This window comes from Stenotrophomonas indicatrix, assembly GCA_041545745.1.
GTDB classification, from domain to species: Bacteria; Pseudomonadota; Gammaproteobacteria; order Xanthomonadales; family Xanthomonadaceae; genus Stenotrophomonas; species Stenotrophomonas indicatrix_A.
The window spans coordinates 712407-769334 of record CP168152.1 but is presented as its reverse complement, the minus strand read 5'-3'; the positions used below and the strand labels follow the sequence as shown (position 1 = coordinate 769334).

The window sequence follows — 56928 nt, the reverse complement described above, 5'->3', positions numbered from 1 at the left end:
ACCGTGGTCGCCATCGCCAGCAGCACCTGCGGCTGCATGATCGATTTCAGTTCACGTCGAACATCCGGGCGTGCACCCGCGGCCGACGGCGGCAGTGCCATGGCCAACGCGGTGATCGCCACCACGCCGAGTACAGCAGTGCCGGCAAAGGCCAGGCGCCACCCCAGCTGCTGGCCGACCCAGGTCGCCAGCGGTACGCCGCCGATGTTGGCGATGGTCAGGCCCATGAACATCGTCGCCACCGCCGCTGCCTGCTTGTCCTTCGGCACCAGGCTGGCGGCGACCACCGCACCGATGCCGAAGAAGGCACCGTGGTTGAGGCTGGTGACCAGGCGCGACAACAGCAGCAGGCCGTAGTTCGGGGCCAGCGCCGACAGCAGGTTGCCGACCACGAAGATCGACATCAACAGCATCAGCGCGGTGCGCTTGCCGAAGCGTCCCATCAGCAGGGTCATCACCGGTGCGCCCAGCATCACGCCCACCGCGTAGGCGGTGATCAGCATGCCGGCAGTGGGGATGCTGACCCCCACTCCGCTGGCGATGACCGGCAACAGGCCCATCGGGGTGAACTCGGTGGTGCCAATGGCGAATGCGCCGACGGCGAGTGCCAGCAATGCGGCTCTGGAATTCATGGGGGTTGCCTGCGTGGGGCAGGCCCTGTGGAAAATGAGCGCGTAGCCTGCGCGCTTTGCCGGCCGGGAGTAAGCCACTACGCGGGAAAACAGTGTTGATCCCGATTCACAAGTGTCGCCATCCGGGTAGCGCCGGGCCATGCCCGGCGAACGCAGCGGCGCCCGGAAAGCAGAACCCCCGGCGCTGGCCGGGGGTTCGGGGATTGCTTACCAGTCGCCAGCACCCGGCACGTGGTGTTCGCGTGCGCGGCGGCGCATCAGCAGGTTCAGCCACTCCACCAGCACCGAGAAGCCCATCGCGGCGTAGATGTAGGGCTTGGGCACGTGCACGTCCAGGCCGTCCAGGATCAGCACCGCGCCGATCAGCAGGATGAAGGCCAGGGCCAGCATCTTCACGGTCGGGTTGGCATCGATGAAGCGGCCCAGCGGGTTGGCCGCCAGCAGCATCACCGCCACCGACAACAGGATCGCCGCCACCATCACCGGCACGTGGTCGGCGATGCCGACGGCGGTGATCACCGAATCCAGCGAGAACACGATGTCGATGACCGCGATCTGCGCGATCACGTAGCCGAACACCGCCGAGGTCTTGGTGGTGGTCGGGTCCTCGTCCTCGCCACCGGTGATCATCTCCTTGATCTCCATCCAGCCCTTGATGATCAGGAACAGGCCACCGACGATCAGCACCAGGTCGCGGATGGAGATGCCCATGCCGGCCACGGTGAACAGGTTCGCCTGCATATGCGCCAGGTACGCCAGCGAGACCAGCAGGCCGATACGGGTGATGCAGGCCACGGCGATGCCGAGACGGCGTGCGAACGGGCGGCGGTTCTCCGGCAGCTTGCTGACGGCAATGGAAATGAACACCAGGTTGTCGATGCCGAGCACGATTTCCAGCGCGCTCAGGGTGAACAGGGTCAACCAGACATTCGGATCGGCGAGAAACTCAAGGGACATGGGAAGTCTTCAACAAGGGAAGGAAGAAGGATCAGCCGACGCTGGCCGGGAACAATCGCGGCACCAGCACCAGGGCCCAGCACAGCAGCACGTTCATCATCAGCACGAACACCGCCGCCGAGCCCATGTCCTTGGCGCGGCCGGCCAGTTCATGGATTTCCGCACCATAGCGCTCGATTACCGCCTCGATGGCCGAATTGGCCAGCTCCATCGCCAGCACCAGCAGCATCGAGCCGATCATCAGCGCGCGCTCCACCGGGGTCTGGCCCAGCCAGATCGCCAGCGGGGTCAGCAGCACCAGCAGGTAGACCTCCAGCCGGAACGAGGACTCGTGCAGCCAGGCGGCTCGCAGGCCCTGCCAGGACCAGCGGGCGGCCTGGAAGATGCGACGTGGGCCGCGGGGCATGTGGCCGAACTGATCAGCCACGGGTGAAGGATCCAGCAACAGGGGCGCGGCGCAGCGACCGCTCAGACGCACGGCAGGGAATCATGGGTGCACAGGGATAGGCAGACAGCCCCCATTTTGCCACAAGGGCGGCAACGGCACCCCGGATGCCCCGTCGCAATGCCCCGCGAACGACCCAGCACGGCCAAGCGCGGGGCCAGGCCAGCTTCTATGATGGATGCCCCCTGCCCTGCCGGAGAGCCTGATGACCCGTCCCCGCACCTGCCTGATCCTGCTCGGCCTGCTGACCGCGCCGCTGGCCCAGGCCCTGAGCCCGCCGGCACCGCCGCAGATCCCTGCGCAGGTCTCCAACGTGGCCTGGGCCGCCGACATGGCGTCCTTCGCCACCGCCGACCGGACCAATCCGCCGCCGCGCGGCGGCATCGAATTCATTGGCAGCTCGTCCTTCCGCATGTGGGACAGCCTGGCCCAGGACTTCCCGGGGCAACCGGTGTTCAACCGCGGCTTCGGTGGCTCGGAAGTACGCGACAGCACCTGGTATGCCGGCCAGGCCATCGTGCCGTACGCGCCGTGCAAGGTGTTCTTCTACGCCGGCGACAACGACCTCAACAGCGGCCGCAGCGCGACCCAGGTACGCGACGACGTGGTGGCCTTCGTGCAGCGCGTGCATCGCGACCTGCCGAAGACGAAGGTGGAATACGTCTCCATCAAGCCCAGCCCATCGCGGGCGCACCTGCTGCCGGCGATCAACGACGCCAACGCGAAGATCAAGGCTGCGTTGGCGAAGCTGCCCAACACCGGCTACACCGACATCTACACACCGATGCTGGGGGCCGATGGGCAGCCTGATGCGGCGTTGTTCCGCGAGGACATGCTGCACATGACCCCGGCCGGCTATGCGATCTGGGCCAAGGCGCTGGCGCCGAAGGTGAAGTGCGATTGAGTCAGCGCACCTGCTGCGGTAGGTGCCAACCTTGGTTGGCATCCGCCGCGCGCCCGCGCGTGGCCCGCTGAAAGCGCCGCCCCAGGTCGGCATCTACCAAGCGCGTGCCACCACCGGCTGTGCGTTACCGGAAAATCACCGTCGCCTCGGTGCCCTTGCCCAGCTCGCTGGCCAGACTGACCTTCCAGCCGAAACGATCACACAGGCGACGCACGATCGACAGACCCAGGCCAGTACCCTGCGGGCGGCTGGGATCGGCACGATAGAAGGGCTCGAACGCACGCGACAGCGCGTCGGCGGACATGCCGATGCCGGTATCGCTTACCACCACCCGGTCATTGTGCACGTGCACGTCGATGCGACCTTCGTCGGTATAGCTGCAGGCGTTGCGCACCAGATTGCTGATCACCACCTGCAGCACCCGCGGCGGTGCGTGCAGCTGCACGGCCGCGTCACTGTGCAGGTGCACCGCCAGCGGCCGGCCCACCAGCAGCTCGTTGGCGTTGTCCACTTCGTAGCGGACGATATCGTTGACCTCGAACAGCTCTATCTGCGGCTCGACGTCGGCCTCCCGGGCCAGGATCAGGAAGGCATCGATCACCGCTTCCATGTCCCGCCCAGCACGCTGGATGCGCTGCAGGCTGCGGCGCAGGCGCGGCTCCAGGCTTTCATCACCCAGCGCCATGTCACTGGCCACCCGGATGACCGTCAGCGGCGTGCGCAGTTCATGGCTGGCATCACGGGTGAAGTTGCGTTCGCGTGCCACGTGCGCGGTGACCCGGTTGGCCAGCGAATGCAGCGCCGCTGCCAGTTGCCGGGTCTCGCCCTGCATGTCCGCTGGCAGCTTGTTCGGCTCCAGGTCGGCCGCTTCCGGATGGCCCGGATCCCAGCGCGAGACGCGGCGCGCCAGCCAGTTCACCGGTGATACCAGGCGTTTGGAGGCGCGGTAGGTGATCCACGAGGCGCCATACACCGCCAGCAGGGTCAGCAGCACCGGCACGATGCCGAACCAGAACGCCAGCATCTCCGCGCGCGAGCGCAGGAACACCAGGTACAGGCGGCCCTCCTCACGGGCGTCGACCAGCACCAGCTGATCGTCGTCGGGCAGTTCGTGGAAACCCGGTTCCAACGTGCGCAGGTTGGCGGGCAGCGACAGGCTGGACTGCCCGCGTTCCAGCAGGTAGCCACGGATGTTCTGGGTATTGGGCGGCGGCTGCACGGGCGAGGCCTCATGCAGCGTCCAGTAGTACGCCGCTTCTTCGCGCAAGGCTGCACCGACCAGGCTGTGCTTGATCACCAGCGAAACCAGCCAGGCACCCAGCAGGATACCCAGGCTGGCCAGCACGGCTTGCAGGATGAAGGCGATACGGATCTTGCGCGGCAGGCCGTGCGGCATTGCGGTGTCCCGGTCAGAGCGCTGCGATTATAGGCAGCGCGCTGTGCCGTGATCGTGCATGGACGATGACGAGCCGGTATCCGGAACGTTCACCCCTTCCCTGCCGACCACAGCCGTGCCGGTTCTGCTGCAACACCGGCACGACGTCGATCAGGCCATCGGCTGGGCAATATCGGCGATGCGATAGCCCGCGCTCTGCACGGTGTGCAGCAGCGGCCGGTCGAACGGCTTGTCGATGATCTTGCGCAGGTTGTACAGATGGCTGCGCAACGTGTCCGAATCGGGCAGGCCGTTGCCCCAGATCTCACGCTCGATTTCCTGGCGGGTGACCACGCGCGGCGATTCGCGCATCAGGATGGTCAGCAGGCGCAGGCCGATCGGCGACAGCTGCAGCTCGGTGCCGGCACGGGTGGCACGCATGCTGACCGGATCGAGCACCAGATCGGCCACCTTGAGTACTTCCGAACCGACCTGGCGACGCTCGCGGCGGATCAGCGCACGCAGGCGGGCTTCCAGTTCCTGGATCGCGAACGGCTTGGTCAGGTAATCATCGGCACCAAAGCCAAGGCCGGTGAGCTTGTCATCCAGCGTGTCGCGCGCGGTCAGCATCAGCACCGGGGTCGACTTGCGCGCATCGTTGCGCAGCCGGCGGCACACTTCGATGCCATCCAGTCGCGGCAGCATCAGGTCCAGCACGACCACGTCGTAGCTGTTCTCGGCAGCCAGACGGTAGCCGTCCAGGCCATCCTGCGCATAGTCCACCTCGAAGCCACGGCCTTCCAGGTATTCTCCGATCATCTCGGAGATGTTGCGGTTGTCTTCGACCACCAGCACCAAGCCGGAAGTCTCCTTCGTCTGACGCATGAGAATCCCTTTTTCTTCAGCTTTGTGAAACATGCCCGATCGACGGTGCACGCGATGTGAAGTTGCGTCAATGAAAAGAAGATGGCGTGCTCACAGCAGCGGTTTCAGCAGCGGCCATACGTTGTCCAGCACTTTCGGCTGCGCCTGCGCGGTGGGATGCAGGCCGTCGGCCTGCATCAGCCCCGGCTGCAGGGCTACGTCTTCCAGCAGGAACGGCAGCAACGGCACCTTGTACCGGGTGGCTAGTGCCCGGTACGCCGCCGCCAGGCGCTGGCGGTAGCCCGGGCCATAGTTGGGCGGCACGTCGATGCCCAGCAGCAGCACCTTGGCACCGACGTTCTGGCTGGCCTGCACCATTTTTTCCAGGTTTCCCTGCACCTGCACCGGGGTCAGCCCGCGCAACGCATCGTTGCCACCGAGGGCGATCACCACCACCGTGGGCTTTTCCCGGGCGAGCAGGCCCGGCAGGCGGGTGAGTGCGCCGGCAGTGGTTTCCCCGCTCATGCTGGCGTTGACGATGCGCGGCGGGGTTTTCGACTGCTGCCTGACCCGCTGCTGCAGCAGGCTGACCCAGCCGGCATCGGCCGGGATATTGTGGGCGGCACTGAGGCTGTCACCGAGCACCAGCACGGTACCGCCGCCCGGACCTTTGGCACACGCCAGTGCCGGCAACAGCAGCAACCCTAGCAACAGCATCATCATTGCGCCGGCTTGCCGGCTCCATCCCGTCTTGTGCATTGGAGTCTCCTCATCGACAGCCTGTCCCCCCGCAGCGCGCCCGTCGCCATCGCCGTCGACCAGGTCGGCAAATCCGTGCATGGCCCGGAGGGTGAAGTCCACATACTGGACAACATCACCCTGACCGTCCATGAAGGCACCAGCGTGGCCATCGTCGGCGCCTCCGGTTCCGGCAAGACCACCCTGCTCGGCCTGCTGGCCGGGCTGGACCTGCCCAGCCGTGGCCGCATCGCGCTGGCGGGCCAGGATCTGACCGCACTGGACGAAGAAGCGCGTGCACAGCTGCGCGCGCGCGACGTTGGCTTCGTGTTCCAGAGCTTCCATCTGCTGCCGGCGCTGACAGCCGCAGAGAACATCGCACTGCCGCTGGAACTGGCCGGGCGCGAGGACCGCACGCGGGTGGACGAGGTGCTGGCTGCGGTCGGGCTCTCGCATCGCGCCCGCCACTATCCGCGGCAGTTGTCCGGCGGCGAGCAGCAGCGTGTGGCCCTCGCCCGTGCGTTCGTCAGCCGCCCGCGCATCCTGTTCGCCGATGAGCCCACCGGCTCGCTGGACCAGGCCACCGGCCAGCACATCAGCGATCTGCTGTTCGAACTCAATGCCGGCAGCGGGACGACGCTGGTGCTGGTCACCCACGACCTGCGCTTGGCACAGCGCTGCCAGTACATCCATCGCATCGACAACGGCCGCCTGCAGCCGGTGGAACATGGAGTGGACGCATGAACCTGCTGCGGCATGCGTGGCGCGCGCTGCGCCGCGAGGCCCTGGCAGGTGACCTGCTGACCGTATTCGCCGCCCTGGTACTGGGCGTGGCGGTGATGACGGCGGTGGGCACGCTGGTGAACCGGGTCAACCTGGCATTGACCGGCAGCGCGGCGGAAATGCTCGGCGGCGACCTCGGCGTGGCCGGGCGCGATGACCCGCCTGCCGCGTTCGCCGACGAAGCGCAGCGACGCGGCTTGGCGCACACGCGGCTGGCCAGCTTCGGCAGCGTGCTGTTCCAGGGCGATGCCAGCCAGATGGCCAGCATCAAGGCCGTGGAAGTCGGCTACCCCCTGCGCGGCGCGCTGCGCGTGCGTGCCACACCCGGCGGCGCGCTGATCGCCGAGGCCGGGATGCCGGCCAAGGGCCAGGCCTATGCCGATCCGCGCCTGCTGCAGGCGCTGGGCCTGAAGGCCGGCGACGATCTGGAATTCGGTGCGGGCACGCTGCGCATCGCCGGCATCATCGAATCCGAACCGGATGCCGGTGGCGACCTGCTGACGCTGTCGCCGACCCTGCTGGTCAACCGCGCCGATGTGGAAGGCACCGGCCTGCTCGGCCCCGGCAGCCGCATCAATTACCGGCTGATGTTCGCCGGCCCTGCCGCCGACATCGTTGCGTTCCGGCAATGGTTGCTGCCGCAGGTGAAAGGCATGCGCCTGCTCAGCGTGAACGATACCCAGCGCGGTGTGCGCCAGGCCTTCGACCTGGCCGGTCGATTCCTCGGCCTCAGCGCACTTCTGGCGGTGCTGCTGGCCGGCGTGGCCACTGCACTGGCCGCCAACCGGTTCGCCCTGCGTCGCATCGACCAGGTGGCGATCCTGCGCTGCCTGGGTGCACGCCAGCGCGACATTCTGGCCGGCCTGGCCTTGCAGCTGCTGATGCTGGCCGTGCCTGCCTGTGCGATCGGCATCGGCCTGGGCATGGCGGCGCAGGAAGGATTGGTGCAGGTGCTGGGCAGCCTGGTGCCGCAACGCCTGCCGCTGCCCGAAGCCATGCCCGCACTGACCGGCGCGGGAATCGGCCTGTTGTTGCTGTTCGGCTTTGGACTGCCGCCGCTGCTGCGCCTGCGTGGCGTGCCGCCGATGCGCGTGCTCAACCGCTCGTTCGCCGCCTTGCCGCCGGCCTCGCTGCTGGCCTATGTGGCCGCACTTGCGGCCAGTCTGGTACTGGCGGTGCAGGTCACCGGCGACCTGAAGCTGGCCCTGTGGGTGCTGGGTGGCCTGGCCGGGTTGGCGGTCGCCGCGGGCGTGGTCGGGTTCCTGCTGCTGCAGCTGCTGCGTGGCCTGCAGCATCGCCTGCACGGCAACTGGCGGTTGGGCCTGGCCGCGCTGACGCGCAGGCGGATGCTGGCGGTAATGCAACTGGTGGGGCTGTCACTGTCGCTGTGCGCCCTGCTGTTGCTGGCGGTGATCGGCCCCGGCCTGCTGCAGCAGTGGCGCGAGCGGCTGCCTGCGGACACGCCCAATTATTTCCTGATCAACATCCAGCCCGAGCAGCGTGACAGCGTGCTGGCCGCACTGCAGGGCCTGGGTGCGGACGATGCCAGCATCGAGCCGATGGCCACCGGCCGCCTGATCGCAATCAACGGCAAACCGCCGCTGCGGGTGGACCGCACGCCGGCCGATGACACTCAGCCGCAGGGCGAAGGACAGCGCGACGACGATGACGAGAACCGGCCGCTGAACTTCAGCTGGCGCAGCACGTTCCCGCCGGCCAATACGCTGGTCAACGGCACGTTCTGGAAGCCGGACAGCACCGCCGCCGAGGCCTCGGTGGAGATCGGCTGGGCCAAGCGCTACGGCGTGTACCCGGGTGACCGCATCACCATTGCGGTGGGCGAGCAGCAGCGCGAGTTCAGCGTCACCAGCGTGCGCAAGGCCGACTGGAATACCTTCCGGCCGAACTTCTTCGTGCTGTTGAACCCGAACGCGGTGGGCAATACGCCGCACAACCTGCTGTCGGCGTTCCACCTGCCGGCGGGACAGGCTGCGGGTCTCGGGGCCTTGGTGCGCGCGCAGCCGAACCTGTCGCTGCTGGACGTGGATGCGGTGATCTCGCAGGTACGCGATGTGATGGAACGGGTGGCGCAGGCAGTGCAGCTGGTGATGGTGTTCAGCCTGCTGGCCGGCGTGCTGGTGCTGCTGGCGGCACTGCAGGCGACGGCCGGCGAGCGCCGCTATGACAGCGCGGTGCTGCGCACGCTGGGTGCAACGCGGCGGCAGCTGCGTGGCGCGGTACTGGTCGAGTTCGGTGCGCTGGGCGCGTTGGCGGCGCTGTTGGCGGTGGGCGCGGCAGCGGTGATCGGCGTGGCAGTGTCGCAGAAGGTGTTCGAGCTGCCGCTGCTGCCGCCGTGGCCGGGCCTGCTGTTGGGTGGCCTGCTCGGCATCGCGCTGAGCCTGCTGGCCGGCTGGTTGGGCACCCGGCGGATCCTGCACACGCCGCCGGCATTGGCATTGCGCGAGGCCTGACGCCGTTGTGAAAGCAAAGGCATCCACGCATGGCGTGGATCTACCAGCGATAGCCCCAGTAGATCCACGCCATGCGTGGATGCAGTGCCGATGATTCAAGTAGATCCACGCCATGCGTGGATGCCGGGTGCAATCACCGCCGGAGAGCGTGCCGAGCAAGCTCGGCACCCACCAGAGCAGTGCGCGTCCGGCATCCACCGCGCCGATCAACCTTCCTTCGGCGCCTTTTCCACGTACTTGGCGAAGACTTCGTCGATCTGCGTGTCCTTCACCTTCTTGCCGGCCTGCACGTCCTCGGCCTGGGTGAACAACGGGATGATCATCGCCATGCCGTCGAGCTTGGTCTTCAGGTGCACGCCCGGGGCCTGGGTCAGGAAGCCGTCCCAGCGCTGGCGCACCTTGCTCCAGTAGCCGGCAGTGGCCTTCCAGTAGTCGCGCGCCGGGGTGAAGTCGACCTCGGTGGTCCTGGTGTAATCGTTGAAGCCGAATTCGCGGGCGATTTCGACCTGGCTGCCATCGGCGTTGCGCTGCACCTTGGTGTTGAACTGCTCGTGGGTCCAGCCGTTCGGGGTCAGGGTGTGGCGGTTGACCACCGCCAGCGCGTTGTAATCGCTGCGCTTGGTGTACTCACGTCGTGGCAGCGGGCGCCAGCTGATGTCGCTGGTCCAGGTCGGCACGTTGTTGCCGTAGGTCCACGTGCCGGTGCCGCAGTAGCGCGGTGCATCGCTGACTTCGTACACGCACTGGGTCCATGCACCCTGGTTGGTCGCAGCCGCGATGGTGCGTACCTGCCAGGTCTGGTCGGCGCTGAACTCGAAGCGGTTCGGCGCTTCATACACCCAGTCCTGCCGCCAGTGCTTGGTCACGTGGCCGCTCTTCTCATCCAGCAGCAGGTGCTGCAGCACGATGCGCTTGGGGCTGTCCTCGATCACTATCACCACTTCGTTGCCACCGCTGCGCATGGCCGGCGCACGCTCGTAACCCGGCTTCAGCAGCACGGTCTCATCGAAGGCGAAATCCACCGTGTACTCACCCTGCATGGCCAGGATGCTGTCGTGGTCGCGGGCGATGTCGGAGGGCTGCGCGTTGGCGGCGCCACTGGCGGCGAGCAGCACCATCACGCTGGCGGTCTGGAACTTCATCGGGTCTTCCTTCGGGGTTGCAGGTTTCGTGGAAAGGCCATCCTGGCCGGCAGGCGATCCATCGCAATCAGGTCACAGGCGTACCAGCGGCAGATCGCCGGGAGCCCGCGAGGCGGGGCGGCGTGCCGCATCGGCGCAACAACAGTCGTCGATCGCCAGCTCGCCTTCGGCACCTTCCATGCGCGCGATCCTGCGCGCGGTGGCAGCACCGAGCGAAGACAGCGTGGACAGGCTGGCGGCCAGGGTCCGGCCCTCGTCGGCAGCATGCAGGCGCAGCGTGCACAGGCGCCAGCGTTGGCCGCCCAGGTGCCCGGCCAAGCGCCGCCACAGGCGTTCACCAACGCTGCCATCGGCATCGTGCGAAGGGCCCGGCGGCAGCGTCGCCACCAGCCGGTCCCAAGCCAGGAAATCGCTGTCCGGCAACAGGTACAGGCGCCACACGCAGCGACCGCGTGCATCAAGGAAGCACAGGCTTTCGCGCAGGCCCTCGCTGTCCACGCCCTGGCAGGCATGCACCGTTACCGCCTGGCGCCAGCCACCCAGTTCGCTGCCATCGGCGTGATACAGGCACAACACGGTGCCGAGCGCTGCCAGCTGTGCCGGCGCAGGCCAGGCCCGCAGCGACGAACGCGACAGGGAGGACGGCAGGCGACGTGCGGACAGGGCTCGGCTCATTGGGATCACCAGGACACGGCAAGGCTGGCCGACAGGGTGCGGCCGGGGCTGGTATAGCGGTCCAGAACGGTACTGGTGGCCGACAGGGTCGAGCCGACGTTGGACCAGTCGATGTAACGCTTGTCACCCAGGTTGAAGACACCGACGTTGAAGGTCGCGCCCGGGGCGAAGTTCCAGTGCGCCATCAGGTCGGCCACGCCGTAGCCGGCCGGGCGATAGATGCTGGCCGAGGTGACGCGGTCCTTGCGCTTGACGAAGGTACCGGCCAGTTCGACGCCCCAGGTATCGGTGTCGTACATCAGGCCGACGGTGCCACGCATCGGATCGACCGAATCCAGCGGCACATCGGCGGTCTTGTTGTCGCCGCGCGACCACGCCACCGCACTGCGCAGCGCCCAACCCTGCAGCGCCGGACTGATCTGGCCGAAGTCGATGCCGGCCTTCAGTTCGGCACCGTAGATGCGCGCGTCGGCGATGTTGCGCGACTGGAACACCATCAGGCCCTGCGCGTTGGTACCCACCAGCGTCTGCGACTCGATGAAGTCCTTGTAGTCGTTGTAGTAGCCGCTCAGGCTCACGTACGCCGCCGGCGACAGGAAGCGCATGCCCAGTTCGACACCGTCGCTGGTTTCCGGCTTCAGGTCCGGATTGGGAATGGCGGTGTAGCCGAAAGCGAAGTTGGTGAAGCCGAGGTTGACGTCGTTGTACGGCGGCGAGCGGAAACCACGCGAGTAACCGGCAAACAGCGACCACTCGTCGGTGAAGCGATAGACCAGGCCGAACTTCGGCGACACGCTGGTCTTCTTCAGCTCCGACACGGCCACGCCGGGGTTGTCCTCGGCGAAGATGCTGTCCACGTCCGGCTTCAGTTCGTAGCGGTCCACGCGTACGCCCGGCACCAGCGACAGCCTGCCGTCGGCCAGGCGCATTTCATCCTGCGCGTACAGGCCCAGCTCGGTGGTCTTGCTGATCGGGAAATCGCGCACGGGGAACGCGTCGGGCAGGATCGTCGTGCTGACCACGCCACGGTTGCTGACCTGGTAGCCATCGCGCTTCTGGCGGATCTCGGTGCGGGCGCCATCGAAGCCATAGGTCAGCGCGTGTTCGACGCTGCCGGTGCTGAAGGCCTTGTTGAACACCGCCTGCAGGCCATACACGCGCTGGTCGAAACTGAACTCGCGATGGCGACGGCTGCCGTTGGCGCGCGCTTCATCGGTGCGCTGCGTGGTTTCGCTGTCCTGCGTGTAGACCTGCCAGTGCAGGCTGTCGGCGAAGCCCTTGTCCAGCGCATCCATCTCGTGGGCGAAGGACACACGGGTGCGGTTCTGCTTGTCGCGCGCCTTCATGCCGGTGGTGGTGGTGCGGTCGATCGAGGACAGTACGTCGGTATCGGTGTTGTCTTCGTTGCCTTCCACGGTCAGGCGGAAACGCTGGTCTTCGCTGGGCGCATAGACCAGCTTGGCCAGGCCGCTGCGACCATCACGATCCTGCGGGTTGGCCGCGGTGCGCGTGTTGTCGTTGCTGCGCACATCGCCCTTGTTGTCGGTTTCCTGGCCCTGGCGGTGGTTGATGTTGACCATGCCGCTCCAGTGTTCGCCACCGAAGGCGCTGGTGACGCCGCCGAGCAGGCCCTTCCACTCGCCGTCGTAGCCGAATTTCAGGCCGACGTAGCTGTCCTTGCCATCCTTCAGGTAATCAGCCGGATCCTTGGTGACGAAGGCAACCACGCCGCCAAGTGCGTCCGAGCCGTACAGCGAACTGGCCGGACCGCGCACGATCTCCACGCGCTTGAGCGTGTCCAGGTCGGTGAAGTTGCGGTTGGCGTTGGAGAACGAGCCGATGTTGAAGCTGGTCGGCATGGCGATGCCATCGGTCTGGATGCGCACGCGGTTGCCGTCCAGGCCGCGGATGCGGATGCTGCCGAGGCCGAAGCGGGTGGCGCTGCGGCTGACCGACAGGCCCGGCTCGTAGCGGACCAGATCCTTGATGTCCTGCACCAGTTGCCGGTCCATCTGCTCGCGGTCGATCACATCGACGGTGGCGGCGACATCGCTGACCGCACGTTCGGTACGGGTGGCAGTGACCTGCACACGATCGAATTCGCGCGCGTCGGGCGCGACATCGGCAGCAGCATGGGCGGACAGCGGCAGGGCCATCCACAGGGCAACGGAAAGGGCAGTCGGGCGGGTCATCGGCATCGTTCGGTCAGGCAGGGGAACCCCCGGCCACCGCCACGCCAGACAGGCATGAACGGTAGACCGAGGGGGAGAGAGCAGGAGCGGACGGGTCGCCCACCCTGCCGGCGCTGCCGACAGGAGGGAGGGAGGCGGGCGACCAGACCGCGTTACTTGGTCAGGATCAGCTTGTCGTTGCTGGTATGACGCAGGCGGTAGAAACGGTCACCGTGCTGGATCAGGATTTCACGACGGCCCTTGAGCAGGGCTTCGCTGTCGATGACCTCTTCCGGCGGGACAACACGAACTGGGCGGTCGCGGAGGGTCAGCGTTTCGGGGCGCAGCAGTACAGGTTGAGCGTTCATGAGCATCTGGACTCGTGCGAGGGACGAGTTAAATGATAATGATTCTCAGTTCACAATCAACAACCATTCTCAACTTCATTGATGGAATTAATGATCGAAATTGAAACTTCGATAGATTCCATCTATTGCAATCAACGCATCTGGGCACAGGAAGGCCGGCCGAGCGTGGACTCGGCCCTGAGCGGCCTGCCCTCGGTCTTCAGGCAAATACGGCTTCCACCTGCGCCCAGCCGGCGGCGTCCACCTGACCCAGCACGTCCAGCGCCCGCAGGTTCTGCAGCAACTGGCTGACCCGGCTGGCGCCGAGGATCACACTGGAGACGTTGGGATTGCGCAGGCACCAGGCGATGGCCAGGCTGGCCGGGGCGTGCCCCATGTCGCGGGCTACTGCACTGAAGCGACGCACCCGGGCCAGCCGCTCATCGGCGTTGTCGCCCAGCACCAGGTCCTGCAACCAGCCCATGCCTTCGCGTCCCAGCCGTGCATCGGTCGGGACGCCGTCGTCGTACTTGCCGCTCAGCAGGCCCGAGGCCAGCGGCGAAAAGATCGTGGTACCCAGCCCGGCGGTGGCATACAACGGCGCGTACTCCACCTCCACCCGCTGCCGGTGCAGCAGGTTGTACTGCGGCTGTTCCATCGACGGCGCCTGCAGGTTGTGGCGCGCGGCGATGTCCACCGCGTCCTGGATCTGCTTGGCCGACCACTCCGACGTGCCCCAATACAGCACCTTGCCCTGCCGGACCAGGGTGTCCATGGCATGCACCGTTTCAGCGATCGGGGCGTCCGGATCCGGGCGATGACAGTAATAAAGGTCCAGATAGTCCACCCGCAGGCGCTTGAGCGCGGCATGGCAGGCGTCGGTCACATGCTTGCGCGACAGGCCGCGCTGGGTCGGCCTCGGGTCCTGGGCACTGCCGAAGAACACCTTGCTGGACACGCAGAAGCCATCGCGCGGCAGGCGCAGGTCGGCAATCACATCGCCCATTACCTGCTCGGCGCGGCCATTGGCATAGCCCTCGGCGTTGTCGAAGAAGTTGATGCCATGGTCCCAGGCCGCCGCCACCAGGTTGCGTGCCTCATCGCGCGGCACCTGGTCGCCGAAGGTCACCCAGGCGCCGAAGGACAGTGCGGAAATCGGCAGGCCGGTGGAGCCAAGGCGACGGTAGAGCATGCGATTCTCCTGCTGCGGGCCCGCATACGGGCCGGGATCAAGCCACCATTCTACCTGCCCCGGCAGGCGCAACCCCTTGCTGTTGCTGGCCTGTTCGGAGCCGATGGCCGCGCGCAGACCGCTTTTCCTTGCTCCGGCCCCTGCCCTGCACTAGGCTTCCCGTTTTTCGCGACGCCCCAGGGGAGTCACTCAGATGGTCGAAGGTTTGGGCAGGATCGGCTTCGGCCTTTTCGGTTTGGCGGTGCTGATCGGCATCACCTGGCTGTTTTCCAACAACAAGCGTGCGGTGGACTGGAAGCTGGTCGCCACCGGCATCACCCTGCAGATCGCCTTTGCGGCACTGGTGATCCTGGTACCGGGCGGGCGCGACGTATTCGATGCGCTTGGCCAGGGCTTCGTGAAGGTGCTGAGCTTCGTCAACGAAGGTTCGAAGTTCATCTTCGGCTCGTTGATGGACGTCAAGAACTACGGTTTCATCTTCGCCTTCCAGGTGCTGCCGACGATCATCTTCTTCTCGGCACTGATGGGGGTCATGTACCACCTCAATGTCATGCAGGCGATCGTGCGGGTGATGGCCTGGTCGATCACCAAGGTGATGCGCGTGTCCGGTGCGGAAACCACCAGCGTCTGCGCCAGCGTGTTCATCGGCCAGACCGAGGCGCCGCTGACGGTGCGTCCGTACATCGCCAAGATGACCCAGTCCGAGCTGCTGACGATGATGATCGGCGGCATGGCCCATATCGCCGGCGGCGTACTTGCCGCGTACGTGGGCATGCTGGGCGGCGGCGATCCGGTGCAGCAGGCGTTCTACGCCAAGCACCTGCTGGCCGCCAGCATCATGGCGGCCCCGGCCACCCTGGTCGTGGCCAAGCTGCTGATTCCGGAAACCGGCACCCCGCTGACCCGCGGCACGGTCAAGATGGAAGTGGAGAAGACCTCCAGCAACATCATCGACGCCGCCGCCGCCGGCGCCGGTGACGGCCTGAAGCTGGCCCTGAACATCGGTGCGATGCTGCTGGCCTTCATCGCCCTGATCGCCCTGCTCAATGCGCCGCTGACCTGGATCGGTGAAGTGACCGGCCTGGCGGCTGCGATCGGCAAGCCGACCGACCTGTCGACCATCTTCGGTTACGTGCTGGCGCCGATCGCCTGGGTGATCGGCACCCCGTGGGCCGACGCCACCACCGTGGGTTCGCTGATCGGCCAGAAGGTCGTGATCAACGAGTTCGTCGCCTACACCGAACTGTCGAAGATCGTGAATGGCCAGGTGCCGGGCATGAGCCTGTCCGACGAAGGTCGCCTGATCGCCACCTACGCCCTGTGCGGCTTCGCCAATTTCAGTTCGATCGCGATCCAGATCGGCGGTATCGGCGGGTTGGCACCGGAACGACGCCACGATCTGGCAAAGTTCGGTCTGCGCGCGGTGCTGGGCGGTACCATCGCCACCTTCATGACGGCTACCATCGCCGGCGTGCTGACGCATTTCAGCTGAACCCTTGTTTGAGAAAAGATTCCCTATGAGCAGCAGTGTCGTTGTCGTCGGTTCCTTCAATGTCGATCACGTGTGGCGGTGCGAGTCGCTGCCGGCGCCGGGTGCGACCATTGCCGGCCGCTACAGCACCGGCCCGGGTGGCAAGGGCTTCAACCAGGCCGTTGCCGCCTGCCGTGCCGGCGCTGACACCAGCTTCCTGTGTGCGCTGGGCGACGACGCAGGTGGTGCCACCGCCCGTGACCTGGCCGCGCAGGATGGTTTCGCGCTGATTGCCGAAGCCAGCAGCGAGCCGACCGGCACCGCCGGCATCTATGTCGATGCCCGTGGCCGCAACACCATCGTCATCGGCCCGGGCGCCAACGCGGCGCTGAGCACCGACTTCGTGCAGCAACAGCAGGCCCTGCTGACCGGCGCCAAGGTGGTGCTGGTGCAGCTGGAATCGCCGGTGCAGACCATCGAAGCGGCACTGGCCGTGGCCCGCGAGGCCGGTGTCACCACCGTGCTCAACACCGCACCGGCCGACGCACCCTCGACCATCGGCCTGCTCAAGCTGGCCGACGTGATCACCCCGAACGAGACCGAGTTCGCCGCCCTGCTCGGCCGTCATGTCGGCGAGCGCGTGGATGCCAACGACGTTGCCGCACTGGACGGTGCCAGCCTGCACGCGCTGTGCCGCAAGCTGGTCGGCAATGGCACGGTGGTGGTGACTCTGGGTTCGGTGGGCGTGTTCGTGTCGCATGCCGACGAGCACCTGCGTGGCGACACCCAAGCGTACTACCGCGTGGGTGCCGAACAGGTGCAGGCCATCGACACCACCGGCGCCGGCGATGCCTTCAACGGTGCGCTGGTGGCCTCGATCGCACAGGTGCCTGACGCCCCGTTCGCCCGCCACGTGCGCTTTGCCAACCAGTTCGCCGGTCGTTCGACCGAGAAGGAAGGCGCGGCTGCGGCAATGCCGCGCTTCACCCCGGCCGACGCCGAAGTGAAGTAGATCCACGCCATGCGTGGATGAACGAGCCCGGGCATGCAGATGCCCGGGCTTTTTCACATTCATGGGTAAGGCCCCATCCACGCGGGTCGGGCCCGCAGTAGATCCACGCCATGCGTGGATGCGCGTTGCCGGTACACCCAGCCGACCACCATCGCCTGCCCTTGGGGGCGACGGAAGCAACGGTCAAGCATCTGCTGATGCCCGTGCGGCATGAGGTCGGTCCGGATGGGCCTGAACCGGCAGGCTGCCAACCCCGCCGGGGCGCCGGCCGCGCCCTACAATGGGCGCATGCAGATCGGCCCGTACTCCATTGCCCCCAACGTCGTGCTCGCGCCCATGGCCGGCGTTACCGACAAGCCCTTCCGCCTGCTGTGCAAACGGCTGGGCGCGGGCCTGGCCGCCTCGGAAATGACCATCAGCGACCCGCGCTTCTGGAACACGCGCAAGTCGATCCACCGCATGGACCATGCCGGTGAACCCGCGCCGATCAGCGTGCAGATCGCCGGTACCGAGCCGCAGCAGCTGGCCGAGGCCGCGCGCTACAACGTCGACCATGGCGCACAGATCATCGACATCAACATGGGCTGCCCGGCCAAGAAGGTGTGCAACGCCTGGGCGGGCTCAGCGCTGATGCGCGACGAGCAGCTGGTCGCGCGCATCCTGGAAGCCGTGGTCAACGCGGTGGACGTGCCGGTGACGCTGAAGATCCGCACCGGCTGGGACTGCGACCACCGTAATGGCCCGGTCATCGCCCGCATCGCCGAGGCCAGTGGCATCGCTGCCTTGGCCGTGCACGGCCGTACCCGCGACCAGCACTACACCGGCCAGGCCGAGTACGCCACGATCGGCGAGATCAAGGCCGCGTTGCGCATCCCGGTGATCGCCAACGGCGATATCGATTCGCCGCAGAAGGCCGCCTTCGTCCTGCAGCAGACCGGCGTCGACGCGGTGATGATCGGCCGCTCCGCACAGGGCCGGCCGTGGATCTTCCGCGAGGTGGCGCATTACCTGGCCACCGGCGAGGAACTGCCGCCACCGTCGCTGGCCGAAGTGCGCGACATCCTGCTCGGCCATCTGCACGCACTGCACGACTTCTATGGCGAGCCGCAGGGCGTGCGCATCGCGCGCAAGCACCTGGGTTGGTACGCCAAGGACCGGCCGGAGAATGCCGCGTTCCGCGCGGTGGTCAACCGTGCCGAAGATCCTGCCAGCCAGATCGCGCTGACCACCGACTATTTCGACCGCCTGATCGCCGGGGAACCGGCGATGCCTTCTGCTGCCTGAGCCCGCCATCATGACCCCGCCGATTTCTTCCCCGACCTACCTGCACGGGTTCTCCGGCACCGAGCAGCAGCGCCTGATGACCCAGGCACGCCTGCTGGAATCGAGCATCTTCGGCCAGATCGATTACAGCGGCGCCAAGCGCCTGCTGGAAGTCGGCAGCGGCGTGGGTGCACAGACCGAGATCCTGCTGCGCCGCTTCCCCGAGCTGCACGTGACCGGCGTCGACCTGAGCGAGGCCCAGCTGGAAACCGCGCGGGAAAACCTGGCGCGTACGCCGTGGTGCAGCGACCGTTACACGCTGCAGCAGGCCGATGCCGGCGAACTGCCGTTCGACGCGCGCACCTTCGATGCGGCCTTCCTGTGCTGGGTGCTGGAACACGTCCCCTCGCCCGCCCGCGTGCTGAGTGAGGTCCGCCGCGTGCTGGCCCCGGGCTCGCCGGTGTACATCACCGAGGTAATGAATGCCTCGTTCCTGCTTGATCCGTATTCGCCGCACATCTGGCGCTACTGGATGGCCTTCAATGATTTCCAGTATGACCATGGCGGTGACCCGTTTGTCGGCGCCAAGCTGGGCAACCTGCTGCTGGCCGGTGGCTTCCGCGACGTGCACACCGAGATCAAGACCATCCACCTGGACAACCGCGAACCGGCACGTCGCAAGACGATGATCGCGTTCTGGGAACAGCTGCTGCTGTCGGCGGCTGACCAGCTGCTGCAGGCCGGCACGGTGGACGAAGAGACGGTGGAGGGCATGCGCCGCGAGTTCCGGCTGGTGCAGAACGATCCGAACGCGGTGTTTTTCTATTCGTTCGTGCAGGGCCGCGCCACGGTGTATTGAGCGGCCGCGGCCACGCCAGCCACGCATGGCGTGGATTTACGGGTGCGCGGCGGCCTCGTCCGCCACCTCCGGTTCGTGCCAGATGCGCTGCCACATGGCCGACAACCGGCGACCGGCATCGGCACGCGCGGCCGGGCTGCTGTAGTCAACCCGCAACTGCTCGGGCACGATCGCGCGCCACTGGCCGTCAACCTGCTCGGCCACTTCGAAGTTGAAGGTGTAGTCCGGCTCCAAGCCCATTCGCAGGTCGCTCAGCACCAGCCTGCCCTGCACCACCTGTGCGCGCATGAAGCCACGGTTGAACCACTGCAGGCGCTGCACTGCGGGAACTCCGGCGGCTTCACGCAAGGCCTGCACGTTGGACGGATGCCCCTCGAAACGCATCGGCGCGTGGTCGGCCACCACCGAGTAGTCACCCACCACGTAGCCATTGGGCGTCATCGCCACCACCCGCCACAACAGGGTATTGAACGGCATCGGCACCGAGAACCGCGGCGCGTCGCCCAGGCCCATCGCGGCCAGGCTCTGCTGCGCGGCGCGGTCGACCTGTGCCTTGGCCATCAGTCCCCAGCCCAGGTACGCACTGCTGAGCAGCAACGCGACGCCGAGCACCTTGCCCGCCCACGGCCGTGCGCGACCGAACCAGGCCAGCACGCAGCCCAGCAGCAACCACACCGTGTAGCCGGGATCGATGATGAATACACTCGAGCCCATCGCTGGATGCGGCTGCAACGGCCACCACAGCTGCGTGCCGTAGACGGTGAACGCATCCAGCACGGGATGGGTGACCAGCGCCAGCTGGATCGCCCAGAACCAGCGCACTGGTGATTGCGCCACCCGACCCTTGCCGAAGCGCTTGAACAGCCACCAGATCAGCGCGGCCACCCACGGCAGCACCAGCAGCGAATGGCTGAAACTGCGGTGATCGGTCATGTTCGCCACCGGGTCGGCGGCGGCAACGCCCAGCCAGAGGGCGTCCAGGTCCGGCAGGGTACCGAGCGCGGCACCGGCCACCAGGGCGGCACGGCGGTGTCCGGGCGGGGCGATGGCGGCAGCGACAGCGCCGCCGAGAACGATCTGGGTCAATGAGTCCATCGGCCGATGCTAGCGGGTTGCGTCGACGCCGTCTCGGTAGCGTCGAGCCGCGCCACCATTGCTCGATAGGCGCCAGTGCATTGAGCGCATCGCAATACGCGGAGAGGCCTCCGCAACGCTACGCCGCCTGCGACAACCGTGCCCCGGGCAGCTCGACCAGTGTCTGCCCATTGTGGTCCAGCAGCCGCAACGCGCCGTCGTGGTCCTCTGCCAACGCGGTCAGGCTTTCCACCCAGTCGCCGTCATTGGCGTAGACCAGACCGTCACGTTCGATCAGCGCGGCGCGGTGGATGTGTCCGCAGACGATGCCGTCCAGGCCACGCCGGCGCACATCATCCAGACCGGCCTGCACGAAGCGCTCGATGTAGCGCTCAGCGGCACCGCTCTGGCGTTTCAGGAATTCGGACAGCGACCAGTAGCGCATCCCGAGTCGACGCCGCACCGCGTTCAACAGATGGTTGCCGGTGAGGATGCGGTAGTACAGCCAGTCACCAAACCGCTCCTGCAGGCCACCGAAGTGGGTGACACCGTCATAGTCGTCGCCATGCGCAACCAGCAGCCGGCGGCCATCGGCGGTGGTGTGGATCGCGCGGCGGCGCACCTGCATCGCCGGCAGCATCAGGCCGCACACCTGGCGCAACGAAGCGTCGTGGTTGCCGGGGATGTAGATGATCTCGGTACCGGCGCGTCGCAGCGCGTGCAGGGCCAGAATGACCTCGCTGTGCGATTGCCGCCAGTTGGCGCGCCGGTGCGCCATCCACCACAGGTCGATGATGTCGCCGACCAGGTACAGGCGCTCGCAGCGCAGCGTGCCGAGAAAACGCGCCAACTCGGTGGCGTGGCAATGCCGCGACCCGAGATGAACATCGGAGACGAACACGGCGCGACGATGCGGTGCCAGGTTCGCCAGCGTGCTCATGCCGGCATCCCCGCATCGCGCAGGTAGCGTTTGCGTTTGTGTGGCCGGATCGCGTGCAGGTCGACTTCGATCAGGCCGTCGATCGAGTCGCTGAAATCCGGGTCGACGCCGAACGCCAGGAACCGTGCACCACCGGGTTCGCACAGATCGGTGTACTGACGGTACAAGGTGGGCACGCCGGTGCCGAGCGCGGCGAGGTTGGCTTTGAGCACGTCGAAGGCGGCCGCCGCATCCAGTTCGCCGAAGCACGGTGGCGCGGCGAAGTACTGGAACGGCCGGTTCGATTGCACCCGACCATCGGCCGCGCCGTAGTAACGCTGGTAATAGGCCACCAGCTGCTCGCGCGCATCGCGCGGCAAGGCCGCGCTGATCGACACCGCACCGAACAGATAGCGGATGCCGGGCTGGCATTGCAGATAAGCGCCGATGCCCTGCCACAGGTAATCCAGACTGCGGCTGCCCCAGTAATCGGGCACCACGAAGCTGCGGCCCAGTTCCAGGCCTTCGGCAATACGTGGAATGGCATCGTCGGAATAGCGGAACAGCGAAGCGCTGTAGAGCCCGGCCAGGCCCCGCCGCGCCAACGCCTGCGCGCCACGCATGATCCGGTAGGCACCGGCGATGCGCTGGGCGGTGCCATCCCAGATCACGATGTGCTGGTAGTGCAGGTCGAAGTCGTCCAGGTCGCGGCTGCGCCCCGTGCCCTCGCCCACCTGGCGGAAGGTCAGTTCGCGCAGCCGCCCCAGCTCGAGTAGCAGTGGCGACTCAGCCGCGCAGCTGGCCAGCAGGATCTGTTTGCCATCGGCGGTCTGCCCCAGCACGGTGGCAGCGGCAATCGCAACGGCGATCTGTGCAGGCGGCACCGGCGCGGCCAGCGGCTCGGGACCTGCCGGGCAGCCTTCGGCAACCGACGTAGTGCGTCCCAGCGCGTACACTGCACGGCGCACCGCCAGCAGCTGCGCGCCGGGGTCACCCTGCCCCAGCTGCATCGGTTCGCCGATGCGCAGCCGCAATGGCCGGCCACGGCGGGCGAACATCTCGCGTGCCAGCAGTGCCGTACCGGCCGGTTTGAACAGCGTCGAGGCGCCGTAGAACAGCGCCGAGTTGCGCGCTTCCACCCGCACCGGCAGTACCGGCGCGGCGGCGGCACGGGCAAAGCGGACAAAGCCCCGTTGCCAGCGACCATCGCGGATGCCGAGCAGCGACAACCGCGAGACTTCGCCGGCCGGGAACACGATCACGCACTGTTCGGCCGCCAGTGCCTGCTCCACCGCCTGCAGGCTGGTGCGCTGGACCTTGCCACCGAGGATGCGTACCGGCAGCAGCAGGTCCTGCAGCGGCCCGATCGCGCCCAGCAGATCATTGGCCACGATGCGCACGTCGCGGCGGATGCGGCCGACCGCATCCAACAGCGCCAGGGCATCCAGCGCACCGGAAGGGTGGTTGGCCACGATCAACAGCCGGCCCGTGGCCGGAATCCGCGCCAGCGCGGCGGGGTCGACGTGGTAGCGGCCCTCAATGAAGTCCAGCCCGGCGGCGACGAAGTCGAAACCGCGCACGTTGGCGTTGCGGCGCAGGAACTCTTCGATCCGGTCCATCCGCGACCAGCGTCCGACGCTGCGCAGCAGGGGCCGGGCCAGTTGGCCGCGACGGCCATGGAACCAGTCGGGATAGCGTTGTTGCAGACGCTGTTCGAGTTCCTGCATGGCGTGTCCCCTCCTGCCCGGCGGCCGGGTTGGCCGAGAGCCTGCGCCCGGGACGCGGCAGCCAGATGGCGGTTTGGCGGCAGAATGATGACGGCGCCTGCACGACCCATCCGGGCCCGGCGGGCGGCGGCAATGGTCACGCCAGTGGAACACTGCCTGTGCACGATGCCCCAGCAATGCCCGCCAGGCCTTGCCCTGCCGGGCACAACACCTTAACCACCGGCAACCCATACGGGTTCACAATGCACAGGCGGCGCACCCCGTGTATCATTCGCGGCCATCTTTCCATCCGAATCAAAGGATATTAAGCCTGATGTCCAGCTACCTCTTCACCTCCGAGTCGGTCTCTGAAGGCCATCCGGACAAGGTTGCCGACCAGATCTCCGATGCGGTGCTGGACGCGATCCTGACCCAGGACCAGCGCGCCCGTGTGGCCTGCGAGACCATGGTCAAGACCGGCGTTGCCATCGTTGCCGGCGAGATCACCACCAGCGCCTGGATCGACCTGGAAGCGCTGACCCGCAAGGTCATCGTGGACATCGGCTATGACAGCTCCGAAGTCGGCTTCGACGGCGCCACCTGCGGCGTGCTGAACCTGATCGGCAAGCAGTCCCCGCACATCGCCCAGGGCGTTGACCGCAAGAAGCCGGAAGAAATGGGCGCTGGCGACCAGGGCCTGATGTTCGGCTATGCCACCAACGAAACCGACAGCTACATGCCGGCGGCGATCCACCTGTCGCACCGCCTGGTCGAGCAGCAGGCCAAGATCCGCAAGAAGCGCAACTCGCCGCTGTCCTGGCTGCGTCCGGACGCCAAGAGCCAGGTCACCCTGCGCTATGAAAACGGCGTGGTCTCGGCCATCGACGCGGTGGTCCTGTCGACCCAGCACGCCCCGGGCATCAAGCAGAAGGACCTCATCGAGGCCGTCCGCGAAGAGATCATCAAGCCGGTGCTGCCGGCCAAGTGGCTGCACAAGGGCACCAAGTTCCACATCAACCCGACCGGCAAGTTCGAGATCGGCGGCCCGGTGGGCGACTGCGGCCTGACCGGCCGCAAGATCATCGTCGACACCTACGGCGGCTGGGCCCGTCACGGTGGTGGCGCGTTCTCCGGCAAGGACCCGTCCAAGGTCGACCGTTCGGCCGCCTACGCTGCCCGCTACGTTGCCAAGAACGTGGTTGCCGCCGGCCTGGCCGACCGTTGCGAAGTGCAGGTTTCCTACGCCATCGGCGTGGCTGAGCCGACCTCGATCTCGGTCACCACTTTCGGCACCGGCAAGATCAGCGATGACAAGATCGAGAAGCTGATCCGCAAGCACTTCGACCTGCGCCCGTACGGCATCATCAAGATGCTGGACCTGATCCACCCGATGTACCAGCAGACCGCGGCCTACGGCCACTTCGGCCGCAAGCCGAAGGAGTTCAGCTACATCAACGGCGAAGGCGAGACCGTCAACGCCACGGCCTTCTCCTGGGAGAAGACCGATCGCGCCGCCGCCCTGCGCGCCGATGCGAAGCTGAAATAAGAAGCACGAAGGGCCGCTGTAGAGCCGACTGTCAGTCGGCTGACCTTCAAGAAGGGCCGCGCAAGCGGCCCTTCTGCTTCCTGTAGAGCCGAGCCCATGCTCGGCTTTCTTTTTGTCTGCGCCAAGAGCAGCCGAGCATGGGCTCGGCTCTACACGAGCCACGCCACGCCGATACAATCGCCCCATGTCGACCGAACTCAAATCCCACCAGCTGTCCATGACCGTGCTGATGTCGCCGGAGATGGCCAATTTCTCCGGCAAGGTCCACGGCGGCGCGATCCTGCGCCTGCTCGACCAGGTCGCCTATGCCTGCGCCAGCCGCTATGCCGGCCGCTATGTGGTCACCCTGTCGGTGGACCAGGTGGTATTCCGCCAGCCGATCGCGGTCGGCGAACTGGTCACCTTCCTCGCCTCGGTGAACTACACCGGCACCTCGTCGATGGAAATCGGCGTCAAGGTGGTGGCCGAGGACATCCTCAAGCGCAGCGTGCGCCACGCCAACAGCTGCTTCTTCACCATGGTGGCGGTGGACGAGGAAGGCCGGCCGACGCCGGTTCCATCACTGCAGCCGGCAAGTTCGGACGAGAAGCGCCGCCAGGCCGCCGCGCTGATCCGCCGCCAGCTGCGCCAGGAAATGGAGCAGCGGCATCTGGAACTGCTGGCGTCGAATCCGCCGTCGCCGGAAGAATGACCTCAAACCCGGTAGTGCCGGCCGCTGGCCAGCAACCTCCTGATGCTCGGAAACAGATGCAAGGTTGCCGGCCAGCGGCCGGCACTACCACAGCGGCTCACCCGGTGTTCTGCACGCCCTGCGAAACACCATTCACGCAGGCCACCAGCGCGCGCAGCAGGTCGTCATCCTCGCGCCCGCTTTCGCGCCAGCGCTGCAGCAGGTCCACCTGCAGCACGCTGATCGGATCCACATAAGGGTTGCGCAGGCGGATCGACAGCGCCAGCCGCGCGTCGTGGTCCAGCAGGGTCTGCTGCTCCATCAGCGTCAGCAGCCAGTGCCGGGTCAGTTCCAGTTCGCGTTCGACCTGCGGGAAGAACGCATCGTGCAGCTCGCCTGACAGGCGCGAGAACTGTTCGGCGATGGTGATATCGCCCTTCGACAGCACCATCGCGATGTCATCCAGGAACGTGCGGAAGAACGGCCAGTCCCGCGCCATCTCGCGCAGCGTGGCTTCATGGCCGGCATCCACCGCCGCCTGCAGGCCGCTGCCGACGCCATACCAGCCCGGGATCACCGCGCGCGCCTGGCTCCAGGCAAACACCCACGGAATCGCACGCAGGTTGGTCAACGCCGCATCCTGGCCGAGCCGCCGCGAAGGCCGCGAGCCCAGTGTCATCCGTTCGATCACATCGATCGGCGTGGCGGTACGGAAGTAGTCCATGAAACGCGGCTGGCCGACGAACGCCCGATAGACCTCACTGCTGGAGCCGGCGACCACGTCCATCACCGGGCGCCACGCGTCCTCGCGCGGCTCGGCGGCGCGCGGGCGCAGGCTGGCGCGCAGTACCGCACCGGTGGCCTGCTCCAGCGAGCGCAGCGCCAGCGCGCGGATGCCGTACTTGCGGTGGATCACCTCGCCCTGTTCGGTCACCCGCAGGCGGCCATCGATGCTGCCGCGTGGCGAGGCATCGACTGCATGCGTGGTCTTGCCGCCGCCGCGGCTGATCGAACCGCCGCGGCCATGGAAGAAGGTCAAACGCAGGCCGGCGTCGGCCGCCACCTCCAGCAGTTCAACCTGTGCGCGTTGCAGGCCCCAGCGCGAGGCGGCAATGCCACCGTCCTTGCTGCTGTCCGAATAACCGAGCATCACCATCTGCACATCTTCACGTGCACGCAGATGCGCGCGATACACCGGATCGGCCAGCAGATCGCGCAGTGTTGCAGTGCCGCGCTTGAGGTCGTCCACGGTTTCAAACAGCGGCGCGATATCCAGCGGCACGCTGCCGGCGTCATCGACCAGTCCACCACGGCGCGCCAGCGCCAGCACCGCCAGCACATCGCCACGGTCGTGCGCCATCGAGATGATGTAGCTGCCGAGCGCGTCGCCACCATGCCGCGCACGCGCATCGGCCAATGCAGCGAACACCGCATCCAAGCGCTGGCTGCCCTCATCATCGCCAACGGGCAAGGGGGCTTCACCACTGGCATGCGGTGCCAGCAGACGTGCGCGCCCCACTGCATCCAACGCATCCCATGCCGCGTCGCCACCCAGCACTGCCGCCAGCGCGCGCGCATGCACGCTCGACTCCTGGCGCACATCCAGCCGCGCCAGATGGAAGCCGAAGGTCTTCACCCGCCACAGCAGACGCTGCACGGCGAAGCCGCCGGCATGTTCGCCACGGTTCGCACGCAGGCTGTCGAGGATCAGCTGCAGGTCATCGATCAGCTCGTCCGGGCCGGCATAGGCGCCGTCGGCATCATCCAGCGTGGCCTGCAGGCGTGCGCGCATGCGGTCGTTGAGCAACCGGTACGGCATGTCGGCATGGCGTGGCCGCGACTGCACCTGCGGCAGCAACTGCTGATAGTGCGCGACACGCGCCTGCAGTGCATCGCTCACCCCCACCCGTTCGGTGGATTGGCTGAGCAGGCTGGCCAGCTGCAGCAGTTCCTTCTGGTACTGGCCCAGCACGGCAACGCGCTGTGCATCCAGCGTGTTGCGGATGGTGTGCGCATCCACATTGGGATTGCCGTCCATGTCGCCGCCCACCCACGTGCCGAAACGCAGCAGGCGTGGCAACGGCAGCTCCTCGCCATAGGTATCGCGCAGCGCCTGCTGCAGCGATTCGTACAGCACCGGGATGACCCGGTACAGCACCTGCACCAGATAGAAGCCGACGTGTTCGCGTTCGTCGTCCACGGTTGGACGCACCGGCGAGGAATCGGTGGTCTGCCACGACGCGGTCAATGCCATGCGGAAACGTGCAGCGTCTGCGGCGGCCTCACCGGGCGTGCGCTGGCCGTCGAGGTTGTCGACCAGGCTGGCCACCATCAGCTGCTCTTTTTCCAGCAGCGCGCGGCGCACGGCCTCGGTCGGGTGCGCGGTGAACACCGGCTCGATATCGATGCGTGGCAGCCACTGTGCCAGTTCGTCCAGGCCAACGCCCTGCGCCTTCAGGTGCTGCAGGGCATCCTGCAGGCCATCGGGTTGCGGTGCGGCGGCAACGGCGCGCTGGTAGTCTCGGCGGCGGCGGATGCGATGCACGCGCTCGGCGATGTTGACCACCTGGAAGTAGGTGCTGAACGCACGCACCATGGTCTCGGCCTGCTGTGGCGCACGCCCGGCAAGGCCATCGGCCAGCTCGGACAGCGGCGCCTGGTTCTCGCGGCGGGCGATCGCACGCGTACGCACGTCCTCGACGTCATCGAGGAAAGCGGCCGACACCTGCTCGACCAGCAGGTCGCCGACCAGTGCACCGAGACGGCGCACATCGTCACGCAGGGGAAGATCGGGGGAAGCAAATTCGATACTGCTGCGGTACTCGTTCATCGGCGACGCACAGGCCTCGGTCAACGGATCCAGACCCCAAGCCTAAACCAGAACGCGTGCCGTGCTGCGATGCAAAAATGGTTTCATCTGGTAGTGCCGGCCGCTGGCCGGCAACCTCGTGGACCTGCGCAACGTGAGGTTGCCGGCCAGCGGCCGGCACTACCGGGTCTGGTCAGCGCGTCTTCTTGGCCTTGCCCTGCTGCACCGGGCCCAGGGTCTGCTCCAGCCAGCGCTCGCTTTCGGCCAGCATCGTCATGATCGATTCGCGTGCGCGGTAGGCATGCGACTCGTTCGGCAGCATCACCAGGCGGGCGGTGCCGCCCAGGCCCTTCACTGCGGCAAACATGCGTTCGCTCTGCATCGGGAACGTGCCCGAATTGTTGTCGTCCACGCCGTGGATGAAGAGGATCGGATCCTTGATCCTGTCGGCGTAGTTGAACGGCGCCATCTTCTGGTACACGTCCTGCGCCTGCCAGTAGTTGCGCTCTTCGGCCTGGAAACCAAACGGGGTCAGCGTGCGGTTGTAGGCGCCACTGCGGGCGATGCCGGCCTTGAACAGGCGGGTGTGCGCGAGCAGGTTGGCGGTCATGAAGGCACCGTAGGAATGGCCACCGATGGCGATGTGCTCGCGGTCGGTCACGCCACGCCGCACCACCTCGTCCACCGCGGCCTGCGCATTGGCCACCAGCTGTTCGATGTAGGTGTCGTTGGGCTCCTTGTCGCCTTCGCCGATGATCGGCATCGACGGGCTGGCCAGCACCACATAACCCTTGGCCAGGAACGCCTGCGGGCCCCAGTAGCTGATCGCGTTGAAGCGGTACGGCGAATCGGTCACCTGGCTGGCGGCCGCCGCGCTCTTGAACTCACCCGGGTAGGCCCACATCAGCAGCGGCCGCGGACCATCGCGCTTGGGGTCGTAGCCCGGCGGCAGCAGCAGGGTCGCGGTCAGGTCCACGCCGTCCTTGCGCTTGTAGCGGATCTGCTCCTTCTGCACACCCTTCAACTGCGGCAGCGGATGGGCGAAATGGGTCAGCGCACGCGGTGCAGCATTGGTGTCGGCCAGCGACTGCACGTAGAAGTTGGTCGGTTCATCCGGGCTTTCGCGGCTGATCAGCAGCGAACTGGCCTGCGCATCCAGCAGCGTTACCGGCGCGGCGTAGGTCGGTGCCTGCGAATGGAACAGGCGGGTCGCCTTGCCGCTGGCCACCTCGAAACGATCGACGAACGGACGGTCGCCCTCCGGCGATGCACCGGCACCGGCCAGGTACAGGCTGCCGCCATCAGCGGTGGTCTGCAGCAGCGAGCGGCCGCGGTCATCGCTGGCCATCAGCGGGCGGCCCGGATCGGCGTAGCGATCCTGCGCGTCGCGATCCCACAGCAGCCTGGCATCGGCGCTGGCGTTGTCCGGTGCGATCAGCCAGGTCTTGCTGCGGCGGGTCTTCCACCACGATTCGTTGAGCAGGGCCAGGTCGCCACGGCCCCAGCTGATGCCAGCGTAACGGCTGCCGAGCTGGGCCAGGGTCACCGGCGGCGTGTCGAACGGTGCGGCCTGCATGAACACCGCATCGCGCACCTTGGCCTCCTTGTTCGGGTCGCCGCCGTCCTGCGCTTCGGCCCACACCAAGGTGGCATCGGCATCGCCGCGCCAGCTGATGTCACGCACGCCGGTCACTTCGGCATCGTTGCCGGTCGGCAGGCCTTCCACCAGCGGGCGCACGGCCACGGTGTGCACCAGCTTGCCGGTGCTGCGGTCGAGCACTTCGATGCGGCGCGGGAAGCTGCTCACCGGCACCACGTAGGAGTACGGGCGCTGCACCGGCTGGCTGAGCACGAAGCGGCCATCGGGCGACACCGCAAAGCCCATGAAGATGCCGGCCGCACCGATGGCACGGCGCTGCCCGTCCAGGCTGACCTCCATCGGCTGGGTGGTGGCGTAGTAATCGAACTGGCGCGCGTCGGCCTCGTTCTTCAGCAGATCCTGATAGGTGCGGATCGACACCACGCCACCCCCCTGACTGGTCTGCTGCACGGCCGGGCCGGTCGGAATGCCATCCGCAGCCGGGGCGGTGCCCAGGTTGGCCGGGCGAGTGAACACCACCAGCCCACGGCTGTCCGGCAACCACTGGTAGCCACTGCCCAGAACGGTGTTCAGGTCGGCAACCAGACGACGGGCGCTGCCGACGGCCACGTCCACCAGCCACAGTTCATTGGCACCGGTAGCGGCATCGACCTGGTTGAAGGCCAGCCACTTCTGGTCCGGCGACCACGTCAGGCTGGCGATCGACAACGAGGCCGGCAACCCGCTGATCTGCCGCTCCTTGCCGTCGGCCACATTCATCAGCCACAGCTTCTGGCCGAAGCTGAAGCGGCTGTCGGAAAAGGTTTTCGGATTGATGCGCAGGCCAGCCAGTTTCAGCTCCGGCTGTGCCACCACCTGGATCGACGGCAGCGACGGCATCTGCATCAGTGCGGCCACGTCGCGGCGCGGCGACAGGAACAGCGACGGCGCCCGCGGCGCGTCGACCACCGCCTGCAGTGCGGCCGAGGGCAGCTCGTAGCCGGCCACGCCCTGCGCTTGGGGCTGTGCCGCCTGCGGTGCCGCAGCCCAGGCCTGCGGGACTACCGCCAGCAGGGCCATCGACAGCACCAGGCCAGTCAAGCGCCGGTTGCGGCGTGCGTGCGTGCTCATCATTGTTCCACCTGTTCGCTGCGTGAAGCCCTCGACCTTAACAGGCCATGCACCTCCGCCCATCTGCCGATGGTTGGGTCATCGCTGTGTCACAGCGGAGGCGCGATATAATGGGCGTCCTCCCCTGCCGAGGGGCGCTGCGACCGGATCCCCTGAGGCCGGCCAGGCTCGGCCAGGTGGCTTTGCAACAACGGCGCCCGGCCAGATGCGAGCATCCGCTCGCCCACAACCGGAGCTACTGCATGAATGCTGTTGCCAAGACCTTCTCCACCGAAGGCGATTACAAGATCCGCGACATCACCCTGGCCGACTGGGGCCGCAAGGAACTGGACATCGCCGAGCACGAGATGCCAGGCCTGATGTCGATCCGTCGCAAGCACGCCGCCACCCTGCCGCTGAAGGGCGTGCGCGTGACCGGCTCGCTGCACATGACCATCCAGACCGCAGTGCTGATCGAGACCTTGAAGGACATCGGCGCCGACGTGCGCTGGGCCTCGTGCAACATCTTCTCGACCCAGGACCACGCCGCTGCGGCGATCGCCGCCACCGGCACCCCCGTGTTCGCCTGGAAGGGCGAGTCGCTGGAAGAGTACTGGGACTGCACCCTGGACGCGCTGACCTTCACCCTGGCCGACGGCACCCTGACCGGCCCGGAACTGGTGGTCGACGACGGCGGTGACGTGACCCTGCTGATCCACAAGGGCTACGAGCTGGAAAACGGCAGCACCTGGGTCGACGAGAAAGCCGCCTCGCACGAAGAACAGGTCATCAAGAACCTGCTCAAGCGTGTGGCCAAGGAGCGTCCGGGTTACTGGGGCCGCGTGGTCAAGGACTGGAAGGGTGTTTCGGAAGAAACCACCACCGGCGTGCACCGCCTGTACCAGCTGGCGCAGGCCGGCACCCTGCTGATCCCGGCGATCAACGTCAACGACTCGGTCACCAAGAGCAAGTTCGACAACCTGTACGGCTGCCGCGAGTCGCTGGCCGATGGCCTCAAGCGCGCGATGGACGTGATGCTGGCCGGCAAGGTCGCCGTGGTCTGCGGCTACGGTGACGTGGGCAAGGGCTGCGCCGCCTCGCTGCGTGCCTACGGCGCGCGCGTGGTGGTCACCGAGATCGACCCGATCTGCGCGCTGCAGGCGGCGATGGAAGGCTTCGAGGTCAACACCATCGAATCGACCCTGGGCCGTGCCGACCTGTACGTCACCACCACCGGCAACAAGGACATCATCCGCATCGAGCACCTGAGCGCGATGAAGGACCAGGCGATCGTCTGCAACATCGGCCACTTCGACAACGAGATCCAGGTCGATGCGCTGGTCGCCTTCCCGGGCGTGAAGCACGTCAACATCAAGCCGCAGGTGGACAAGTACATCTTCCCGAACGGCAACGCGATCTTCCTGCTGGCCGAAGGCCGCCTGGTGAACCTGGGCTGCGCCACCGGCCACCCGAGCTTCGTGATGTCCAACTCGTTCGCCAACCAGACCCTGGCCCAGATCGACCTGTGGGCCAACAAGGGCACCTACGAGAACAAGGTGTACCTGCTGCCGAAGAAGCTGGACGAAGAAGTGGCCCGCCTGCACCTGGAAAAGATCGGCGTGAAGCTGACCACCCTGAGCCAGGAACAGGCCGACTACATCGGCGTGCCGGTGGAAGGTCCGTTCAAGCCGGATCATTACCGCTACTGATGCCGTGCGCGGGGTCGGATCCCTTTCCGCAGGAAAGGGCTCTGACCCCAGCAACGGATGCACACGGACGGGCGCCTTCGGGCGCCCGTTCTGCGTTGCTGCGCTGGCGTTCCACATCCACGCATGGCGTGGATCTACTGCATGTATCGCCCGACCCAGTAGATCCACGCCATGCGTGGATGCTGTTCGCCGGCCACCCGCAGTAGTCTCAGTCAAGGCAACCCGCCCGCTGCGCGCTACGATTCCCCCATGACTCCGGCCATCAACCTGCTCAAGCGCGAGAAGATCACGCATACCGTGCACAGCTACATGCACGATGCCCATGCTGAATCCTACGGCGGCGAGGCCGTCGAAAAGCTGGGCCTGGACCCGGCACAGGTATTCAAGACGCTGCTGGCCAGCACCGAAACGCACGAACTGCTCGTTGCCATCGTGCCGGTGGCCGGCCAGCTTGATCTGAAAGCACTGGCCGAGGCGGCCGGCTGCAAGAAGTGCGAGATGGCCGCCGTCGATGCCGCGCAGCGCGCAACCGGCTATCTGGTCGGCGGCATCAGCCCGCTTGGGCAGAAGAAGCGCCTGCGCAGTTTTCTCGACGCCAGCGCGCAGGCACTGCCCACCCTGCACGTCAGCGCGGGACGGCGTGGCCTGGAAGTGGAGCTGGCACCGGCCGACCTGCTGCACCTGACCGGCGGCCACTACGCCGTGATCGGCAGGCCCCGTTGATGCGCTGGCCCTGGTCCACATCGCCGCCACCGCGGCTGGACGACCCGCAGGCCGATGTGCTGCTGCAGGATCTGCTGTCGCGCGATGCCAGTCGTATCCATGCCGCCAGCAGCCGCCTGGCACGGTTGTTCAGCGCTACGACGCTGGATGCGCTGGCGTCGCAGACCGAGCGGATCGAGCAGGCCTGCGAAGGCGTGAAGCTCGGCGGTGCGCTGGTCAGCAACGATGTGCACCTGCAAGCCGCACTGCGCCGCCTGCGTTATTGGCGTGATCGCAAAGGCTGCCTGTGCGCGCTGTATCCGGATTACCTGTTCTTCGACCCACGCCGGCTCATCGAGCAGGGGCATGTGCGGCTGCTGGAACAGGGCGTGGCCGAGGATGGCTGGGGCGACCGCCATCGGGTGGCCTGCACCTGCTGCGGCCAGCACTGGGATGCCACCGACCGCGAGTACCACTACCCGTGGTGGGAGTGGATCGTTGTGACCGATGATTGAAGCCACGCATGGCGTGGCGCTACTGCGGTATCGCGCAGATCAATACCATGCGCGGGCGCGCATGGTCGCTACTCCACCAGTTCATACCGCATGGGCACGCGTGCGATGCCCAACTCAGGCACCGTACTCTTCGTATCCGTGCGGATGAAATGCCAGCTGCGCAACTCTTCCGCCGCCGCCTCATCCAGCAGCGCATGGCCGCTGGACGTCTCGACAACCACAGCGGCAACCTTCCCCTGCGCAGAACAGGCCGTCTCAGCGCCAGGCGTTGCCGCCAGCACCCCGGCAGCCTGCAGCATGCCTGCCGGCTGCAGCGGAATAATCCTTGTCCCGATACCCATGCCCCGCCCTCCGTGCGTTTGCCTGGCCGATCATAGGGCAGTCGCGCATGGCGTTGCGCTATGGGCCCTTATGCATTCATGGCCGCCAGTTGGCGTTGCTCTCCCAGAACGCCACCGCGCGCTGATACGCCTCGCGATCAAGCGGCACGCCCGAGCCCCCCTCGTCCACGCCCAGCGCATTGCGCATCATGGTGATCGGCGCCATCGGCACTTCTTCCGGCTCGGCGGTATAGATGCAGCCGACGATGCCCCAGTCCGCATCGATGGGTGAACCTTCCTTGGCCAGCTGCTCGGCGCTGTACAGGATCACCACCAGATAATTGGCCCGTGGCGATTCCACGCCCTCGAACCAGCGCACCAGCACCGGCAGTTCCTCACGGTTGCGCGCCTCGTAGCCGCTGCGCAGCAGGTGCCGGTTGGCCTCGGTGACCGGCACGGTCAGGCAGCGCGTGCTGGTCCAGTTTTCATAGACGAACAGCTTGCAGAACGGTGCATAGCCATCGAGCACCTTCAGCGGCGGGTGCGCGTTGAGATGCGCCTGGAACTGCTCGGCGCTGCAGTCCTGGATGGTGTTGGCGCGCGGTACGCGCGGGAACAGACGGGGGCGGGCGAAATCGGTGAGGACGATGGACATGGCGCGGCGTGATCGAAGAATCCGCTGCACAGGGTAACCGCCACCGGCGGTGCAAGGGGAGCAGGCCGAGAGTCACTGGCATCCGAACCGGACTTGCCCCACCCTGCCTTCAACCGACCGCAGGGATTGCAGGCTCATGGATGCAGCACGCGCGTTGTTCTCCTTCCGCCGACCACATCGCGCTCGCCTGCTGAAGGTATTGGCGGTCGTACTACTCGCCCCGCCTCTGCTGTTTGCCGCCGCCCTGTTCTGGCCGTTGACTGCTCCACCGCTGCCAGACACTGGCAGCAGCCGGGTGATCATCAATGCGCGGGTGGTGGACGTACAGAACGGCCTCGCCGGCGAACCCACCACCGTCACTGTGCGCGATGGCATCATCACCGCGATCGGCGATGGCCCTCGCGATGCCACCCTGCACGTATTCGACGCCGGCGGCCGCTGGCTGCTGCCGGGCTTCTGGGACATGCACACCCACGCGCTGCAGCTGTCACCGCAACTGCAGTTCCCGTTGATGCTGGCCAACGGCATCACCGGCACCCGCGACATGATGGACTGCCCGCAGCAGACCGATCCGCTGATCGCCTGCGTCGCCGACAAGCGTCGCTGGAATGCACAGGCCATCGCTGGCACGTTGACCGCGCCGCGCTTCGTGCAGGTGGCCAGCTTCTACTTCGAAGACCCTGCACTGGCACCACAGGACGCCGTCCGTCGCGCGCATGAGTACGCCGAGCGCGGCGTGGATGCACTGAAGGTCTACAACCGACTACGCCCGGATACCTACCAACGACTGGCTGCCGAGGCCCGGCAACTGCATCGTCCACTGGTGGGCCATCTGCCCAAGGCGGTAGCACTGGAAGAAGCACTGCTGGCCGGTCAGCACAGCTTTGAGCACGCGCATCTGTTCGTTCGTCACTGCTCGGATACCGCAGCTGCATGGCGCAGCGGCGCGCTGGATGAAGAAGACCCTACCGCGCTGGCCGAGCGCATGGTGGGCAGCTACGAGGCGGCAACGTGCAACACCGCCTTCACGCTGATGCAGGCCAGGGGCAGTGCATTCGTGCCTACCCATGTCACCCGCGAGGAGGACGCCCGCGCGCGCGATCCGGCCTTCATCGATGACCCGCGACTGGCCTACCTCGATCCGCTTTCACGCTGGGCCTGGCGCGACGACCTGCACGCCACGGCCACCCGCTATCCCGGCCAACGTGGAGAGCGCGCGCTGCAAGCCTATTTCAATCATGGCTTGGCACTGACCAGCGCTGCGCACCGCGCAGGGGTTCCGGTGCTGGTGGGCACCGACACCGGGCTTGGCGGCTTCCGCTATCACGATGAACTGCAACTGCTGCACCGGGCCGGCCTCAGCCAGGCCGACGTGCTGCGCGCAGCCACGCTGCACGCTGCGCAGCACCTCCACCTGCAGGCCCGGCATGGCAGTGTCGAGGTCGGCAAGGCGGCCGATCTTGTACTGCTCGACGGCAATCCTTTGCTGGACATCGGCAACAGCCGGCGCGTGCATGCGGTGCTGCTGGCCGGCAACCTGTACGACCGGCCGCGGCTGGATGCACTGCTGGCCTATGCCCGCTCGCAGGCACGTTCACCTGCAGTCATGGCGCGGCTGCTGTGGGGATTTGTGACCAGTCCGGTCAGCGCCGAACTGTAGCGGTCCGTATTTTTTACATCCATCTCGATGAAGCGATATACTGATCCGCACCCGATGCCGCCGCCCGTGCCATGACCGCCATCAGCTTCGAGTTCTATCCGCCCAAGACCGACGAACAGCGCACCCAGCTGGACCGTGCCGCGGCCAGGCTGAAGGCCTATGCCCCCGAGTACGTGTCCTGTACCTTCGGCGCCGGTGGCTCGACCCTCAGCTACACCTCCGAGACCGTGCGCCATCTCAACCAGCACCATGGCTTCGATGCGGCACCGCATCTGTCCTGCGTCGGCGGCACCCGCCAGGAGATCCGCGAGCTGCTCAAGCTGTACCGTGCCATCGGCTGCCGGCGCCTGGTCGCGCTGCGCGGCGACCTCCCTTCGGGCATGGGCTTCCCGGGCGACATGCGCTACGCCTCCGAACTGATCGCCTTCATCCGCGCCGAGCATGGCGATGCCTTCCGCATCGAAGTGGGCGCGTATCCGGAAACGCACCCGCAGGCACAGGACGCCTTGCTCGACCTGAAGCACTTCAAGGCCAAGATCGACGCTGGTGCCGATGCGGCCATCACCCAGTACTTCTTCAACCCCGATGCCTACTTCCACTTCGTCGAGGAAGTGCAGCGGCTCGGCGTGCAGGTGCCGATCACCCCGGGCATCATGCCGATCTCCAACTTCAGCCAGCTGCGCCGCTTCTCCGAACAGTGCGGTGCGGAAATCCCGCGCTGGATCAGCCGCAAGATGCAGGCCTACGGTGACGACGCCGAATCGGTGCGCGCGTTTGGCGCCGAAGTGGTAGCCAAGCTGTGCCAGCGCCTGGTTGAAGGCGGCGCACCGGGCCTGCACTTCTACACGTTGAACCTGGCCAAGCCGACGGTCTCGGTACTGAAGCTGCTGCGCGGCTGAAAAGTACGCTGCGTGTCGCAATCGGCGCTACGCTGCGTCGATGAAGGTCGTCCTGTCCCTGTTGCTGCTCCTGCTGCTGCCCGGCATCTGCGCCATCGCGCAGGCGCAGCCCACGCGTTTGAACCGCTGCACCGATCCGCAGGGGCAAAGTGTCTATACCGACCGCCCGTGCGACAGCCTGGGTGCGCAGTCCCGGCGCCCACCGCCGGCGCCTTCCGGCAATACCCTGCAACGCGACAGCCTCGGCAGCAGCTGTCCGCGCCGCTTGAGTGAACTGGTGCAGGCCCTGCACACGGCGGTCAGCATCGGTGATGTGAACCGGCTTTCTTCGCTGTACCTGTGGGGCGCGGTATCCGATGCCGGCGCACAGCGGATTCTTGGCCAGCTGGAATCGGTGGTGCGGCGGCCGCTGGTGGACGTGGTGCCGGTGTATCCGCGGCAGGCACCGGATGAGGGCCAGGACATCGCCGCGCAGGATTCGGAAACGGTGCCGGTAGCGACTGCGCGACGACATCCGGTCGGGTTGCGGTTGGAGCAGACCCTGCCGGGCAGCGCCACGCGCGCGGCGACCGTGCTTGGGCTGCGGCGGCAATATGGATGTTTCTGGATTACGTTGTGAATGGGTTGAGCTGAGTGCCATCCACGTATGGCGTGGATCTACTGGTCCGTGCGTGGCGTGGGTCTGCTCATCCACGCGTGGCGTGGATCTACTGCCTGCGGTGAGGGGTCGGTTCCCTTTCCAGCGGAAAGGGCTCCGACCCCGGATTCGAGCGAGGAGGTCAGAGCCCCGCATTGCGGGGATCCGACCCCCTGTATGGCGCTACGCCGGCCACAGTCCGCGGATGGCGGCGATACCCTGCCCGCCATGACGGCGTGCCTCGATCACGTGCTGCGGCGTCATGCCGCCGAGCGCGTAGATCGGCAGCGAGACCTGCGCGCGCATCGCAGCGAAGGCTTCCCACCCCAACGGCACGGTATCGGGATGGCTGGCAGTGGCCCGCACCGGCCCCAGCACGGCGAAGTCGCAGCCGAGCCGCTGTGCCGCCAACAGCTGTTCAAGGTCGTGGCAGGAGGCCGCCACCATCTGCCCGGCCGGCAGCGGCCGTTCCTGCAGTGACTGCAACTGCTCGCTGCCCAGGTGCACGCCGACGCCAAGGGACCGGGCCAGTTCAATATCGCGGTTGAGCAGCCACTGCACGCCGCGCCGATGCGCGCGTACGGCCTGCTCGATCATGCCCTGCCGCTGCGGATGCTCGGCGGGCAGGCGCAGCTGGATGCGTTGCTGCCCCGAAGCCACCGCCTGCTGCAGCTGGCCGTGCCAACGCTGCAGGGCACCCTCATCGGTATCCGGCGCTGGTGTGATCAGGTAGCAGTCCGGCTGGCGCAGCACGGCCACCACCGGCAGGTCGGCCGGCGGCATGGAATAGCGGGCCAGCTTGTCCGGCGCCACCCAGGTGATGGCCTGGCCCTCACGTCCACGCGGGGTGCCCTTCCAGCTGCGTACGTGACGCACCTCCAGGGTCAGGTCCTTGTCCGGGTAGCGCTGCGGCACGTCCATGATCCACTCGCCCACCTCGGCCTCGATGCCCAGCTCCTCGTGCAGTTCGCGCGCCAGCGCCTGCTCGGAGGTCTCACCGGGCTCGCGCTTGCCGCCCGGGAATTCCCAGAGGCCGGCCATGTCGCGGCTTTCGGTACGGCGGTTGAGCAGGATACGGCCGCGGGCGTCAGTGATGACGGCGGCTACGACGTGGATCGATCGTTTCGGGGAAGGCATGGGGGGAGCATGCCGAAAACCGGGGCACCGGCGCAATCGCCGGGTGCTTCAAGGCCCAGAACAGGAAAGCCCCGCTTTCGCGGGGCTCTCCGGGGGTCAGCTCAGCTGGCCGTGGCAGTGCTTGTACTTCTTGCCGCTGCCGCACGGGCACGGATCGTTGCGACCGATCTTCGGCTCGTCACGCTGCACCTGACCGACGCCCTGCATCTCGTCCACTTCCTCGACCGCGCTGTAGCTGCCGGTGTCCTGGTGCTGGAACTGCGACTGCTTCAGGCGGGCTTCCACCTGCTGCCGCTCGGCCGCTTCCAGTGCCTGCACTTCCTCGTCGCTGCGGATGCGCACGCGGGCCAGCAGGGTCACCACTTCGCGCTTGACGTTCTCCAGCATGTCCGAGAACAGCTCAAAGGCTTCCTTCTTGTATTCCTGCTTCGGCTGCTTCTGCGCATAACCGCGCAGGTAGATGCCCTGGCGCAGGTAATCCATGCGGGCCAGGTGCTCCTTCCAGCTCTGGTCGAGCACGGTCAGCATCACGTGCTTCTCCAGCGCGCGCATGGTCTCTTCGCCCACACCCGCTTCCTTCTCGGCGAAGTGCTGGTTGATGCGTTCCTGCACCTTGGCGGTGATGCCTTCGGCGTCCAGTTCCTCGTGCGACTTGACCAGATCGGTCAGCGACATGTCCACACCGAAGTCCGACTGCAGGGTGCCTTCCAGGCCACGCAGGTCCCACTGTTCGTCCACCGAGTTCGGCGGCACGAAGCGGGCGACGATGTCGAAGATCACGTCGTCGCGGATGCCATCGACGTTGTCCTTCACCGACTCGGCGTCAAGCAGTTCGTCGCGCTGGGCGTAGATCACCTTGCGCTGGTCGTTGTTGACGTCGTCGAAATCCAGCAGGTTCTTGCGGATGTCGAAGTTGTGGGCCTCGACCTTGCGCTGCGCCTTTTCAATCTGGCGGCTGACCAGGCGGTCCTCGATGACGTCGTCTTCCTTCATGCCCATCATGCGCATGGCCTTCTGCACCCAGTCGGAGGCGAAGATGCGCATCAGGTTGTCTTCCAGCGACAGGTAGAAACGGGACGAACCCGGGTCACCCTGGCGGCCCGAACGGCCACGCAGCTGGTTGTCGATACGACGCGATTCGTGGCGCTCGGTGCCGACGATGTGCAGGCCGCCCGCAGCCTTGACTGCGTCATGGCGCTTCTGCCATTCGGCCTTGATCGCCGCCTTCTGCTCGTCGGTCGCGCCTTCGCCCAGCTCGTGGATTTCCGCTTCCAGCGAACCGCCCAGCACGATGTCGGTACCACGACCGGCCATGTTGGTGGCGATGGTCACGGCGGCCGGACGACCGGCGTTGGCGACGATGGTCGCTTCGCGGTCGTGCTGCTTGGCGTTGAGTACTTCGTGCGTCACTCCCGCCTTGCGCAGGTGCTCGGACAGCATTTCCGAGGTTTCAATCGAGGTGGTACCCACCAGCACCGGCTGGCCGCGCTTGGCGCACTCTTCGATGTCGGCCAGCACCGCGTTGAACTTGCCCTTGCGGTTGAGGAACACCTGGTCCGGGCTGTCCTTGCGGATGGTCGGACGGTTGGTCGGGATCACCACCACTTCCAGACCGTAGATGCTCTGGAACTCGAACGCTTCGGTATCGGCCGTACCGGTCATGCCGGACAGCTTCTTGTACATGCGGAACAGGTTCTGGAAGGTGATGCTGGCCAGCGTCTGGTTCTCGCGCTGGACCGGCACGCCTTCCTTCGCTTCGACCGCCTGGTGCAGGCCATCGGACCAGCGGCGGCCGGCCAGGGTACGGCCGGTGAATTCGTCGACGATGACCACTTCGCCATCGCGCACGATGTAGTCCACATCACGCTGGTAGATGGCGTGCGCGCGCAGGGCGGCGTTGAGGTGGTGGACCACGGTCAGGTTCTGCGCCGCGTACAGGCCTTCGGTCTCGGCATCGAGGATGCCCGCTTCCACCAGCAGCTGTTCGGCGTGCTCCATGCCCGCTTCGGACAGGTGCACCTGCTTGCCCTTCTCATCGACCCAGAAGTCGCCCTCACCGTCCTCCGCTTCCTGCTTGACCAGGTTCGGCACGATGCGGTTGACGCGGATGTACAGCTCCGGGGAATCATCGGCCGGGCCGGAGATGATCAGCGGGGTACGCGCTTCGTCGATCAGGATGGAGTCGACTTCGTCGACGATGGCGTAGTGCAGGCCGCGCTGGTAGCGGTCGGCCTTGGACAGCGCCATGTTGTCGCGCAGGTAGTCGAAACCGAATTCGTTGTTGGTGCCGTAGGTGATGTCCGAACCATAGGCTTCACGCTTGTCGCTGTGCGGCATGCCCGGGTAGACCACGCCCACGCTCAGGCCCAGCCAGTTGTACAGCTTGCCCATCTGCGCGGCATCGCGGCGGGCCAGGTAGTCGTTCACGGTGACCACGTGCACGCCCTTGCCTTCCAGCGCGTTGAGGTACACCGGCAGGGTTGCCACCAGGGTCTTGCCTTCACCGGTGCGCATTTCTGCGATCTTGCCCAGGTGAAGCACCATGCCGCCGATCAGCTGCACGTCGTAGTGGCGCATGCCCAGCACGCGGCGACCGGCCTCGCGGCAGACCGCGAACGCTTCCGGCAGCACCTTGTCCAGGGCTTCACCAGCGGCGATGCGCTGCTTGAACTCCGGCGTCTTGGCCTGCAGCTGCTCGTCGGAAAGCTTCTCGATCTCCGGCTCCAGCGCATTGATCTTGGCGACGATGCGGTTGAGCTGGCGCAGCTGTCGTTCATTACGACTGCCAAATACGCGGGTAAGCAGGCTGTTGATCATTGAGGGAACCGGGTTGGATGGAAATGCCGCACGGCTCCGGGAAGGATCCGTCCGCCGCAAACGAATCAGGGCGCCTGGCGCCCTGTCGATGGCAACACCCATTGTAGCTTGGGATGGGCGGCAGGGGTTTCAACCCTGCATCAAGCGCCATCGGGTCGCAATCGTCGCGGAATCATCCGGATCGGGTCAGAGCCCTTCCGCGGCGCGGAAGGGATCCGACCCGTGGATCAACCGCGGGTGATGCGCCCGACCGGGGTATTTCCGCCATCGCCGAGGAACTTGCGCGGGTTGACCACGTTGCCGTTCTCCCACACCTCGAAGTGCACGTGGGCGCCGGTCGAACGACCGGTGGAACCGGCCTTGGCCACTTCCTGGCCGGCACGGACGAGGTCGCCGACCTTCACCACCAGACGCGAATTGTGCGCGTAGCGGGTGACGTAGCCATTGCCGTGGTCGACATCGACCACGTTGCCGTAGCCGCCCTTGACCCCGGAGAAGCTGACCACGCCGTCGGCCACCGACATCACCGGGTCACCAACGCGGGCGTGGAAGTCCATGCCCTTGTGGGTGGCAGCACCGCGACCGAACGGGTCGGCACGGGTACCGAAGCCGGAAGTGACATAGCTGTTGCGGATCGGCATGCGCGAGGGCACGGCGTTCTGCTGCAGCTGGTGGTCGAACATCAGCGATTCCATCACCGACAACTGGCGGCCTGAAGCAGCGAAGCGCTGCTCCAGCATCTGTAAGTCGGCGTTGACGTCCTTCACCGGGATGTCGGCAGTCGGGCCGCCGGCATCGCCGTCACCGAGGCCGGGGGTCTCGTTGAAGTCGAATTCGCCGTCTTCCAGCTTGCCCATCTGGGTCAGTCGCTCGCCCAGGGCGTTCAGGCGGGTGGCCTGTGCCTGCAGCTCGCCGAGGCGGGCGGCCAGCGCGTTGACCTGGGTCTGCGCATCGCGCTGGACCTTGGCCAGCTCGGCCTCCTGGCGGTCGACCTTGGCCTGCAGGCGCGAATCATTGAGCGCACTGGCGCCAATGCCGCCGGCAAGGCCGATAATGCAACCTGCGCCGAGCACGCTGCCCAGCAGGGCTCGGGGGCGGTCCTCGAAGTAGAACCGCAAACGCGTGAGCGCCGATTTGGCCTGTCCTTCACGCGTTTTGATTACGATCTTTTTGAATGCCATCAGTGAGTTTTCATGTCTGAGCCGAAATCCAGCGTTCGTCCCGCATCCAGACCGAAACCGGCCCTGGATGTAGTGATGGCGGACAAAAGCGGGAACCCGCTGCGGCGTGCCCTATGGCTCGACGCGCTGGACCGTCAGTTGCGCCCCCAGTTGCCGCCACCTCTGCGCAGCCGTTGCCGGCTGGCCAATGTGGACGGGGAACACCTCGTTTTTCTCGTCGAGTCCCCGGTCTGGCATGCCAAGTTGCGGCTTGCCGAAGCCCAGTTGCTCGACGCGGCCCGGTCCATCGGGCTGAAGGCCACCAAGGTGACCGTCAAGACTGCGTCTCCCACTCCCACGCGCTCCCCAGCGCTCGACAACCGGAATGGACCCCACGCAGTTTCAGCCGCCACGCACAAAGGGCTACGCGACGCCTTGGCAGCTCTGCAGGACCTTCCTTCGAAACCGAAGCGGGAAACCTGAAAGCAGCGGAGCGTCCTGCTCCACTCCCCGTCGCGCGTGTCACCGCAGCGTGAAACATTTCGGGGGCCGGGTCGCATCCTAGCTGGCCCCGGTGGGGCAGTCGTTAGATTGTTGTTAAAACAACGTTAAATTCAGGCTTCCGATCCGACAGGTTCACAAAACCGTGACCTCGGCCCGGTCGTCGCGTCACCGGCTGCGCCAGTGCCTCGACTAAGGTCGGAAACGCAAACGCCGCCCTGGAAGGCGGCGTTTTTTCATTCAAATTCAACAATTTGCGCAATCAGGCATAGGCCGGCGTGGCATACACCACCGGGTCCGGCACCGCCGGCGAGTCGTAGGTGACCCATTCCCAGGCGGTGGCATCGGCCATCAGCGCCCGCACCAGCTTGTTGTTGAGCGCGTGGCCGGACTTGAAGCCCTCGTAGGCGCCCAGCACCTGGCCACCGGCCAGATAGAGGTCGCCGATCGCATCGAGGATCTTGTGGCGCACGAATTCGTCGGCGTAGCGCAGGCCGTCTTCGTTGAGCACGCGGAACTCATCGAGCACGATGGCGTTGTCCATCGAACCGCCCAGGCCGAGGTTGCGCTCGCGCATGTATTCCAGGTCGCGCATGAAGCCGAAGGTGCGCGCGCGGGAAATTTCCTTGGTGTAGGCCATCGTCGAGAACTCGATTTCCTGGCGCGACTGTTTGGCCGGGATCATCGGGTGGTCGAACTGGATGGTGAAGCCCAGCTTGTACCCCTCATACGGGGTGAAGCGGGCCACCTTGTCGCCCTCGGTCACTTCCACGGTCTTCAGCACGCGGATGAAGCGCTTGGGCGCATCCTGTTCCACGATGCCTGCCGACTGCAGCAGGAACACGAACGGGCCGGACGAACCGTCCATGATCGGCAGCTCGGCCGAGGACAGTTCGACGATGATGTTGTCCACACCCAGGCCGGCCAGGGCCGACATCAGGTGTTCGACGGTCTGGATCTTGGCGTCGTTGCAGGTCAGGCCAGTGCACAGGGTCACTTCGGTGACCAGTTCGGCCTTCGCAGGCACTTCCACTACCGGGTCCAGATCCACGCGCCGGAACACGATGCCATGGTTGACCGGCGCCGGACGCAGGGTCATGTAGACCTTGTCGCCGCTGTGCAGGCCTACGCCGGTGGCGCGGATCGTGTTCTTGAGGGTGCGTTGCTGGATCATGGGGGACGACCGGAAGTGACACAGTAGATTAACACGCAGGGTCCCCTACCCCGGCTGAAACGCCGGTAAAAGCCGCCGGCAGGACACACCGGCGCGCCGGTAGGACGCGCGTGAAGCAGGGCGGCCGGGCCCATCCTGGCCCGGCGCCCGCGTTTTCAGGACATGGTGGCGCAACCCGGGGGGGACAAGCCCCGGGCAGCGTCGATCAGTCCGCCTGGCGGCGCAGGAACGCCGGGATGTCCAGGTAATCGTTCGGCAGTTCCGCCGCGGCCGGGGCCGAGGAGGCCGGAGCCGACGGGCTGGAAGCCGCCACGCTGTCGCTGCTGGCCCGACGCAGGCCCAGGCCCATGCCGCCGACGGCCTTGGACACTGCATCGCCGCCGTTGTCGAACTCGCCGAACTCCGGCTGGCCGGTGGTGGCGTTGCGGACCAGCTTGATCGGTGCACGCTCGCCCGGACGCTGGGTCTTGCTGGCCGAGACGCGGTTCAGGCCCGTGGCGACCACGGTCACGCGCACTTCGTCCTGCATGTCCGGATCGAGCACGGTACCCACCACCACGGTCGCGTCTTCCGAAGCGAAGCCGTCGATGGTGCGGCCGATCTCGTCGAACTCGGCCATGGTGAAGTCGGCGCCGGCGGTGATGTTGACCAGGATGCCGTTGGCACCGGCCAGGTTCACATCGTCCAGCAGCGGGTTCTGGATGGCCGACTCGGCCGCGGCCTGCGCGCGGTCATCGCCGCGGGCGGTACCGGTACCCATCATCGCCAGGCCCATTTCGGACATGACGGTGCGCACGTCGGCGAAGTCGACGTTGATCAGGCCCGGACGCACGATCAGGTCGGCGATGCCCTGCACGGCGCCCTGCAGCACGTCGTTGGCGGCACGGAAGGCCTGGATCATGGTCGCGTTGCGACCCAGCACGGTGATCAGCTTCTCGTTGGGGATGGTGATCAGCGAGTCGCAGTGCTGGCTCAGTTCTTCGATGCCCTTCAGCGCGACCTGCATGCGGCGACGGCCTTCGAACGGGAACGGCTTGGTGACCACAGCCACGGTCAGGATGCCCATTTCCTTGGCCAGCTGTGCCACCACCGGCGCAGCGCCGGTACCGGTGCCACCACCCATGCCAGCGGTGATGAACACCATGTCCGCGCCCTGCAGCGCGTCCATGATGCGCTCGCGGTCTTCCAGCGCAGCCTGGCGGCCGACTTCCGGATTCGCGCCTGCGCCCAGGCCCTTGGTGACATTGGTACCCAACTGCAGCTGCAGCTTGGCACCACAATTCTTGATGGCCTGCGAGTCGGTGTTGGCGGTGATGAATTCCACGCCATCCACCGCCGAGTTGACCATGTGCGCCACGGCATTGCCGCCGCCGCCGCCCACGCCAACCACCTTGATCACCGCATTGGGTGCCATCTTTTCGATCAGTTCAAAATGCGCCATGTCCGTGTCCTCGTTGTATCCGCTTTCGATTGCATGGGCGTTCAGGCGTCCTGCCTTCGTGCTGCATGCCGTCGTTGCGGCTGTGTGGGTTATGTGTTGCCGGTGTTGCGTCGTGTTGCCGGTGTTGCAACCGGGCGAGCCCGGGTGGTGCAGGTTCCGCGTCAGAATTCGCCGCGGAACCAGGTCTTGAGTTTCTTGAACATGCTTCCAGCGCGACCGGTCGGCAGCGACGGCCGGCGCGGATGCTCGATCTGGCTGCCCATCAGCAGCAGGCCCACGCCGGTGGCGTGCACCGGGTTGCCAACCACTTCGCCCAGCCCGGTAACGTGCTGCGGGATGCCCACGCGTACCGGCATCTGCAGCATTTCCTCGGCCAGTTCGACCACGCCTTCCATCTTCGAGGCACCACCGGTCAGCACCATGCCGGCGCGCACCAGTTCCTCGAAGCCGGAGCGGCGCAGTTCGGCCTGCACCATTTCGAAGATTTCTTCGTAGCGGCCCTGCACTGCCTGCGCCAGCGCGTGGCGCGGCATGCGGCGCGGCGGACGATCACCGACCGACGGCACCTGGATGCTCTCCTCGGCGGTGGCCAGCTGGGCCAGGGCACACGCGTAGCGCACCTTGATCTGCTCGGCTTCCGGGGTGGGCGTACGCAGCATGTGCGCGATGTCGTTGGTCACGTGGTCGCCGGCGATCGGCAGCGAGGCGGTATGGCAGATCGCGCCCTGCACGAACACCGCGATGTCGGTGGTGCCGGCGCCCATGTCGACCAGCACCACGCCCAGCTCGCGCTCGTCGGCGGTCAGCACCGCCACGCTGGAGGCCAGCGAGGACAGCACCAGGTCGTCCACCTGCAGGCCGCAGCGCTGCACGCACTTGCTGATGTTGGCGGCGGCCGACTGCGCGCACACCACCAGGTGCGCATGCACCTCCAGGCGCACGCCGGTCATGCCGACGGGGTTGCGGATGCCTTCCTGCGAATCGTCCAGCACGTACTCGCGCGGGATCGCATGCAGGATCTTCTGGTCGGCCGGAATCGCCACCGCCTTGGCCGCGTCCAGCACGCGATCCAGGTCGCCCCAGGTCACTTCGCCGTCGCGGATCGGCACGATGCCGGGCGAATTCTTGCACTGCACGTGGTTGCCGGAGATGGAGGCGTACACCGAGCGGATCTCGCAGCCGGCCATCAGCTCGGCTTCTTCAACCGCGCGCTGGATCGACTGCACGGTCGATTCGATATCCACCACCACGCCGCGCTTGAGGCCGCGCGACTCATGGGAGCCGATGCCGATCACTTCGATCGGGTTGCCCGGCGAATACTCGCCCACCAGCGCCACCACCTTGGAGGTGCCGATATCCAAGCCGACGATCAGCGATTTGTCACCCTTGCGATTCATGTTCTTTCCTGCGTCCTTCTTGCCGGGGTGCCCGGTGCATTGGCGGGGGCGGCCGGAGTGCCCCAGCTCAGCGTGAAACCATTGGTATATCGGAGGTCGGCGCGCTCGATCGGCGCGGCCTGGTTGGCCAGCTGCGGCAGCACGCGCACGAAGCGCTGCAGGCGCGAACGCGCGTCATCGCGGCCGACCACCACTTCAGTGCCGTTGCTCAGCAGCAGCGACCAGCTGCCGCGCGCGTCCATGGTCAGCCGGCGCACGTCGACGCCAGCCGGCGCGAACAGCGCGCGCGAATCGTTGTACAGCTTGACCACTTCTTCGGTCTGGCTGTCCGGGCCATCCAGCTCGGGCAGCTGCAGGTCGGCCAGCTTCTTCGGCGTGGGGAACAGCTTGCCCTGCTCGGACAGCAGGCGGCCTTCGCCCCAGCGCGCGAACGGCTTGTGCTCGACCAGCGTCACTTCCAGCACGTCCGGCCACTGCTTGCGCACCTGCGCGCTTTCCACCCACGGCAGTTTTTCCAATGCGTCCTGCGCGTCCTGCAGCTTCACCGCGAAGAAGCCGGCATGCGCATACGGCAGCAGCACCTGCTGCAGCTGTTCCGGCGGCACCCGCTTGAACTCACCGTGCACGCGCAGCTTCGCCAGTGGCCAGCGCTCGGCGCCGACCCAGCCATTGACCACGGCCACTACCGGCAGTGCAACCATCGACAGTGCCAACAGCCAGACGAAGATGCGCAGCACCGCGTTCATGCGTGCGATGCCTCCAGGGTCTGTTCCAGCACGCGCCACACCAGCTCCTCGAAGCTGATGCCGGCCTGCCCGGCCGCCTTGGGCACCAGCGAGTGGCTGGTCATGCCCGGCGCGGTGTTCACTTCCAGCAGGAAGAAGCGGCCGCTGGCGCGGTCACGCATCACATCCACGCGACCCCAGCCACGGCAACCGGCCGCGCGGAAGGCCGCCAGCGCGATGCGGCGGATCTCTGCTTCGTCATCACCATCCAGGCCCGGGCACAGGTACTGGGTGTCTTCGGCGATGTACTTGGCGTTGTAGTCGTACCACTGGCCCTTGGGCACGATGCGGATCGACGGCAGCGCGACATCGCCGAGGATGGCCACGGTCAGCTCGTCACCCACCACCATCTGCTCCATCAGCAGCTGGCCGTCGTAACGCGCGGCCAGGGCCACGGCTTCGTCCAGGCCGGCCTCGTCGGTGACCCGGCTGATGCCCACGCTGGAGCCTTCGTTGGCCGGCTTGACCACCACCGGCAGGCCGAGCTCGGCCGCCAGCGCGTGGACATTCTTTTCGGCCGCTCCCGGCATCCTGCCTCCCGCGGCACTCGTACCTCCGTGTACTTCGCGGTACTGCGGGGTCGGCAGGCCCAGCGACAGCCACACCTGCTTGGTGCGGATCTTGTCCATGCTCAACGCCGAGCCCAGCACGTTGGAGCCGGTGTAGGGCACGCCGAACGCGTCCATCAGGCCCTGCACGATGCCATCCTCACCACCACCGTTGTGGCCGTGCAGGATGTTGAACACGCGATCGATACCGCCGGCCGCCAACGCCTTGGCCAGCGCCGGAATGCCATCGATGGCGACCGCATCGACACCGCGCGACTGCAGTGCTTCGAGTACGTTGCGGCCCGAATCCAGCGACACTTCACGTTCGCTGGAGCTGCCACCGAGCAGCACGGCGACGCGGCCGAACACGGCCGGGTCGGTGCTGCGCAGCGGCGGGAAGGTCAGCGTGCTCACGCCTCGCCCTCCGCCTTGAAGCCTTCCACTGCAATATGACTGGCGACGGCGCCGATGTCGCCGGCACCCATCATCAGCAGCAGATCACCGTCCTGCAGCACGTCGGGCAGCACGGTGGCGAGTTCGGACGCCTTGCCGACCACCACCGGCTCGCTGCGGCCACGCGCACGGATGGCGCGGGCCAGCGCATGCGAATCGGCGCCGGCGATCGGCTCTTCGCCGGCCGGGTAGACCTCGCTCAGCACCAGCGCATCGACGCTCGACAGCACGGCGGCGAACTTGTCGAACTGATCGCGGGTACGGCTGTAACGGTGCGGCTGGAAGGCCACCACCAGGCGCTTGTCGGCCCAGCCACCACGGGCAGCGGCGAACACGGCTTCCAGCTCGCTCGGATGGTGACCGTAGTCGTCGATGATGCGGATCTTGGCACCGCTGGCGGTGGTCACTTCGCCCAGATCGTTGAAGCGGCGACCGACGCCAGCGAAGCTGGCCAGCGCACGCGCGATCGTGTCCGGAGACACACCCAGCTGCCAGCCCACCGCCGCAGCGGCCAGCGCATTGAGCACGTTGTGCTTGCCCGGCAGTGCCAGCACCACTTCCTGGCTGGTGCCCTGCGGCAGGCGCAGGGTGAAGCGCATGCGCGAACCTTCCTGCACCACGTTCTCGGCGCGCACGTCGGCCTGCGGGCTCATGCCGTAGCTCATCACGTGGCGCGGGGTCTTGGCGGCCAGTGCGGCCACTTCCGGATCGTCGATGCACAGCACTGCCAGGCCGTAGAACGGCAGGCGCTGCAGGAACTCGGCGAACGCCGCCTGCACGCGGGCGAAATCGTTGCCGTAATTCTCCAGATGATCGGCATCGATGTTGGTGATGATCGACATCAACGGATTCAGGCGCAGGAAACTGCCATCGCTCTCGTCGGCCTCGGCCACCAGCCACTGGCCTCCGCCGAGCTTGGCGTTGGCGCCGGCCGCCAGCAGCTGGCCACCGATCACGAAGGTCGGGTCCAGCCCGCCTTCGCTCAGCACCGCAGCGGTCAGGCTGGTGGTGGTGGTCTTGCCATGGGTACCGGCCACGGCGATGCCGCGGCGGAAACGCATCAGTTCGGCCAGCATCGCCGCGCGCGGCATGATCGGAATGCGCTGGCTGCGTGCTTCCATCAGCTCCGGGTTGTCTTCGCGGATCGCGCTGGAGACCACCACGCAGTCGGTGCCCAGCACGTTGGCAGCGGAATGGCCGCGCATGATGCGCGCGCCCAGGCCGGCCAGGCGCCGGGTGGCAGCGTTGTCGGCGTTGTCCGAGCCGGACACTTCATAGCCCAGCGTCAGCATCACTTCGGCGATGCCGCTCATGCCGGTGCCACCGATGCCGACGAAATGCACGCGCGGGAACGCGCGCACCAGATCGTTGGTGTCATGCAGGCGGCGGATCATGCGCGGCCTCGCGCAGGGCAGGCGCTGGAGCGTGCCTTCTTCATACAGCTTCCTCGAGAATGATATCGGCGATGCGCTCGGCGGCATCGACCTTGGCCAGGGCACGCGCGGCTTGCGCCATCTGCATGCGGCGGGCGGGATTTTCGGACAGATCACGCAGCAGCGCGGCAATGCCGTCTGCCAGCGTTTCGTCCTGCTTCAGCAATACGGCCGCGTCGCGCTCGACCAGGTACTCCGCATTGCGGGTCTGGTGATCGTCGACAGCAGCGGGGAATGGCACCAGCACGCTGCCGATGCCAACCGCACAGAGTTCGGCCAGCGTGGAGGCGCCGGAACGGCACACCACCAGGTCGGCCCAGGCAAAAGCTTCAGCCATGTCGGCGATGAAGGGCGTCACTTCGCCCTGCACGCCAGCCTTGGCATAGGCCTCGACCGCCTCGGCATGCAGCTTCTCGCCACTCTGGTGACGCACCACCACCGGCACCTGCGCACCGAGCGCGGCCAGTGCCTGCGGCACGCCACTGTTGAGGGCGCGTGCGCCTTGGCTGCCGCCCAGTACCAACAGGCGCAGCGGACCGCTGCGATCAGCCAGCCGCTGTTCCGGCGGCGCGACGGCGGCGATTTCGGCGCGCACCGGGTTGCCCACGAATTCCTCGCGTGCAGCGAAGGTGCCCGGGAAACCAGTCAGCAGGCGGCGCGCGTAGCGCGACAGGATGCGGTTGGTCAGGCCCGGCGCGCGGTTCTGTTCGTGCACGATCAACGGCAGGCCGTGCAGACGCGCGGCCATGCCACCGGGACCGGACGCGAAGCCACCAAAGGCGACCACCGCACGCGGCTGGCGATCACGGATGATCAGGCCGGCTGCGCGCAGCGCGCGCATCAGCCGCCACGGTGCGGCCAGCAGCGCCAACTTGCCCTTGCCGCGCAGACCGGTGATGGCCAGCGTATCGATGTGGATGTCGTGCTGCGGAACCAGGCGGGTTTCCATGGCGCCATCGGCACCCATCCAGGTGACCGGCACGCCGCGCGCGCGCAGCACGCGGGCCACGGCCAGGCCCGGGAAGATGTGCCCGCCGGTACCACCGGCCAGGATCATCACCGGCCGGGCATTGTTCTGGACCGCGCTCATCCGAGCCTCCCGAAGGTAGGTTCGACACGCGACTGCAAGCGGCTGGTGCCGCGCACGGCGGCTGGCTCGGCCGCAGCCGGTTCGGCGGCCATCGGCACGCTCTTTGCCACCGGTGCGGCTGGCGCATCGGCCGGAGCCGGGCCAGCCACATCGTCGGCAGCGCCCATGCGCACGGCCTGGCGGCGTTCGGCACGCTTCAGCTCATACGACACGCGCAGCAGCAGGCCCATCGCCACGCAGGTCATCAGCACCGACGAACCGCCCGACGAAATCAGCGGCAGGGTCAGGCCCTTGGTCGGCAGGATGCCCAGGTTCACGCCGATCGAGACGAAGGTCTGCATGCTGATCCACAGGCCGATGCCGAAGGCGATGTAGCCGGAGAAGTGGCGCTTCATTTCCACGCAGCGCATGCCCAGCCAGAACGTGCGGCCGACCAGCAGCGCATACAGGGCCACGATCGTGCAGGTGCCGAGGAAACCGAATTCCTCGGCGGTGACCGAGAAGATGAAGTCGGTATGCGCCTCGGGCAGGTAGTACAGCTTCTGCACCGAGTTGCCCAGGCCGACGCCGGTCCACTCGCCACGGCCCACCGCCATCAGCGCGTTGGACAGCTGGTAGCCGTCGCCCTGCTGGTCAGCCCACGGGTCGAGGAAGGAGGTGATGCGGCGCATGCGGTACGGCTCGATGATCGCCAGCGCGCTCATGCCCACCAGGCCGAACACCACCGGCATCGACATGCGCGGCATGTTCACCCCGCCCAGCACCAGCATGCCGGCGGTGATCGCCAGCAACAGGGTGGACGAACCGAAGTCGGGCTGCAGCAGCAGCAGTACCACCAGCGCACCGGCCACGCCCAGCGGCTTGAGCATCGCCGGCCAGGTGGCATTGACCTCGTCGCGGAAGCGCACCAGGTAGCTGGACAGCCAGACGATGTAGAGCACCTTCACCGCTTCGACCGTCTGGAACTTGGAGATGCCCAGGTTGATCCAGCGGCGGGCACCGTTGACGCTGCTGCCCAGGCCGGGAACGAACACCACCACCAGCAGCGCGAAGCAGCCCAGCAGCAGCATCTGGTTGTACTGCTCGATGGTCTTCAGCTCGGTACGCGCGGCCATGATGGCGAGCGCGATGCCGACCGCCAGGAAGATCAGGTGGCGGTTGAGGTAGTAGAACGGGCTGCTCATCAACGCGATCGAACTGGACGCGACCATCACCACGCCCAGCCCGGTGAGCGCGATCATCGCGCCGAGCAGCCACTTGTCGTAGCTGCCACCGATGGCCTCAAGGCGTGTTGCCTGGTGCGACAGGTCGTTCATCAGCGTACCTTCAACGTGGCCAGGCCGATCAGCACCAGCACGACGGAGATGATCCAGAAGCGCACGATCACGCGCGGCTCCGGCCAGCCCTTCAGCTCGAAGTGGTGATGGATCGGCGCCATGCGGAACACGCGCTTGCCGGTCAGCTTGAACGAGGCGACCTGGATCATCACCGACAGCGTTTCGATGACGAACACGCCGCCCATGATCACCAGCACCAGTTCCTGGCGGGTGATCACCGCAATGGTGCCCAGCACCGCACCCAGCGACAGTGCGCCGATATCGCCCATGAACACCATGGCCGGATAGGTGTTGAACCAGAGGAAGCCCAGGCCGGCACCGGCAATGGCCGCGCAGATGATGACCAGCTCACCGGCGCCCGGAATCTGCGGGATCTGCAGGTAGTTGGCGAACACCACGTTGCCCGAGGCATAGGCGAACACGCCCAGCGCGCAGGCCACCAGTACGGTGGGCATGATCGCCAGCCCATCCAGGCCGTCGGTCAGGTTGACCGCGTTGGAGAAGCCGACGATCCAGAAATAGGCAATGGCCACGAAACCGATGCCGGCCAGCGGCAGCGCCACCGACTTGAACATGGGGATATAGAAGGTCAGCGCCGCCGGCACGTCAGCGGTCTGGAACAGGAAGATGCCCGCAGCCAGGCCGAAGATCGACTGCAGCAGGTACTTCCAGCGCGACTTCAGGCCATTCGGGTCGCGACGGACGATCTTGATCCAGTCGTCGTACCAGCCGATGGCGCCGAAGCACAGCATCACCGCCAGCACCAGCCACACGTAGCGGTTACGCAGGTCAGCCCACATCAGCACCGACAGGGTGACAGTGAGCAGGATCAGCGAGCCGCCCATGGTCGGCGTACCGGCCTTGGAGAAATGGGTCTGCGGGCCGTCCTTGCGGATCGGCTGGCCACCCTTGAACTGGGCGAGCTTGCGGATCATCGCCGGGCCGAGCCACAGCGACAGGAACAGCGCCGTCAACGCGGCAAGGATGGCGCGGAACGTCTGGTAGTTGAACAGCCCGAACAGGCTCTCCAACTGCTGCAACCATCGAGCCAGTTCATACAACATGCGGGGATTCCTCTCCTTGCGCCAGCAGCGCTTTGACAATCGTGTCCATGGCGCTGCCACGGGAGCCCTTGACCAGGCAGCGCACGCCGGCGTGCAGCTCGTCCTTCAGCGCCTGCGACAGCGCGTCATGGGTGGTGAAATGGCGTCCGCCCTCGCCAAACGCGGCGGCGGCGGCGGCACTGAGCGGGCCCAGTGCATACAGGCGCTTGAGGCCGGCGGCACGCGCGCGGATGCCCGCCTGTGCATGCAGTGCCTCGGCATCGGGACCCAGCTCGCGCATGTCGCCCAGCACCAGCCAGCCCTCTTCCGGTGCAGCCGCCAGCGCATCGATGGCGGCGGCCAGCGAACCGGGGTTGGCGTTGTAGCTGTCGTCCACCAGCACCGCGCCGTTGTGCAGCTGATGGGCGATCTGGCGGCCCGGCACCGGCTGCGCTTCGGCCAGGCCGGTGGCCACCAGTGACAGCTCGATGCCAGCGGCAAGCGCCAGGCTGGCGGCGGCCAATGCATTGCTGATGTTGTGGCGGCCCGGCAGGCCCAGCACCACGCCCGCCTCGCCCATCGGCGTGACCAGCGTGAAGCGGCTGCCCTGCGCACCGGCGCGGATGTCGCGCGCGGTGACGTCGGCCGTGTGTTCCAAGCCATAGCGCAGCACCCGGCAACGTGCCGGGGTACCGATGAAATGCTGTTCGAACCAGCGCCCGTAAGCGTCGTCGACATTGATCACCGCCACGCCATCGGCCGGCAGTGCGGCGTAGATCGCCCCCTTGGTCACGGCAACGCCGAGCAGGCTGCCCATCCGCTCCAGGTGGGCCGGCGCGATGTTGTTGACCAGGGCATAGCGCGGGCGCGCGACGTCGGTCAGGTAGGCAATATCGCCCGGCTTGCCAGCACCCATCTCGTAAACGGCGTAGTCGGCATCTTCCGGTGCGTCGATCACTGCCAGCGGCAGGCCGATCTCGTTGTTGCGGTTGCCCGGGTTGGCGTAGACCACCTTGTGTGCGTGCTGGGCCACCTGCTGCAGGATCGCCAGCAGCAGACTCTTCACGCTGGTCTTGCCGTTGCTGCCGGTGATGGCGAACAGTTCGGTCGCACGGTCGCGCTGCATGCCAGCGGCGATCTTCGCCAGTGCGCGCTCGCTGTCGGCCACCAGTACCTGCGGCAGGTCCAGCGGCAGCAGGCGCTCGACCAGCAACGCGCTGGCGCCACGTGCCTGCGCGTCAGCGGCGAAGTCATGGCCGTCGAAGCGTTCGCCACGCAGCGCCACGTACAGGCTGCCCGGGCCAAGGCTGCGGGTATCGTTGCTGATGGCGTCGATGGCCACGTCGTCGCCGTGGATTTCGCCACCGGCCCAGTGGGCGATCAGCGAAAGCAGGGTGCGCTTCATGCGGCGCCCTCCCCAGCCTGGGCTGCTAGAACACCGGCCTTGGCAGCCAGTGCAGCCGCTGCCACTTCGGTGTCGTCGAAGTCATGGCGCACGCCATTCACTTCCTGGTACGGCTCGTGGCCCTTGCCGGCGATGAGGACGATGTCGCCGGCACCGGCGCGCTTCACCGCCAGGCCGATCGCGCGCGCGCGATTGCGCTGCACGGTCACGGCCGAGGCATCAGCAAATCCGGCCAGGATGTCGGCCACGATCACGTCGCCATCTTCGCCACGCGGGTTGTCGTCGGTGACGATGACCTGGTTGGCCAGGCGTTCGGCAATCGCAGCCATCTGCGGACGCTTGCCGGTATCGCGCTCGCCACCGCAGCCGAACACACAGAACAGCGTGCCCTGCAGGTGGCCGTGCAGGCTGTCCAGCGCCTGTTCCAGCGCGTCGGGGGTGTGTGCGTAGTCGACCACCACGGTCGGCAGGCCGTCTTCGCCGCCCAGGCGGTTCATGCGGCCACGGATCGGCTGCAGTGCCGACAGCACCTCGGCGATGCGCGGCAGCGGATGCCCCAGCGCATGCAGGCTGCCGGCAACGGCCAGCAGGTTGTCCACGTTGAAGCGGCCCAGCAGCGGCGACTGCACCGCAGCGCGCTGGCCGTCGATGATCAGCGCGAAACCGATGCCGCGGCCATCCAGTTGCAGTGCTTCGGCGCGCACGTTGGCACCGTCGGCACCGCGCGAGCTCAGGCCGATCGCCTGCACACCCGCCGGCAGGCCGGCGAACAGCTGGCGACCGAACGCATCGTCAAGATTGATGACCGCCGCCTTCAGGCCCGGGCGATGGAACAACCGCGCCTTGGCAGCGCCGTAGCTGGCCATGTCGCCGTGGTAATCAAGGTGATCGCGGGTCAGATTGGTGAACACCGCCACGTCGTAGTGCACGGCGTCCACGCGGCCCTGGTCCAGCGCATGCGAGCTGACTTCCATCGCCACCGCACGCGCGCCGTCGTCGCGCAGCTGTGCCAGCAGCGCATGCATCTGCAGCACCAGCGGAGTGGTGAAGCCAGTCGGCTCGACCGCACCATAAAGTCCGGCGCCCAACGTGCCGATACTGCCACTGGGCGTACCGAGCAGATGCCAGGCCTGGGCCAGCAGCTGGACGGTGGAGGTCTTGCCGTTGGTACCGGTCACGCCAACCATGGTCATCGCCCGCGAAGGCGCACCATGGAACTGGTCGGCCATCGCACCCAGCCGCGCACGCAGGTCCGGCACGGCGATGGCATCGGCCGGTGCAGGCAGTTCGACGGGCGCCGGTGCTTCGAACAGGATGGCGCCGGCACCGGCTGCGCGCGCCTGCTCGACAAAGCCCAGGCCATGCGCGCCGAAACCGGCGATGGCGACGAAGGCAT

At 66.7% G+C, this 56928-nt stretch carries 47 protein-coding genes, 1 pseudogene and 1 riboswitch (2 of these 49 running past the window's edge); of the genes and pseudogenes, 16 read left to right on the top strand and 32 right to left on the bottom strand.

Annotated elements, in window-relative coordinates:
* The 3 genes from ACEF39_RS03410 to ACEF39_RS03400 form a co-directional block, all read right to left on the bottom strand.
* A protein-coding gene (locus ACEF39_RS03410; protein WP_500286980.1) for an MFS transporter crosses the window boundary here: on the bottom strand, nucleotides 1-632 show its 5' portion. 529 nt of this gene lie to the left of the window's left edge; only the first 632 of its 1161 coding nucleotides appear in the window; it begins with the start codon at nucleotides 630-632; the stop codon falls past the left edge of the window.
* Between the two features lie 207 nt (nucleotides 633-839).
* Nucleotides 840-1589, bottom strand: coding sequence for a TerC family protein (locus tag ACEF39_RS03405; RefSeq protein ID WP_059066043.1), 750 nt, complete (start codon nucleotides 1587-1589; stop codon nucleotides 840-842).
* A gap of 31 nt (nucleotides 1590-1620) precedes the next feature.
* Complete coding sequence (locus ACEF39_RS03400; protein ID WP_025877898.1) at nucleotides 1621-2016, bottom strand: diacylglycerol kinase; 396 nt, start codon at nucleotides 2014-2016, stop codon at nucleotides 1621-1623.
* 223 nt (nucleotides 2017-2239) lie between these two features.
* Between ACEF39_RS03400 and ACEF39_RS03395 the strand changes: the two genes are divergently transcribed.
* Nucleotides 2240-2938 (top strand): SGNH/GDSL hydrolase family protein, encoded by a 699-nt coding sequence (locus ACEF39_RS03395; RefSeq protein WP_500286979.1) that lies wholly within the window; start codon nucleotides 2240-2242, stop codon nucleotides 2936-2938.
* A gap of 124 nt (nucleotides 2939-3062) precedes the next feature.
* Here the strand turns inward: ACEF39_RS03395 and ACEF39_RS03390 are convergent, their stop codons facing one another.
* From ACEF39_RS03390 to ACEF39_RS03380, 3 genes are all read right to left on the bottom strand, one after another.
* Nucleotides 3063-4334, bottom strand: a complete 1272-nt coding sequence (locus ACEF39_RS03390; RefSeq protein WP_500286978.1) for a sensor histidine kinase — start codon at nucleotides 4332-4334, stop codon at nucleotides 3063-3065.
* Between the two features lie 150 nt (nucleotides 4335-4484).
* A complete protein-coding gene (locus ACEF39_RS03385) occupies nucleotides 4485-5198 on the bottom strand; it encodes a response regulator transcription factor (RefSeq protein WP_002811889.1) in 714 nt (237 codons plus the stop codon).
* A gap of 90 nt (nucleotides 5199-5288) precedes the next feature.
* Entirely contained in the window at nucleotides 5289-5936 is a 648-nt protein-coding gene (locus ACEF39_RS03380; RefSeq protein WP_500286977.1) for an arylesterase, read from the bottom strand.
* Nucleotides 5937-6011: 75 nt separating this feature from the next.
* Here ACEF39_RS03380 and ACEF39_RS03375 point away from each other — a divergent pair, with 75 nt between their 5' ends.
* Both ACEF39_RS03375 and ACEF39_RS03370 read left to right on the top strand, forming a co-directional pair.
* Nucleotides 6012-6659, top strand: a complete 648-nt coding sequence (locus ACEF39_RS03375) for an ABC transporter ATP-binding protein (protein WP_059066070.1) — start codon at nucleotides 6012-6014, stop codon at nucleotides 6657-6659.
* A complete protein-coding gene (locus tag ACEF39_RS03370; protein ID WP_500286976.1) occupies nucleotides 6656-9169 on the top strand; it encodes an ABC transporter permease in 2514 nt (837 codons plus the stop codon). The genes ACEF39_RS03375 and ACEF39_RS03370 overlap by 4 nt, the downstream gene beginning before the upstream one ends.
* A 206-nt stretch (nucleotides 9170-9375) precedes the next feature.
* On the opposite strand, the gene ACEF39_RS03365 is transcribed toward ACEF39_RS03370, so the two are convergent.
* The 5 genes from ACEF39_RS03365 to ACEF39_RS03345 all read right to left on the bottom strand — a co-directional run bounded on the left by ACEF39_RS03365 (nucleotide 9376) and on the right by ACEF39_RS03345 (nucleotide 14696).
* Nucleotides 9376-10311, bottom strand: a complete 936-nt coding sequence (locus ACEF39_RS03365) for a DUF6607 family protein (RefSeq protein ID WP_500286975.1) — start codon at nucleotides 10309-10311, stop codon at nucleotides 9376-9378.
* A 72-nt stretch (nucleotides 10312-10383) separates the two neighbouring features.
* Nucleotides 10384-10986 (bottom strand): Hemin transport protein, encoded by a 603-nt coding sequence (locus tag ACEF39_RS03360; protein WP_500286974.1) that lies wholly within the window; start codon nucleotides 10984-10986, stop codon nucleotides 10384-10386.
* Between the two features lie 5 nt (nucleotides 10987-10991).
* The gene (locus ACEF39_RS03355) at nucleotides 10992-13178 is read right to left on the bottom strand and encodes a TonB-dependent hemoglobin/transferrin/lactoferrin family receptor (RefSeq protein ID WP_500286973.1); all 2187 of its coding nucleotides are present in this window, start codon (nucleotides 13176-13178) and stop codon (nucleotides 10992-10994) included.
* A gap of 152 nt (nucleotides 13179-13330) precedes the next feature.
* The gene (gene hemP, locus ACEF39_RS03350; protein ID WP_005412278.1) at nucleotides 13331-13525 is read right to left on the bottom strand and encodes a hemin uptake protein HemP; all 195 of its coding nucleotides are present in this window, start codon (nucleotides 13523-13525) and stop codon (nucleotides 13331-13333) included.
* A 199-nt stretch (nucleotides 13526-13724) separates the two neighbouring features.
* Nucleotides 13725-14696, bottom strand: coding sequence for an aldo/keto reductase (locus ACEF39_RS03345; RefSeq protein WP_500286972.1), 972 nt, complete (start codon nucleotides 14694-14696; stop codon nucleotides 13725-13727).
* 193 nt (nucleotides 14697-14889) lie between these two features.
* On the opposite strand from ACEF39_RS03345, the gene ACEF39_RS03340 reads away from it, so the two are divergent.
* The 4 genes from ACEF39_RS03340 to ACEF39_RS03325 all read left to right on the top strand — a co-directional run bounded on the left by ACEF39_RS03340 (nucleotide 14890) and on the right by ACEF39_RS03325 (nucleotide 19301).
* The gene (locus ACEF39_RS03340) at nucleotides 14890-16188 is read left to right on the top strand and encodes a NupC/NupG family nucleoside CNT transporter (RefSeq protein ID WP_025877855.1); all 1299 of its coding nucleotides are present in this window, start codon (nucleotides 14890-14892) and stop codon (nucleotides 16186-16188) included.
* A 25-nt stretch (nucleotides 16189-16213) separates the two neighbouring features.
* Nucleotides 16214-17179 carry a ribokinase gene (locus ACEF39_RS03335; RefSeq protein WP_500286971.1) on the top strand — a complete coding sequence of 322 codons (966 nt, stop codon included), beginning with the start codon at nucleotides 16214-16216 and terminating at the stop codon, nucleotides 17177-17179.
* A 288-nt stretch (nucleotides 17180-17467) separates the two neighbouring features.
* Nucleotides 17468-18463 (top strand): tRNA dihydrouridine synthase DusB, encoded by a 996-nt coding sequence (dusB, locus tag ACEF39_RS03330; protein WP_500286970.1) that lies wholly within the window; start codon nucleotides 17468-17470, stop codon nucleotides 18461-18463.
* Nucleotides 18464-18473: 10 nt separating this feature from the next.
* The gene (locus tag ACEF39_RS03325) at nucleotides 18474-19301 is read left to right on the top strand and encodes a methyltransferase domain-containing protein (RefSeq protein WP_500286969.1); all 828 of its coding nucleotides are present in this window, start codon (nucleotides 18474-18476) and stop codon (nucleotides 19299-19301) included.
* A gap of 36 nt (nucleotides 19302-19337) precedes the next feature.
* Here the strand turns inward: ACEF39_RS03325 and ACEF39_RS03320 are convergent, their stop codons facing one another.
* The 3 genes from ACEF39_RS03320 to olsF form a co-directional block, all read right to left on the bottom strand.
* Complete coding sequence (locus ACEF39_RS03320) at nucleotides 19338-20396, bottom strand: metal-dependent hydrolase (RefSeq protein WP_500286968.1); 1059 nt, start codon at nucleotides 20394-20396, stop codon at nucleotides 19338-19340.
* Between the two features lie 118 nt (nucleotides 20397-20514).
* Complete coding sequence (locus ACEF39_RS03315) at nucleotides 20515-21315, bottom strand: UDP-2,3-diacylglucosamine diphosphatase (protein WP_099820276.1); 801 nt, start codon at nucleotides 21313-21315, stop codon at nucleotides 20515-20517.
* Entirely contained in the window at nucleotides 21312-23021 is a 1710-nt protein-coding gene (gene olsF, locus ACEF39_RS03310; protein WP_500286967.1) for a bifunctional ornithine lipid synthase OlsF, read from the bottom strand. The genes ACEF39_RS03315 and olsF overlap by 4 nt, the downstream gene beginning before the upstream one ends.
* Before the next feature lie 313 nt (nucleotides 23022-23334).
* On the opposite strand from olsF, the gene metK reads away from it, so the two are divergent.
* Both metK and ACEF39_RS03300 read left to right on the top strand, forming a co-directional pair.
* A complete protein-coding gene (metK, locus tag ACEF39_RS03305) occupies nucleotides 23335-24546 on the top strand; it encodes a methionine adenosyltransferase (protein ID WP_089238823.1) in 1212 nt (403 codons plus the stop codon).
* A gap of 184 nt (nucleotides 24547-24730) precedes the next feature.
* Nucleotides 24731-25237, top strand: a complete 507-nt coding sequence (locus ACEF39_RS03300; protein WP_089238821.1) for an acyl-CoA thioesterase — start codon at nucleotides 24731-24733, stop codon at nucleotides 25235-25237.
* A gap of 97 nt (nucleotides 25238-25334) precedes the next feature.
* Here ACEF39_RS03300 and ppc read toward each other — a convergent pair whose 3' ends face one another.
* Together ppc and ACEF39_RS03290 are read right to left on the bottom strand one after the other, a co-directional pair.
* Nucleotides 25335-28046 carry a phosphoenolpyruvate carboxylase gene (gene ppc, locus ACEF39_RS03295; RefSeq protein ID WP_500287960.1) on the bottom strand — a complete coding sequence of 904 codons (2712 nt, stop codon included), beginning with the start codon at nucleotides 28044-28046 and terminating at the stop codon, nucleotides 25335-25337.
* 172 nt (nucleotides 28047-28218) lie between these two features.
* Nucleotides 28219-30735, bottom strand: coding sequence for an alpha/beta hydrolase family protein (locus ACEF39_RS03290; RefSeq protein WP_500286966.1), 2517 nt, complete (start codon nucleotides 30733-30735; stop codon nucleotides 28219-28221).
* A gap of 123 nt (nucleotides 30736-30858) precedes the next feature.
* A riboswitch (S-adenosyl-L-homocysteine riboswitch) is annotated at nucleotides 30859-30941 on the top strand.
* Between the two features lie 36 nt (nucleotides 30942-30977).
* Between ACEF39_RS03290 and ahcY the strand changes: the two genes are divergently transcribed.
* The 3 genes from ahcY to ACEF39_RS03275 all read left to right on the top strand — a co-directional run bounded on the left by ahcY (nucleotide 30978) and on the right by ACEF39_RS03275 (nucleotide 33640).
* Nucleotides 30978-32423: an adenosylhomocysteinase gene (ahcY, locus tag ACEF39_RS03285; RefSeq protein WP_223494250.1), complete on the top strand. Its 1446-nt coding sequence runs from the start codon at nucleotides 30978-30980 to the stop codon at nucleotides 32421-32423.
* A gap of 249 nt (nucleotides 32424-32672) precedes the next feature.
* Nucleotides 32673-33146, top strand: a complete 474-nt coding sequence (ybaK, locus tag ACEF39_RS03280; RefSeq protein WP_500286965.1) for a Cys-tRNA(Pro) deacylase — start codon at nucleotides 32673-32675, stop codon at nucleotides 33144-33146.
* The gene (locus ACEF39_RS03275) at nucleotides 33146-33640 is read left to right on the top strand and encodes a hypothetical protein (protein ID WP_500286964.1); all 495 of its coding nucleotides are present in this window, start codon (nucleotides 33146-33148) and stop codon (nucleotides 33638-33640) included. The genes ybaK and ACEF39_RS03275 overlap by 1 nt, the downstream gene beginning before the upstream one ends.
* A 68-nt stretch (nucleotides 33641-33708) precedes the next feature.
* Here the strand turns inward: ACEF39_RS03275 and ACEF39_RS03270 are convergent, their stop codons facing one another.
* Nucleotides 33709-33981 (bottom strand): energy transducer TonB, encoded by a 273-nt coding sequence (locus tag ACEF39_RS03270; RefSeq protein WP_500286963.1) that lies wholly within the window; start codon nucleotides 33979-33981, stop codon nucleotides 33709-33711.
* Nucleotides 33982-34057: 76 nt separating this feature from the next.
* Nucleotides 34058-34615: a DUF3228 family protein gene (locus ACEF39_RS03265; protein ID WP_500286962.1), complete on the bottom strand. Its 558-nt coding sequence runs from the start codon at nucleotides 34613-34615 to the stop codon at nucleotides 34058-34060.
* Nucleotides 34616-34751: 136 nt separating this feature from the next.
* On the opposite strand from ACEF39_RS03265, the gene ACEF39_RS03260 reads away from it, so the two are divergent.
* The 3 genes from ACEF39_RS03260 to ACEF39_RS03250 all read left to right on the top strand — a co-directional run bounded on the left by ACEF39_RS03260 (nucleotide 34752) and on the right by ACEF39_RS03250 (nucleotide 37793).
* Nucleotides 34752-36275 (top strand): amidohydrolase family protein, encoded by a 1524-nt coding sequence (locus tag ACEF39_RS03260; RefSeq protein WP_500286961.1) that lies wholly within the window; start codon nucleotides 34752-34754, stop codon nucleotides 36273-36275.
* A 71-nt stretch (nucleotides 36276-36346) separates the two neighbouring features.
* Complete coding sequence (gene metF / locus ACEF39_RS03255) at nucleotides 36347-37174, top strand: methylenetetrahydrofolate reductase [NAD(P)H] (protein ID WP_500286960.1); 828 nt, start codon at nucleotides 36347-36349, stop codon at nucleotides 37172-37174.
* 40 nt (nucleotides 37175-37214) lie between these two features.
* Nucleotides 37215-37793, top strand: a complete 579-nt coding sequence (locus tag ACEF39_RS03250; RefSeq protein WP_500286959.1) for a DUF4124 domain-containing protein — start codon at nucleotides 37215-37217, stop codon at nucleotides 37791-37793.
* Nucleotides 37794-37994: 201 nt separating this feature from the next.
* On the opposite strand, the gene ACEF39_RS03245 is transcribed toward ACEF39_RS03250, so the two are convergent.
* From ACEF39_RS03245 to ACEF39_RS03235, 3 genes are all read right to left on the bottom strand, one after another.
* A complete protein-coding gene (locus tag ACEF39_RS03245) occupies nucleotides 37995-38948 on the bottom strand; it encodes a Nudix family hydrolase (RefSeq protein ID WP_500286958.1) in 954 nt (317 codons plus the stop codon).
* Between the two features lie 96 nt (nucleotides 38949-39044).
* Nucleotides 39045-41765 carry a preprotein translocase subunit SecA gene (secA, locus tag ACEF39_RS03240; RefSeq protein ID WP_500286957.1) on the bottom strand — a complete coding sequence of 907 codons (2721 nt, stop codon included), beginning with the start codon at nucleotides 41763-41765 and terminating at the stop codon, nucleotides 39045-39047.
* 227 nt (nucleotides 41766-41992) lie between these two features.
* Nucleotides 41993-42946, bottom strand: a complete 954-nt coding sequence (locus ACEF39_RS03235; protein ID WP_089238787.1) for a M23 family metallopeptidase — start codon at nucleotides 42944-42946, stop codon at nucleotides 41993-41995.
* 12 nt (nucleotides 42947-42958) lie between these two features.
* On the opposite strand from ACEF39_RS03235, the gene ACEF39_RS03230 reads away from it, so the two are divergent.
* Complete coding sequence (locus ACEF39_RS03230) at nucleotides 42959-43408, top strand: DciA family protein (RefSeq protein WP_162292002.1); 450 nt, start codon at nucleotides 42959-42961, stop codon at nucleotides 43406-43408.
* Between the two features lie 280 nt (nucleotides 43409-43688).
* Here the strand turns inward: ACEF39_RS03230 and lpxC are convergent, their stop codons facing one another.
* The 11 genes and pseudogenes from lpxC to ACEF39_RS03175 form a co-directional block, all read right to left on the bottom strand.
* Nucleotides 43689-44600 carry a UDP-3-O-acyl-N-acetylglucosamine deacetylase gene (gene lpxC / locus ACEF39_RS03225; RefSeq protein WP_089238783.1) on the bottom strand — a complete coding sequence of 304 codons (912 nt, stop codon included), beginning with the start codon at nucleotides 44598-44600 and terminating at the stop codon, nucleotides 43689-43691.
* Between the two features lie 205 nt (nucleotides 44601-44805).
* Nucleotides 44806-46041 carry a cell division protein FtsZ gene (gene ftsZ / locus ACEF39_RS03220; RefSeq protein WP_117309539.1) on the bottom strand — a complete coding sequence of 412 codons (1236 nt, stop codon included), beginning with the start codon at nucleotides 46039-46041 and terminating at the stop codon, nucleotides 44806-44808.
* A 161-nt stretch (nucleotides 46042-46202) separates the two neighbouring features.
* A complete protein-coding gene (ftsA, locus tag ACEF39_RS03215) occupies nucleotides 46203-47438 on the bottom strand; it encodes a cell division protein FtsA (protein WP_025876580.1) in 1236 nt (411 codons plus the stop codon).
* Between the two features lie 68 nt (nucleotides 47439-47506).
* Nucleotides 47507-48184, bottom strand: a pseudogene (locus ACEF39_RS03210) (cell division protein FtsQ/DivIB); the annotation flags it as partial.
* Nucleotides 48181-49185: a D-alanine--D-alanine ligase gene (locus tag ACEF39_RS03205; RefSeq protein ID WP_500286956.1), complete on the bottom strand. Its 1005-nt coding sequence runs from the start codon at nucleotides 49183-49185 to the stop codon at nucleotides 48181-48183. The gene ACEF39_RS03205 and the pseudogene ACEF39_RS03210, both read right to left, overlap by 4 nt.
* Entirely contained in the window at nucleotides 49182-50618 is a 1437-nt protein-coding gene (gene murC / locus ACEF39_RS03200; RefSeq protein WP_500286955.1) for a UDP-N-acetylmuramate--L-alanine ligase, read from the bottom strand. The genes ACEF39_RS03205 and murC overlap by 4 nt, the downstream gene beginning before the upstream one ends.
* A gap of 40 nt (nucleotides 50619-50658) precedes the next feature.
* Nucleotides 50659-51747 (bottom strand): undecaprenyldiphospho-muramoylpentapeptide beta-N-acetylglucosaminyltransferase, encoded by a 1089-nt coding sequence (murG, locus tag ACEF39_RS03195; protein WP_500286954.1) that lies wholly within the window; start codon nucleotides 51745-51747, stop codon nucleotides 50659-50661.
* A complete protein-coding gene (gene ftsW, locus ACEF39_RS03190) occupies nucleotides 51744-53063 on the bottom strand; it encodes a putative lipid II flippase FtsW (RefSeq protein ID WP_500286953.1) in 1320 nt (439 codons plus the stop codon). Before ftsW ends, murG begins: the two co-directional genes overlap by 4 nt.
* Nucleotides 53063-54148, bottom strand: coding sequence for a phospho-N-acetylmuramoyl-pentapeptide-transferase (gene mraY / locus ACEF39_RS03185; RefSeq protein ID WP_500286952.1), 1086 nt, complete (start codon nucleotides 54146-54148; stop codon nucleotides 53063-53065). The genes ftsW and mraY overlap by 1 nt, the downstream gene beginning before the upstream one ends.
* On the bottom strand, nucleotides 54138-55532 hold the full coding sequence (locus ACEF39_RS03180) for a UDP-N-acetylmuramoyl-tripeptide--D-alanyl-D-alanine ligase (protein WP_500286951.1): 1395 nt from the start codon (nucleotides 55530-55532) through the stop codon (nucleotides 54138-54140). Before ACEF39_RS03180 ends, mraY begins: the two co-directional genes overlap by 11 nt.
* Nucleotides 55529-56928, bottom strand: partial view of a UDP-N-acetylmuramoyl-L-alanyl-D-glutamate--2,6-diaminopimelate ligase gene (locus ACEF39_RS03175; protein WP_500286950.1) — the 3' portion only. Its footprint extends 109 nt past the window's final position; only the last 1400 of its 1509 coding nucleotides appear in the window; the start codon falls outside the window, past its right edge — the gene reads right to left on this strand; the stop codon is at nucleotides 55529-55531. The genes ACEF39_RS03180 and ACEF39_RS03175 overlap by 4 nt, the downstream gene beginning before the upstream one ends.

What these genes read in the sequence shown, in the direction of transcription:
- ACEF39_RS03235 (WP_089238787.1), bottom strand. Translation starts at nt 42,946, where the DNA reads ATGGCATTCAAAAAGATCGTAATCAAAACGCGTGAAGGACAGGCCAAA.
- ACEF39_RS03325 (WP_500286969.1), top strand. Translation starts at nt 18,474, where the DNA reads ATGACCCCGCCGATTTCTTCCCCGACCTACCTGCACGGGTTCTCCGGC.
- ACEF39_RS03265 (WP_500286962.1), bottom strand. Translation starts at nt 34,615, where the DNA reads ATGTCCATCGTCCTCACCGATTTCGCCCGCCCCCGTCTGTTCCCGCGC.
- ybaK (WP_500286965.1), top strand. Translation starts at nt 32,673, where the DNA reads ATGACTCCGGCCATCAACCTGCTCAAGCGCGAGAAGATCACGCATACC.
- ftsZ (WP_117309539.1), bottom strand. Translation starts at nt 46,041, where the DNA reads ATGGCGCATTTTGAACTGATCGAAAAGATGGCACCCAATGCGGTGATC.
- ACEF39_RS03340 (WP_025877855.1), top strand. Translation starts at nt 14,890, where the DNA reads ATGGTCGAAGGTTTGGGCAGGATCGGCTTCGGCCTTTTCGGTTTGGCG.
- ACEF39_RS03290 (WP_500286966.1), bottom strand. Translation starts at nt 30,735, where the DNA reads ATGAGCACGCACGCACGCCGCAACCGGCGCTTGACTGGCCTGGTGCTG.
- mraY (WP_500286952.1), bottom strand. Translation starts at nt 54,148, where the DNA reads ATGTTGTATGAACTGGCTCGATGGTTGCAGCAGTTGGAGAGCCTGTTC.
- ACEF39_RS03365 (WP_500286975.1), bottom strand. Translation starts at nt 10,311, where the DNA reads ATGAAGTTCCAGACCGCCAGCGTGATGGTGCTGCTCGCCGCCAGTGGC.
- olsF (WP_500286967.1), bottom strand. Translation starts at nt 23,021, where the DNA reads ATGCAGGAACTCGAACAGCGTCTGCAACAACGCTATCCCGACTGGTTC.
- ACEF39_RS03275 (WP_500286964.1), top strand. Translation starts at nt 33,146, where the DNA reads ATGCGCTGGCCCTGGTCCACATCGCCGCCACCGCGGCTGGACGACCCG.
- ACEF39_RS03390 (WP_500286978.1), bottom strand. Translation starts at nt 4,334, where the DNA reads ATGCCGCACGGCCTGCCGCGCAAGATCCGTATCGCCTTCATCCTGCAA.
- ACEF39_RS03370 (WP_500286976.1), top strand. Translation starts at nt 6,656, where the DNA reads ATGAACCTGCTGCGGCATGCGTGGCGCGCGCTGCGCCGCGAGGCCCTG.
- ftsA (WP_025876580.1), bottom strand. Translation starts at nt 47,438, where the DNA reads ATGAATCGCAAGGGTGACAAATCGCTGATCGTCGGCTTGGATATCGGC.
- murG (WP_500286954.1), bottom strand. Translation starts at nt 51,747, where the DNA reads ATGAGCGCGGTCCAGAACAATGCCCGGCCGGTGATGATCCTGGCCGGT.
- ACEF39_RS03180 (WP_500286951.1), bottom strand. Translation starts at nt 55,532, where the DNA reads ATGAAGCGCACCCTGCTTTCGCTGATCGCCCACTGGGCCGGTGGCGAA.
- ACEF39_RS03260 (WP_500286961.1), top strand. Translation starts at nt 34,752, where the DNA reads ATGGATGCAGCACGCGCGTTGTTCTCCTTCCGCCGACCACATCGCGCT.
- ACEF39_RS03270 (WP_500286963.1), bottom strand. Translation starts at nt 33,981, where the DNA reads ATGGGTATCGGGACAAGGATTATTCCGCTGCAGCCGGCAGGCATGCTG.
- ACEF39_RS03315 (WP_099820276.1), bottom strand. Translation starts at nt 21,315, where the DNA reads ATGAGCACGCTGGCGAACCTGGCACCGCATCGTCGCGCCGTGTTCGTC.
- ACEF39_RS03355 (WP_500286973.1), bottom strand. Translation starts at nt 13,178, where the DNA reads ATGACCCGCCCGACTGCCCTTTCCGTTGCCCTGTGGATGGCCCTGCCG.
- ftsW (WP_500286953.1), bottom strand. Translation starts at nt 53,063, where the DNA reads ATGAACGACCTGTCGCACCAGGCAACACGCCTTGAGGCCATCGGTGGC.
- ACEF39_RS03360 (WP_500286974.1), bottom strand. Translation starts at nt 10,986, where the DNA reads ATGAGCCGAGCCCTGTCCGCACGTCGCCTGCCGTCCTCCCTGTCGCGT.
- metF (WP_500286960.1), top strand. Translation starts at nt 36,347, where the DNA reads ATGACCGCCATCAGCTTCGAGTTCTATCCGCCCAAGACCGACGAACAG.
- dusB (WP_500286970.1), top strand. Translation starts at nt 17,468, where the DNA reads ATGCAGATCGGCCCGTACTCCATTGCCCCCAACGTCGTGCTCGCGCCC.
- ACEF39_RS03250 (WP_500286959.1), top strand. Translation starts at nt 37,215, where the DNA reads ATGAAGGTCGTCCTGTCCCTGTTGCTGCTCCTGCTGCTGCCCGGCATC.
- lpxC (WP_089238783.1), bottom strand. Translation starts at nt 44,600, where the DNA reads ATGATCCAGCAACGCACCCTCAAGAACACGATCCGCGCCACCGGCGTA.
- ACEF39_RS03395 (WP_500286979.1), top strand. Translation starts at nt 2,240, where the DNA reads ATGACCCGTCCCCGCACCTGCCTGATCCTGCTCGGCCTGCTGACCGCG.
- ACEF39_RS03380 (WP_500286977.1), bottom strand. Translation starts at nt 5,936, where the DNA reads ATGCACAAGACGGGATGGAGCCGGCAAGCCGGCGCAATGATGATGCTG.
- ACEF39_RS03405 (WP_059066043.1), bottom strand. Translation starts at nt 1,589, where the DNA reads ATGTCCCTTGAGTTTCTCGCCGATCCGAATGTCTGGTTGACCCTGTTC.
- ACEF39_RS03300 (WP_089238821.1), top strand. Translation starts at nt 24,731, where the DNA reads ATGTCGACCGAACTCAAATCCCACCAGCTGTCCATGACCGTGCTGATG.
- murC (WP_500286955.1), bottom strand. Translation starts at nt 50,618, where the DNA reads ATGATCCGCCGCCTGCATGACACCAACGATCTGGTGCGCGCGTTCCCG.
- metK (WP_089238823.1), top strand. Translation starts at nt 23,335, where the DNA reads ATGTCCAGCTACCTCTTCACCTCCGAGTCGGTCTCTGAAGGCCATCCG.
- hemP (WP_005412278.1), bottom strand. Translation starts at nt 13,525, where the DNA reads ATGAACGCTCAACCTGTACTGCTGCGCCCCGAAACGCTGACCCTCCGC.
- ahcY (WP_223494250.1), top strand. Translation starts at nt 30,978, where the DNA reads ATGAATGCTGTTGCCAAGACCTTCTCCACCGAAGGCGATTACAAGATC.
- ACEF39_RS03335 (WP_500286971.1), top strand. Translation starts at nt 16,214, where the DNA reads ATGAGCAGCAGTGTCGTTGTCGTCGGTTCCTTCAATGTCGATCACGTG.
- ACEF39_RS03385 (WP_002811889.1), bottom strand. Translation starts at nt 5,198, where the DNA reads ATGCGTCAGACGAAGGAGACTTCCGGCTTGGTGCTGGTGGTCGAAGAC.
- ACEF39_RS03230 (WP_162292002.1), top strand. Translation starts at nt 42,959, where the DNA reads ATGTCTGAGCCGAAATCCAGCGTTCGTCCCGCATCCAGACCGAAACCG.
- ACEF39_RS03320 (WP_500286968.1), bottom strand. Translation starts at nt 20,396, where the DNA reads ATGGACTCATTGACCCAGATCGTTCTCGGCGGCGCTGTCGCTGCCGCC.
- ppc (WP_500287960.1), bottom strand. Translation starts at nt 28,046, where the DNA reads ATGAACGAGTACCGCAGCAGTATCGAATTTGCTTCCCCCGATCTTCCC.
- secA (WP_500286957.1), bottom strand. Translation starts at nt 41,765, where the DNA reads ATGATCAACAGCCTGCTTACCCGCGTATTTGGCAGTCGTAATGAACGA.
- ACEF39_RS03345 (WP_500286972.1), bottom strand. Translation starts at nt 14,696, where the DNA reads ATGCTCTACCGTCGCCTTGGCTCCACCGGCCTGCCGATTTCCGCACTG.
- ACEF39_RS03245 (WP_500286958.1), bottom strand. Translation starts at nt 38,948, where the DNA reads ATGCCTTCCCCGAAACGATCGATCCACGTCGTAGCCGCCGTCATCACT.